The 57,671-nt window shown below is 34.2% G+C and carries 46 protein-coding genes, 1 tRNA gene and 2 pseudogenes (1 of these 49 running past the window's edge); 14 read left to right on the top strand and 35 right to left on the bottom strand.

What is annotated here, in order from left to right:
- Positions 1 to 163 precede the first annotated feature (163 nt).
- The gene (locus C6H25_RS08970) at positions 164 to 286 is read left to right on the top strand and encodes a hypothetical protein (RefSeq protein WP_267891810.1); all 123 of its coding nucleotides are present in this window, start codon (positions 164 to 166) and stop codon (positions 284 to 286) included.
- Positions 287 to 732: 446 nt separating this feature from the next.
- Here the strand turns inward: C6H25_RS08970 and C6H25_RS03505 are convergent, their stop codons facing one another.
- The 6 genes from C6H25_RS03505 to C6H25_RS03530 all read right to left on the bottom strand — a co-directional run bounded on the left by C6H25_RS03505 (position 733) and on the right by C6H25_RS03530 (position 4,835).
- The gene (locus C6H25_RS03505) at positions 733 to 1,128 is read right to left on the bottom strand and encodes a type I restriction endonuclease (RefSeq protein WP_158653864.1); all 396 of its coding nucleotides are present in this window, start codon (positions 1,126 to 1,128) and stop codon (positions 733 to 735) included.
- Positions 1,091 to 1,357: a hypothetical protein gene (locus C6H25_RS03510; RefSeq protein ID WP_104748088.1), complete on the bottom strand. Its 267-nt coding sequence runs from the start codon at positions 1,355 to 1,357 to the stop codon at positions 1,091 to 1,093. The genes C6H25_RS03505 and C6H25_RS03510 overlap by 38 nt, the downstream gene beginning before the upstream one ends.
- On the bottom strand, positions 1,347 to 2,057 hold the full coding sequence (gene deoD / locus C6H25_RS03515; RefSeq protein WP_104748089.1) for a purine-nucleoside phosphorylase: 711 nt from the start codon (positions 2,055 to 2,057) through the stop codon (positions 1,347 to 1,349). The genes C6H25_RS03510 and deoD overlap by 11 nt, the downstream gene beginning before the upstream one ends.
- A 10-nt stretch (positions 2,058 to 2,067) precedes the next feature.
- A complete protein-coding gene (locus tag C6H25_RS03520) occupies positions 2,068 to 3,297 on the bottom strand; it encodes a phosphopentomutase (protein WP_104748090.1) in 1,230 nt (409 codons plus the stop codon).
- A 33-nt stretch (positions 3,298 to 3,330) separates the two neighbouring features.
- Complete coding sequence (locus C6H25_RS03525; protein WP_104748091.1) at positions 3,331 to 4,587, bottom strand: NupC/NupG family nucleoside CNT transporter; 1,257 nt, start codon at positions 4,585 to 4,587, stop codon at positions 3,331 to 3,333.
- 170 nt (positions 4,588 to 4,757) lie between these two features.
- Positions 4,758 to 4,835: transfer RNA gene (locus C6H25_RS03530), tRNA-Met, on the bottom strand.
- Positions 4,836 to 4,953: 118 nt separating this feature from the next.
- On the opposite strand from C6H25_RS03530, the gene C6H25_RS03535 reads away from it, so the two are divergent.
- Positions 4,954 to 6,282, top strand: a complete 1,329-nt coding sequence (locus C6H25_RS03535) for an MFS transporter (protein ID WP_104748092.1) — start codon at positions 4,954 to 4,956, stop codon at positions 6,280 to 6,282.
- Between the two features lie 15 nt (positions 6,283 to 6,297).
- Positions 6,298 to 7,059 carry a tRNA 2-thiocytidine biosynthesis TtcA family protein gene (locus C6H25_RS03540; protein ID WP_104748093.1) on the top strand — a complete coding sequence of 254 codons (762 nt, stop codon included), beginning with the start codon at positions 6,298 to 6,300 and terminating at the stop codon, positions 7,057 to 7,059.
- A 242-nt stretch (positions 7,060 to 7,301) separates the two neighbouring features.
- Here the strand turns inward: C6H25_RS03540 and C6H25_RS03545 are convergent, their stop codons facing one another.
- Both C6H25_RS03545 and C6H25_RS03550 read right to left on the bottom strand, forming a co-directional pair.
- A complete protein-coding gene (locus C6H25_RS03545) occupies positions 7,302 to 8,072 on the bottom strand; it encodes an HNH endonuclease (RefSeq protein WP_104748094.1) in 771 nt (256 codons plus the stop codon).
- A gap of 159 nt (positions 8,073 to 8,231) precedes the next feature.
- Positions 8,232 to 10,604, bottom strand: coding sequence for a TonB-dependent receptor family protein (locus C6H25_RS03550; RefSeq protein WP_104748095.1), 2,373 nt, complete (start codon positions 10,602 to 10,604; stop codon positions 8,232 to 8,234).
- A gap of 204 nt (positions 10,605 to 10,808) precedes the next feature.
- On the opposite strand from C6H25_RS03550, the gene C6H25_RS03555 reads away from it, so the two are divergent.
- Positions 10,809 to 12,185 (top strand): outer membrane beta-barrel protein, encoded by a 1,377-nt coding sequence (locus tag C6H25_RS03555; protein ID WP_104748096.1) that lies wholly within the window; start codon positions 10,809 to 10,811, stop codon positions 12,183 to 12,185.
- On the opposite strand, the gene acpS is transcribed toward C6H25_RS03555, so the two are convergent.
- The 4 genes from acpS to C6H25_RS03575 are packed head-to-tail and all read right to left on the bottom strand — an operon-like array spanning position 12,182 to position 14,023.
- Entirely contained in the window at positions 12,182 to 12,529 is a 348-nt protein-coding gene (acpS, locus tag C6H25_RS03560; protein ID WP_104748097.1) for a holo-ACP synthase, read from the bottom strand. The two genes, C6H25_RS03555 and acpS, sit on opposite strands and share 4 nt — an antisense overlap.
- A gap of 13 nt (positions 12,530 to 12,542) precedes the next feature.
- Positions 12,543 to 13,103 carry a flagellar basal body-associated protein FliL gene (gene fliL / locus C6H25_RS03565; protein ID WP_104748098.1) on the bottom strand — a complete coding sequence of 187 codons (561 nt, stop codon included), beginning with the start codon at positions 13,101 to 13,103 and terminating at the stop codon, positions 12,543 to 12,545.
- A 9-nt stretch (positions 13,104 to 13,112) separates the two neighbouring features.
- The gene (rsmD, locus tag C6H25_RS03570) at positions 13,113 to 13,721 is read right to left on the bottom strand and encodes a 16S rRNA (guanine(966)-N(2))-methyltransferase RsmD (RefSeq protein WP_104748099.1); all 609 of its coding nucleotides are present in this window, start codon (positions 13,719 to 13,721) and stop codon (positions 13,113 to 13,115) included.
- The gene (locus C6H25_RS03575; protein ID WP_104748100.1) at positions 13,694 to 14,023 is read right to left on the bottom strand and encodes a dihydroneopterin aldolase; all 330 of its coding nucleotides are present in this window, start codon (positions 14,021 to 14,023) and stop codon (positions 13,694 to 13,696) included. The genes rsmD and C6H25_RS03575 overlap by 28 nt, the downstream gene beginning before the upstream one ends.
- Before the next feature lie 591 nt (positions 14,024 to 14,614).
- Between C6H25_RS03575 and C6H25_RS03580 the strand changes: the two genes are divergently transcribed.
- Complete coding sequence (locus C6H25_RS03580; RefSeq protein ID WP_104748101.1) at positions 14,615 to 15,355, top strand: outer membrane protein; 741 nt, start codon at positions 14,615 to 14,617, stop codon at positions 15,353 to 15,355.
- 3 nt (positions 15,356 to 15,358) lie between these two features.
- Here C6H25_RS03580 and C6H25_RS03585 read toward each other — a convergent pair whose 3' ends face one another.
- The 3 genes from C6H25_RS03585 to C6H25_RS03595 all read right to left on the bottom strand — a co-directional run bounded on the left by C6H25_RS03585 (position 15,359) and on the right by C6H25_RS03595 (position 17,855).
- Positions 15,359 to 16,495, bottom strand: coding sequence for a potassium channel family protein (locus C6H25_RS03585; RefSeq protein ID WP_104748146.1), 1,137 nt, complete (start codon positions 16,493 to 16,495; stop codon positions 15,359 to 15,361).
- 194 nt (positions 16,496 to 16,689) lie between these two features.
- The gene (rpmB, locus tag C6H25_RS03590) at positions 16,690 to 16,878 is read right to left on the bottom strand and encodes a 50S ribosomal protein L28 (protein WP_104748102.1); all 189 of its coding nucleotides are present in this window, start codon (positions 16,876 to 16,878) and stop codon (positions 16,690 to 16,692) included.
- A gap of 113 nt (positions 16,879 to 16,991) precedes the next feature.
- Positions 16,992 to 17,855 (bottom strand): HpaA family protein, encoded by an 864-nt coding sequence (locus C6H25_RS03595; protein WP_104748147.1) that lies wholly within the window; start codon positions 17,853 to 17,855, stop codon positions 16,992 to 16,994.
- A gap of 162 nt (positions 17,856 to 18,017) precedes the next feature.
- Here C6H25_RS03595 and mraY point away from each other — a divergent pair, with 162 nt between their 5' ends.
- Complete coding sequence (gene mraY, locus C6H25_RS03600) at positions 18,018 to 19,076, top strand: phospho-N-acetylmuramoyl-pentapeptide-transferase (protein WP_104748103.1); 1,059 nt, start codon at positions 18,018 to 18,020, stop codon at positions 19,074 to 19,076.
- Between the two features lie 2 nt (positions 19,077 to 19,078).
- Positions 19,079 to 20,347 (top strand): UDP-N-acetylmuramoyl-L-alanine--D-glutamate ligase, encoded by a 1,269-nt coding sequence (gene murD, locus C6H25_RS03605; protein WP_104748104.1) that lies wholly within the window; start codon positions 19,079 to 19,081, stop codon positions 20,345 to 20,347.
- Here murD and C6H25_RS03610 read toward each other — a convergent pair.
- Both C6H25_RS03610 and C6H25_RS03615 read right to left on the bottom strand, forming a co-directional pair.
- Positions 20,344 to 20,613 (bottom strand): DUF493 domain-containing protein, encoded by a 270-nt coding sequence (locus C6H25_RS03610; RefSeq protein ID WP_104748105.1) that lies wholly within the window; start codon positions 20,611 to 20,613, stop codon positions 20,344 to 20,346. The two genes, murD and C6H25_RS03610, sit on opposite strands and share 4 nt — an antisense overlap.
- The gene (locus C6H25_RS03615) at positions 20,600 to 21,004 is read right to left on the bottom strand and encodes a YbgC/FadM family acyl-CoA thioesterase (protein WP_104748106.1); all 405 of its coding nucleotides are present in this window, start codon (positions 21,002 to 21,004) and stop codon (positions 20,600 to 20,602) included. The genes C6H25_RS03610 and C6H25_RS03615 overlap by 14 nt, the downstream gene beginning before the upstream one ends.
- Before the next feature lie 223 nt (positions 21,005 to 21,227).
- Between C6H25_RS03615 and C6H25_RS03620 the strand changes: the two genes are divergently transcribed.
- The 4 genes from C6H25_RS03620 to C6H25_RS03635 all read left to right on the top strand — a co-directional run bounded on the left by C6H25_RS03620 (position 21,228) and on the right by C6H25_RS03635 (position 25,915).
- Positions 21,228 to 22,556 carry a sodium-dependent transporter gene (locus C6H25_RS03620; protein ID WP_104748107.1) on the top strand — a complete coding sequence of 443 codons (1,329 nt, stop codon included), beginning with the start codon at positions 21,228 to 21,230 and terminating at the stop codon, positions 22,554 to 22,556.
- A gap of 12 nt (positions 22,557 to 22,568) precedes the next feature.
- Complete coding sequence (locus C6H25_RS03625) at positions 22,569 to 23,897, top strand: sodium-dependent transporter (RefSeq protein WP_104748108.1); 1,329 nt, start codon at positions 22,569 to 22,571, stop codon at positions 23,895 to 23,897.
- A gap of 12 nt (positions 23,898 to 23,909) precedes the next feature.
- A complete protein-coding gene (locus C6H25_RS03630) occupies positions 23,910 to 24,962 on the top strand; it encodes a phospholipase A (protein WP_104748109.1) in 1,053 nt (350 codons plus the stop codon).
- An 86-nt stretch (positions 24,963 to 25,048) separates the two neighbouring features.
- The gene (locus C6H25_RS03635; protein ID WP_104748110.1) at positions 25,049 to 25,915 is read left to right on the top strand and encodes a tetratricopeptide repeat protein; all 867 of its coding nucleotides are present in this window, start codon (positions 25,049 to 25,051) and stop codon (positions 25,913 to 25,915) included.
- 250 nt (positions 25,916 to 26,165) lie between these two features.
- On the opposite strand, the pseudogene C6H25_RS03645 reads toward C6H25_RS03635, so the two are convergent.
- From C6H25_RS03645 to dnaN, 5 genes and pseudogenes are all read right to left on the bottom strand, one after another.
- A pseudogene (locus C6H25_RS03645) lies at positions 26,166 to 26,925 on the bottom strand (R.Pab1 family restriction endonuclease).
- Entirely contained in the window at positions 26,912 to 27,904 is a 993-nt protein-coding gene (locus C6H25_RS03650) for an adenine methyltransferase (RefSeq protein ID WP_104748112.1), read from the bottom strand. The pseudogene C6H25_RS03645 and the gene C6H25_RS03650 overlap by 14 nt, the downstream one beginning before the upstream one ends.
- A gap of 69 nt (positions 27,905 to 27,973) precedes the next feature.
- Positions 27,974 to 28,099, bottom strand: a complete 126-nt coding sequence (locus tag C6H25_RS08975) for a hypothetical protein (RefSeq protein ID WP_267891811.1) — start codon at positions 28,097 to 28,099, stop codon at positions 27,974 to 27,976.
- 34 nt (positions 28,100 to 28,133) lie between these two features.
- Positions 28,134 to 30,455, bottom strand: a complete 2,322-nt coding sequence (gene gyrB / locus C6H25_RS03655) for a DNA topoisomerase (ATP-hydrolyzing) subunit B (protein WP_104748113.1) — start codon at positions 30,453 to 30,455, stop codon at positions 28,134 to 28,136.
- A 9-nt stretch (positions 30,456 to 30,464) separates the two neighbouring features.
- Positions 30,465 to 31,589, bottom strand: coding sequence for a DNA polymerase III subunit beta (gene dnaN, locus C6H25_RS03660; RefSeq protein ID WP_104748114.1), 1,125 nt, complete (start codon positions 31,587 to 31,589; stop codon positions 30,465 to 30,467).
- Between the two features lie 835 nt (positions 31,590 to 32,424).
- On the opposite strand from dnaN, the gene C6H25_RS08580 reads away from it, so the two are divergent.
- Positions 32,425 to 32,577, top strand: a complete 153-nt coding sequence (locus C6H25_RS08580) for a hypothetical protein (protein WP_158653865.1) — start codon at positions 32,425 to 32,427, stop codon at positions 32,575 to 32,577.
- Between the two features lie 209 nt (positions 32,578 to 32,786).
- On the opposite strand, the gene C6H25_RS03670 is transcribed toward C6H25_RS08580, so the two are convergent.
- From C6H25_RS03670 to htpG, 3 genes are all read right to left on the bottom strand, one after another.
- Positions 32,787 to 34,982 (bottom strand): TonB-dependent receptor family protein, encoded by a 2,196-nt coding sequence (locus tag C6H25_RS03670; protein WP_104748116.1) that lies wholly within the window; start codon positions 34,980 to 34,982, stop codon positions 32,787 to 32,789.
- A gap of 131 nt (positions 34,983 to 35,113) precedes the next feature.
- Positions 35,114 to 36,220 (bottom strand): Mrp/NBP35 family ATP-binding protein, encoded by a 1,107-nt coding sequence (locus C6H25_RS03675; protein WP_104748117.1) that lies wholly within the window; start codon positions 36,218 to 36,220, stop codon positions 35,114 to 35,116.
- Between the two features lie 364 nt (positions 36,221 to 36,584).
- On the bottom strand, positions 36,585 to 38,450 hold the full coding sequence (gene htpG / locus C6H25_RS03680; RefSeq protein WP_104748148.1) for a molecular chaperone HtpG: 1,866 nt from the start codon (positions 38,448 to 38,450) through the stop codon (positions 36,585 to 36,587).
- A gap of 183 nt (positions 38,451 to 38,633) precedes the next feature.
- On the opposite strand from htpG, the gene C6H25_RS09020 reads away from it, so the two are divergent.
- Positions 38,634 to 39,968, top strand: a complete 1,335-nt coding sequence (locus C6H25_RS09020) for a methyl-accepting chemotaxis protein (RefSeq protein WP_158653866.1) — start codon at positions 38,634 to 38,636, stop codon at positions 39,966 to 39,968.
- A 184-nt stretch (positions 39,969 to 40,152) separates the two neighbouring features.
- On the opposite strand, the gene C6H25_RS03690 is transcribed toward C6H25_RS09020, so the two are convergent.
- The 4 genes from C6H25_RS03690 to C6H25_RS03705 all read right to left on the bottom strand — a co-directional run bounded on the left by C6H25_RS03690 (position 40,153) and on the right by C6H25_RS03705 (position 47,602).
- On the bottom strand, positions 40,153 to 40,476 hold the full coding sequence (locus tag C6H25_RS03690) for a hypothetical protein (protein ID WP_104748119.1): 324 nt from the start codon (positions 40,474 to 40,476) through the stop codon (positions 40,153 to 40,155).
- A 95-nt stretch (positions 40,477 to 40,571) separates the two neighbouring features.
- Complete coding sequence (locus C6H25_RS03695) at positions 40,572 to 42,719, bottom strand: DUF262 domain-containing protein (protein ID WP_104748120.1); 2,148 nt, start codon at positions 42,717 to 42,719, stop codon at positions 40,572 to 40,574.
- Positions 42,720 to 43,012: 293 nt separating this feature from the next.
- Positions 43,013 to 45,916 carry an outer membrane beta-barrel protein gene (locus tag C6H25_RS09025; RefSeq protein WP_104748121.1) on the bottom strand — a complete coding sequence of 968 codons (2,904 nt, stop codon included), beginning with the start codon at positions 45,914 to 45,916 and terminating at the stop codon, positions 43,013 to 43,015.
- Positions 45,917 to 46,276: 360 nt separating this feature from the next.
- Complete coding sequence (locus tag C6H25_RS03705; RefSeq protein WP_418904545.1) at positions 46,277 to 47,602, bottom strand: outer membrane family protein; 1,326 nt, start codon at positions 47,600 to 47,602, stop codon at positions 46,277 to 46,279.
- Positions 47,603 to 47,858: 256 nt separating this feature from the next.
- On the opposite strand from C6H25_RS03705, the gene C6H25_RS03710 reads away from it, so the two are divergent.
- Complete coding sequence (locus C6H25_RS03710) at positions 47,859 to 49,958, top strand: hypothetical protein (RefSeq protein WP_104748123.1); 2,100 nt, start codon at positions 47,859 to 47,861, stop codon at positions 49,956 to 49,958.
- Between the two features lie 151 nt (positions 49,959 to 50,109).
- Here C6H25_RS03710 and C6H25_RS03715 read toward each other — a convergent pair whose 3' ends face one another.
- The 6 genes and pseudogenes from C6H25_RS03715 to C6H25_RS03740 form a co-directional block, all read right to left on the bottom strand.
- Positions 50,110 to 52,476 (bottom strand): hypothetical protein, encoded by a 2,367-nt coding sequence (locus C6H25_RS03715; RefSeq protein ID WP_104748124.1) that lies wholly within the window; start codon positions 52,474 to 52,476, stop codon positions 50,110 to 50,112.
- Positions 52,477 to 52,790: 314 nt separating this feature from the next.
- Positions 52,791 to 53,687, bottom strand: a complete 897-nt coding sequence (locus tag C6H25_RS03720; RefSeq protein ID WP_104748125.1) for an SPOR domain-containing protein — start codon at positions 53,685 to 53,687, stop codon at positions 52,791 to 52,793.
- A gap of 29 nt (positions 53,688 to 53,716) precedes the next feature.
- The gene (locus C6H25_RS03725) at positions 53,717 to 54,259 is read right to left on the bottom strand and encodes a DUF1882 domain-containing protein (protein WP_104748126.1); all 543 of its coding nucleotides are present in this window, start codon (positions 54,257 to 54,259) and stop codon (positions 53,717 to 53,719) included.
- Between the two features lie 15 nt (positions 54,260 to 54,274).
- Positions 54,275 to 55,525: a serine hydroxymethyltransferase gene (locus C6H25_RS03730; protein WP_104748127.1), complete on the bottom strand. Its 1,251-nt coding sequence runs from the start codon at positions 55,523 to 55,525 to the stop codon at positions 54,275 to 54,277.
- On the bottom strand, positions 55,525 to 57,030 hold the full coding sequence (lysS, locus tag C6H25_RS03735; protein WP_104748128.1) for a lysine--tRNA ligase: 1,506 nt from the start codon (positions 57,028 to 57,030) through the stop codon (positions 55,525 to 55,527). The genes C6H25_RS03730 and lysS overlap by 1 nt, the downstream gene beginning before the upstream one ends.
- Positions 57,031 to 57,183: 153 nt before the next feature.
- Positions 57,184 to 57,671, bottom strand: a pseudogene (locus C6H25_RS03740) (CvpA family protein) (its annotated part continues 130 nt past the right edge of the window); the annotation flags it as partial.

Here is a 57,671-nt window from a genome sequence, read left to right on the forward strand (position 1 = left end):
TTAAGAACGGGTTTGAGAGTTTCTGAAGATTATGTAAAAAGTAGGATTAAGAACGCTAACCTTATCCACTCTTTTGTTAGCCGGGATACAACGCTTGAGTAAGTCTAAGGAGTGGGGTATCAATGAAATTATACTACAAAAATTCAAAAACAAGGGAAAACAAATGAATTTAAGGGGAGTTAGCTACTTGCGACCCGCTAACAATTACAAAGGCGAGAGAGCCATTTGTCCTTTAACCCTTAAAGATAGAGCGAATTATACTACAAAAATTCAAAACGATGTTTAAAGAGAACGGGAATTATAAGAACTCAACGAGCTACAAAAATGATATTAGACAAGAAAAGCAAGGCAAATAACGCCTCCCTTTTTATAAGGGCATAGGAACTAAAGCCTACTGTTATTGTGTAGTTGCAATTCTCGCCTAATGAAAATTATACCAAAACTAAAAGAATGTAAGCATGTAAAAAATCAAAGGCATTATCAAACGCCCTGCCCTTAAAATAACATTGTAGTTCATTTGGGTTATTATTTTAATCTAAAGCTTTACATAAAAAGAGATTGATAAGAGCGTTAAAAGCTTTTTCTTTTTCATCAATATTGTATTTTCTTAAAATGCTTGCAAATTTATGGTATAGCACTTGGATTTCTTCATTATTAATGTGGTGTAAATCAGTAATGCTAAATTTTGATTTGCCGATTTCATAAGGCTTATTATTTTCAAAAAGCCCTATATTAAAAACTTCTTGCTTGTAAGTTTCTTTCCATACATTGTAGCGTTCTTATTATTACTCGCATAGTATAACTCTTTAATTTAGGGTTTTCTTGTAATAATTTTTCATTACCTTTAACAACAATAAGCGTGTATTTTTCTTTAACCCTATTATTGGCAAAATCGCTTGTATAAAGCACTAGATACTCTATCGTTTTATCTTGGTTTAAATACTTAAAAAGCTGGTTATCATCTCTATTTTTTAGGCTATTTAAAGCGTTATTATATTCTTGACCTTGCGTTTTACATTCAATAATAAGCAACATTTTATTGTTGTTGTCTTTGATAGAAATATCAAATCTGTGTTCACCCTTAGTATCTTTAGCTCTTTTTTCTAAAAACAATATGTTTAGCATCATAGCCTTGATTTAAGAGCCTATGCACGCATTCAAACACGACAAAGTTTTCATTCGCTCTAAAATTAGTTGTATGCCGTTCGCAAACTTTAATTTCTTTAGGATAGATTAATTCTTGTTTTTCAAAATCTACTTGCAATGTGGCGTTATTAATAGTTTTAGCAAAAATTTTGTTATTTTCTTTAAAGTCTAAGGTTTCTAAAACTTCTTTAAAATTTTCTTTAGTTATCATGGGTCATCATCTCTAAGGCTAGAGTTACCATATTATCAAAACTTTCCACTCTTTCTTTGGGGCTTAATTTTTCGTGTGTGATTAAATGATCTGAAACAGAGCATAAACATAAAGCCTTAGCGTTTAATTCCATAGCCGTAGCATATAAACCTGCGGCTTCCATTTCAATACCCAAGTGGTTATATTTGGCTAGTAAATCAAAGGCATGCGTTTCAAAAGAATAGAAAAAATCGCTCGTAAAGACATTGCCCACTTTTAGGGGGATATTCAAATTTAAGGCGGTGTTATAAGCCTTTAGACTTAGTTCAAAACTAGGTGTAGCACTCAAATCGTGGTTTAAGAAACGCACCCGATTTGTTTTAGAATCTGTTGAAGCCCCAGTTGCTAAGATAATATCCTTTAGGGCGACTTTTTGATTGATAGCCCCACAAGTGCCAATCCTTAAAAGCTCTTTAACTTGATAGGTTTGAATGAGTTCAGTGGCATAAATCGTGCATGACGCAATACCCATGCCATGCCCCATTAAAGAAATTTCCTTACCCTTATACTTCCCGCTAAATCCTAGCATGTTACGCACATTAGTTATTTCTTTAGCATCTTCTAAAAAGTTTTTTGCAATGTATTTCACTCTTAAGGGGTCGCCACATAAAATACATTTAGAATGAAAATCGCCAATTTTTGCATTGATATGGGGGGTCATTTAGTTTCCTTTAAAAATTTAATAAGTTTTTGCCATAATCTAAGGGGCTTAATCCTAAAAAGTGGGCGATACTTTGCCCAATATCTGCAAAAGTCTCACTCTTACCCAAAAAGGCTGGTTTTAAATCTTTGTGATACATTAAAATAGGAATGAACTCTCGTGTGTGGTCTGTGCCTTTGAAAGTGGGGTCGCACCCATGGTCAGCACAAAGAATCAATAAATCATCATCTCTTAGATTTTCTAAAATCTCATTTAAGCGTTTATCAAAACATTCTAGGGCGTTTGCATACCCACTAACATCACGCCTATGCCCATAATCGCTATCAAAATGCACAAAATTCGTAAAAATCAAGCTGTTATTTTGAGCGTTTTTAACCTGCTCTAAAGTTACATCAAACAATTCCATTAAACTACTAGCTTTAAATTTTTGAGTAATCCCCACATGGGCATAAATATCAGCGATTTTTCCAATGCTAATGACTACGCCATTTTTTTCTTCAATAAATTTTTCAAAAAGTAATGGTGCATGGGGCTTTATAGCGTAATCTTTACGATTAGGGGTGCGTTTGAAATTATCCTTATGATTGCCTAAAAAGGGTCGTGCAATCACTCTAGCAATTTTTAAAGGCTCTAAGATTTTAAAAACTTCTTCACAAAGGGCGTATAAATTATCAAGCCCAAATTTTTCTTCATGTGCAGCGATTTGAAACACCGAATCCGCTGAAGTATAAAAAATGGGGTATAGAGTTTCTAAATGTTTTTCGCCTAAATTCTTAATGATTTCAGTTCCTGATGCGTGGCAATTCCCTAAATAGCCTTTAATCTTAGTTTTTCGTATAATTTCATCTAATAAATCTTGTGGGAATGAGTTGGTTTGGTTTTCAAAATACCCCCATTCAAACAAAACCGGCACGCCCATCATCTCCCAATGCCCAGAAATGGTATCTTTCGCGCTAGATAATTCTTGTGCGTAAGCATAAGCCCCTCTTAAATTAGGGTTAGGATTAAAGCCTAGGGGTAATTCATTCGTGGCTTTTAAAGCGCTTAGTCCTAAACCCAAACTCTCTAAATTAGGCAATTTCAAAGTGCCGTTTCTTTCTTTTGAATTAGCCAAGTTATTAAAACAAGCCTTAGCGATATTGCCTAAAGTATTCGCTCCTAAGTCGTCAAAATTTTGAGCATCTTCGCTAGCTCCTATACCAAAAGAATCTAATAGTAGAATAATCACTCTTTTTTGCATCTTTTTCCTTGTTAACCTAATTTACCTTTTAACTTAATTCGCATTTAGCCCTATGAATAATCCAGCGATTGTTGCGCTCATAAAATTTGAAAGCGTGCCTACAAACACCGCTTTTAAAGCCAGTTTAGCTATCATTTCTTTTTTGCTAGGCACTAAATTACCAATCCCTCCAATTAGCATAGCGACTGAGCTTAGATTAGCAAATCCGCACAACGCAAAAGTAATAATCGCTTTAGTTTTTTCACTTAAGACTAAGGGGGCATTATCATTTAAATAAGGCAAAAGTTGCATATAACCCATAAATTCATTCAAAGCGATTTTAATGCCTATGATTTCTCCAGCAACCCCAGCTTCTTTCCAAGGGATACCTAAAATAAAGGCTAAGGGTTTTAAAAGCGTGCCTAAAATCAATCCTAAAGACAAATGCTCTATGCCTAAAAATCCCCCTAAAAGCCCTAAAAGCCCATTAATGAGTGCGAGCATTCCTACAAAAGCTATTAGCATAGCTCCTATATGTAGGGCTAGATTTAATCCTGTGCTTGCCCCACTAGCAACGGCTTCTATAGCATTCACGGGTTTTTCTATAGAAATATCTATATGGTTAGAAACTTTTTCATTTTGCGGATAGACTATTTTAGCAAAGAGTAGTCCGCTAGGGGCTGACATAAATGAAGCGGCTAGTAGGTAGGTTAAAGGAACGCCCATGCTTGCATATCCAGCTAACACAGGCCCAGCAATACTTGCCATGCCCACGCACATAATCGCAAAAATCTCTGAATCACTCATGCTTTTTAGATAGGGTTTAACCACCAAGGGGGCTTCAGTGTGTCCTACAAAAATATTTGCCGCCGCACTCATACTCTCTGCCTTAGAAGTGCCTAAGCATTTTTGTAATGCCCCACCGATAAGATTGATAAATAAGGGCATGATTTTTAGATAATACAATAATGAAATCAAGCTAGAAAAAAAGATAACCACTGCTAAAACATTAATGGCAAAGACAAAGCCTCCTATTCCTTGCTCACCCTTAGCATTTGGTGCTAGATTACCAAATAAAAAACGCACCCCTTCATAGCCATAAGCTATAACGCTCTCTATCGCATTAGCCAAATTCTGTAATATTTCTCGCCCTATTGGCACATATAAAATCAACGCCCCTAGAGCCACTTGAATGACAAACGCACTGATAATCGTGCGATAATTGATAGCCCTTTTATTGCTAGAAAAAACCCATGCGATACCTAAAAGCACCACCATACCCACAACACTCATTAACGCACTAATAACCATCATTAGCACTTACAAAAATGCCATAAAAAATGCATGTATTACCCTAAAATTGAAAAAAGAGATTTTTGTATTGTAACTTAAAATTAAAAAATTTAATGTTTAAAAAACACCATTCACTAACTAGTCATCTAAAAATATTAACTATTATTGTAAGTGTGTTATAAAAAGAATGGTGTCAAGAGGGGGACTTGAACCCCCGACCTCCGGCTTATGAGACCAGCGCTCTAAACCAGCTGAGCTACCTTGACAACAATAAAGAGACAGATTATACAAAAAACTTTCTTAAGATTTGATTAAAATTTTGCAATCAATCCTATTTTTTTAAATTAATGATAAAAATTTAATATTTTTTTGTAGAATACGCTAATGTTTAAGAAGATTTTTCCATTGGCATTAGTGTCATCATTGCGGTTTTTAGGGCTTTTTATTGTTCTGCCTGTGATTAGTTTGTATGCGGATAGTTTCCATGCGAGTAACCCCCTACTCATAGGCTTGGCTGTGGGTGGAGCGTATCTCACACAAATCTTGTTCCAAACCCCTATAGGCATACTCAGCGATAAAATAGGGCGTAAGGTTGTTGTTGTGGTGTGCTTATTAGTGTTTTTAGTCGGCTCATTAGTATGCTTTATGGCAAGTGATATTATTATGCTTGTTATAGGGCGTTTGATTCAAGGTATGGGGGCTTTAGGGGGTGTGGTGAGTGCTATGGTAGCTGATGAAGTGAGAGAGGAAGAGCGCACTAAAGCTATGGCATTTATGGGAGCATTCATTTTTATGAGCTTTACCATAAGCATGGCAATAGGACCGGGCGTGGTAGCATTTTTTGGGAATGCAAAATGGCTTTTTTTACTCACGGCAATTTTAGCTTTTTTAAGCTTACTCACACTTTTAAGGGTTAAAGAAAGTCCTAAAATCGCTTATAAAATTAAAACTAAAGCAACTACTCCAAATTCTAAAGCCTTGTATCTTTTACACTTAAGCTCCTTTTTTGAAAAAATGTTTATGACACTTATTTTTGTGCTTATCCCTTTAGCTTTAGTGAATGAGTTTAATAAACATGAGAGTTTTTTGATTTGGGTGTATGTTCCGGGTGCTTTGTTTGGCATTTTAAGCATGGGACCAGCAAGCATTATCGCTGAAAAATATAACAGACCTAAAGGGGTTATGCTAACTGGAGTGCTATTTTTTATCTTAAGTTATTTATGCTTGTTTTTAGCAGACTCTAGTTTTTTTGGCAGGCATTTATGGCTTTTTATTGTGGGGGTTATGCTCTTTTTTACGGGCTTTGCAACCTTAGAACCCATTATGCAATCTCTAGCATCTAAATTCGCTAGAGCGAATGAAAAAGGCAAGGTTTTAGGGCAATTTACAACTTTTGGCTATTTGGGAAGTTTTGTAGGGGGTATTACCGGAGGTTTGAGCTATCATTATTTAGGACTAGCAACTACAAGCTTGGTTATTGTAGCTTTAGGGGTTGTTTGGGGCTTATTACTCTTTTTACTCAATAATCCGGCTAAGCAAAAAAATGTTTATTTCCCTTTAGATGCTTATAATGAGGATAAGTTTGAAACAATAGAAGATAAAATCATTGAATGGTATGTGAATGTGGCTGAAGAAATCATCATTGTAAAATATAATTCTAGTCAAATTAGCGAAGAAGAAATCATTCAGCTCGCTCAAGATTTTAGAAAATGATGTTTAAGGAAAACCATGCACTATGAAATTTCTAAAAAAGTCTTGCATATTGTAGGCAAGACAAACGCCACTTACAAGCTCATAGAAGAAGGCGATAAGGTCTTATTAGGATTAAGTGGGGGCAAGGATTCTATCATGCTTGCTTGTATCTTAGCTAGAATGCAAAGACATGCCCCTTTCAAATTTGATTTTAAAGCGGTTACGATTCATTATGGTCTGGGTGAAGATTTGAAGTGGCTAAGCGACTTGTGCGAAGAACAAGGCATTAAACATGAAATCATTTACACTCAAATTGCCTCTACTATCAATGAAAAACGCCGTGAAAAAAGCTCGTTTTGCTCGTTTTGCTCTCGTTTAAGAAGGGGGGCTTTGTATTCTAAGGCTTTAGAAGAAGGCTATAATAAAGTCGCAATCGCTCATCATTTAGATGATGCTGTGGAGAGTTTTTTTATGAATTTTACCTATAATGGCACTTTAAGAAGTATGCCCCCCATTTATAGGGCTGAAAATGGTTTATTAGTGATTCGTCCTTTAATTAAGGTTAGAGAAGCAAGTAGCATTCATTTTGTTACTTCTCAAAATATTCCTGTAGCCCCTGATTGTAATTGCCCAGCTAAACAGCCCACTTCAGATAAACCCCCCATCGCACGATTAGCTACCAAAAATTTCTTAAAAGAAATGCAAAGCTTGCACCCCCATTTCTTTGACAGCCTAGAAAATGCGTTCAATAATGTTCAAGCAAGTAGTTTCAGTGATTTGAAGTATTTAGAAAGATAATTTCTAACATCTTTTTGAATAATTGGGGTTTACTTTTCTTGTTTGTCCCTACTGCTCCCTAATTCTTTTTGTTTAAAGATTTCTCTATGATATTTTAAACAAGATATTTTATCACTTAGATCCCTTAAGAATACAGCGTATTTAAATCTCATTTTTTATACAACAATCAAACTTATTAATTCAAAATAACGCACTTAAAATATAGTCTTATTGCGATTGGTTTTTATATTTTTTACTAAAAATTAGTTTTTAAAACAATAATTTAGATGATAATCTAAAAATGTCTTATTGGGTAAAAATTTTTCAGGTAAATTAATTTTTTTGTTTTCAATATCGGCAAAATAGATTTTAAAATATTCTTGTTGGCATTCGTGTTTTAATTGCGATGATAACACGATTTTGTAGCTTAAATCAATACTAAGTAATCCGCTATCATAAGCCCTATCATAAAGAGCGTTCAAGCAAATTCCATTTGCTGGATTTAGTCTATTCTTTTCATCTTTTGCCCATGGAATTATATGACTTGCAACAAGCAAATTGGGGATAGCCATGTTTGAAATAGCACACTTTCCACCATAATTAGCCAAAATAATTTTTCTAAATAAATTTTGATTGACTCGTGTTTTAATAAGACTTTCTCTCATCGTAGATGAAAAATCGTCATCTTCAGTTTCTAATTCATTATTTTTTACAAGCAAGCTTTCACCCTTAAGATTTGCCAAAATATTCTCACTCTCATACATAAGATTTTCTCTATCATTGATAAATCTTTCAAAAATGGGTTCGCATTGTTTTTTGCCACCCGCTAACCCTTTTATTCCCCTTTGTTGATGATAAGGGTCAGCAGAAGCAAAATTACATAGTCTCATAGCAACAGCGCTTGGAGTGCGATTGATAAGTTTAGCGATCTCTATTACTTGAGAATTTCTGGCATCCATTTTTCCAAAAAGTAGCTTTAAATATAGATTAAATACAACTAAAAATTCATCATATGTCCAAATTCTTCTTTGCATTTTATATCTCTTTTATCAATCTAAAATCTTATGCTTATAAAAAAATACCTATTCTAAAAAATTGCTTTATTATTACTTATTTTTGCTTAAATTCCTACTAGATAAAAGCCAACTAGAAAACTCAAGCTTTCTAGTTTAAAATCACAAAGATTGATAAATTTAAAAATTATAACTCAAATAGGCTGTGATACTCCTAGGGGGAGCTGCCTCTTTTCCATTAGGACTAGTGCCTACACCACCAAACCAATATTTCATGTTAAAAATATTATTCACTTGCAAGCTTGCTTGAATGCTTTGGCGTTTATGCTCCCATAGAGTGCTAGATATTTGTAAATTCCATACCCAATACCATGGCATCATGCCTGCAGTTCGTGTAGTGATCGCTCCATTTTTAATCGTGGGTGCGTATTCTGTAAAGCCAACGGTGTTTAACACATCTGTGTAAGCTCGGCTATAAAAGAAAGAGCTTAATCCAATAGTGGTCTTGCCATAAGTATAACTCGCATCTAGGATAAATTGGTGCGGACTTACGAAAGGGAGTTTTTTACCAAAAATATCTTTTTTAGCCCCCTTAGGATTAGCAGGATTAGTTACCATAGTATGGCTTGTGATATTAGCGTCTATAAAAGTATAAGCTGCATGGAAGTTTAGCCCTCTAATAGGATTGTAATACAATTCTAATTCTACGCCTTGACTTCTCGCATTTACAGGCTCTCTATTATCCCCAAAACGCCCTGTAAAATAATGGTTTGCAAAAATCACAAAATAATTCCCATTAAAACTCACTTTATCATTAAAATAATAGCGTCCGCCCCCTTCTATCACATTAAAGATTTGAAAATAATCGGTGCTATTACCTACAAGACCACCGATATTGCTATATTGTGGAGGGATATAGCTTTTTTGATAGTTAAAATACAATAAAAGCTCTTTAATAGGTTTATAACCAATATTTACCGCCGGATTCCATTGATTATATCTGTCTTTAATTGTCTTAGGACCTTGATTTGTTTTAAAAGGAGCGATATCTTTTTTTTCGTAATTTAAAAAAGTGTATCTTAAGCCTGGTGTAATCGTAAGCATTCCTTTATTAATATCAATGGTATCGCTAATATAGACTGAAGTATAATTATTAAAATTATTTACCGAACTCCCCTTATCATACCCTGAGCCTGGGATAGTAGCATTTTTTCTTGTAGTGGCTCGTTTGTATAAATCTTCAGTCATAAAGCGCATACCCATATTAAAAGTTTGTCTCACCTTTCCTGTATTAACCACTAGATTGAGCTTTGGCTCAAAGGCATTTACAACAAAACGACGGATATTGTCATAATATTCCCAACAAGGACTATTGGTATCACTATAAGAATACAAGCCACAATTAGGGTTATTGGTTGTATCCACTTTAGTTCCTATGCCCTTAAAGGGTAAAACTTGATTTTTACCGCTCATATACACGCTTTTATATTGGTTAGAAAAACCAAAATCCCTACTCATATCATGCGTATAATAAGTGAATTTAAAATCTCCCCCAACTCCCCTATCTGGGTCGCCAAAATAATTTTGATACACCACTCCAAAGCGCTTGGCTCGCCCCCCATCTTGATTATAAGGGCGGTTATTAGTAAAGCGGTCATACTCATAATCTTGTGCACTCAAAGTTCCGGGGTGTGAAGAATTGTATTTATAATATTGATAATAGGCTTTAAAAGTGTTGCTATGATTGATTTTATAGATAGCATCAAGCATGTAGTTTTGAACTCCTGTAGGGCTATTTTGCCTAAAACCTTGCCCATTAATCCAATTAGCTTGAGCGCTAATTCCCACATGCTTACCTAGCATGCCAGCGGTGCGTATATAGGTATTATAGAGCATTTGATTGCCTAAAGTTTGGGCTAGTGGCTTACCTTTTTCTTTAGGGTCAACAAAGTTTCCATTAGAAGAACGCCCCCAAAAAGTAATTCTCTCAGCCGCTTGATTTTCCCATTCTTTAGGAATTTCTTTAGTGATGATGTTTATTACACCTCCAAAAGTGTTTGGTCCATATTGAACGCTTGTGCCTCCCTTTATCACATCTATTCTATCTACTGATTGAAAAGTTACAGGAAAAATAGCTAATTCAATATTAGAATACGGCGCTCCATAAATGGGAATACCATTAACTAAAATCATGCCCGTATTACTATGTCCATTACCACCCCCACCAAAACCACGCACGGAGATTTTAGGCAACACGCCTGTTCCTGTAGCGTCTCTAATTTGCAGTCCCGGCACATTCTGCAACGCGCTCTCAATGTTTAGATTACCGGTTTTTTTGAGTTGCTTATTAGAAATAATCGTGCGAGAACTTGTGGAATTACGCACTTCTTCACTTTGCCAAGAGAGTGGAGCAGTATCGTTAAATTTCTGCTCAGTCGCTGTGATTTTTTGTAAAGTATGGTGCTTAACCTTTGCATCAAGAGACGGAATGACAATAGAAAACGCTCCTAAAACCAAAAAAGAATGGTATTTATTTCTCACATAATAAGACATTTTAATAACCTTTAATGAATAAATTTGATACATGTAATACTATAAAAATAATTATTATAATTAGCTTAATAAAATATGTTTTAGTTGCATAACTCAATCTAAGATGTTATAATTTATCCATTAACTAAAAAGATTAAAAAAATTGATTTTTTGAAACAATATAGATTTAGATTTTATAGAATTTTTTATTTTAGGATTAAAATAATGTTAAAAATATATAGAAATATTATTTTTTTATCATTGCCCTTGTTCTGCCATGCTATAAAGAGTGAACTTTTTATCAGTGTAGGCTATCAATTTTCTCAGTCTAATGTAGAAACAATTCATAAAATTTATAAGCCTATGTCTAATTTGGCTTTTTTAAATGCCCCTCCCTTTGACCCTAATTTACCAAACGCTCAAAAACGCCTTTTTTTACAAACCATTGGCGGATACCAAGCCCATGATATTGCCTCAATGTGTCAAAACCGCCAAGCCTTGTGTAATAGTCAAGACCAAAGCCTACTAAATTCTAGCGTGCAACCTACTTATCTTAACCCTCTTTTAAAACCAGCTTACTCTCAAATGAATAGATTGCTTTTTAATCATCATAGTAATTGCAATAGAAATAACCCTACAAACCAACAAATCTGCAACCCCCCTAATAGCTTCTTGAAAGCTTTACAAACAATAAACTACAATCTCTTTGGAGCTATCAATATTGCTAAGAAAAACAACGCTATCTTAAGCCAAAATAATGCAGATTTAAATCTTGTAAATAATAATTTTAATGCGATTAGTAATAGTTTAAATCAAATTCCTAATGCTTTATCAAAAATTATCAACAACAGCTCGTTTTTAAACTCTGATTACAGAAAGGCTGTTATCTCAACAGCTGATATTTTGAATTATGGCGTTCAAATCGCTAAAGATACAACTCAAGCTCTCTCTAAAGAAACAAAAGCCTTAAAAAATGTGCGAGATAACTTAGGTAGTCCTAAAGAAAATCCACAAGATTCTTCTCTCATTGTTATTGAAAACGAATTTAGCTTGCAACAAACCACTCAAAAATTCTCTTTATTTGGCAATGGTGCGAGCATAAAACTTGGCGTTATGCATCCTTTTTGGCTCTTTAATGTGGCTTTCAAAAACAAGCAAATTTTTTCATGGGATTATTATGCATTCTTAGATTACAACTATTCTAAACTTCCTCTAAATGAGCAACAAAACAACATGTCTTTTTTAGCTTATGGAATAGGGAGTGAGCTAGTTTTGCATGTCTTTCGCACTAAAAAGACTAAATGGGGGCTTGATGTTTATGGAGGTGGTGGAATAGCTGGAAATTCATATTTTTTAGACCAAAAGTCTTATAAGTCCCAATTTAAAATCCTTACCAAGCCAAAGCTATTCTCTGCGACTTATTTTAATGCGTTTGCCAACACGGGAATACGCTTGATGAAAAATAAAAATGCCCTTGAAATTGATGTGAAATTCCCTTTTTTAAAGCACACAGAACACCTTTATACAAGCTCTTCAGAAAACACCACTCTTAAATACCAACGCCACATCGTCCTAAGCGTGCGCTATATGCGTAAATTCTAAAGGACAACCACCACCGCTATAGCAAAGCCAGCGTCATGGCTAATGCTCGCATTCAAACTTTGGATTTTAAAATAGTCCATTTTTTCTTTAGAGAGAGTTACTAAAGGGGCGTTTTTAGGGCTTTTAGAAATGTGTATATCTAAAAAACTCAATTCCTTACCAATGCCTACTTTTAATGCTTTAGAGCAAGCCTCTTTAAGGGCAAAAAATCCGGCAATGGTGCTAGGCTTATCTTTACACAAATCAATTTCGCTTGATGAGAGAAAACGCTCTAAGAACTTCATTTTAAAGCGTTCCAAACTCCTCTCTATCCTAGAAATAGAGACAATATCCACCCCAACCATGCTAAATAAAAAGCTATTGGATTACAAAATCAGTAAAAAAGACATTCTTAATAAAACCATCAATCAAAAATGAATTTAAATGGCTTTTAATCTCATCTTTAAGCTTATTCTTGCCCTTATTAGTAACCACTTCTTCTACACTCTTAGAAGATAAAATTTCTATAATAGTATCTTTAATAGCGGTATCTTTAATCTTAATTTCATTGAGTAACTTCTCATTATTGAGTTCTAATGAAATAGAAGTTTTGAGATAGCGTCTGCCATTTTGAGAAACTAGATTCACCACAAAAGGTGCATCAATAGCATACAAAGGTCCAAGCACTAGATACTGCTGAATATTAGAACCCTCTTTAGGCTCTTGGGCTTTTTGTTTATTGGCGTCTGCACTAGCCTCTTTAGTTGCTGTGGGGGCATTATTATCCTTATCTTTTGCCTCTTCTTTATTCCCCATAAGGAGCATAACAATCACCCCTACCAATAAGAGCATGACTACCACACTTCCAATCACCACAAATAAAAGGGCTTTGCTTTTTTTGGGGGTTTGCTCCGTGTTTTCTTGAGATTCCTCTGTCATGCCTATCCTTTATTGAAAATAACTTAAAGTTGTTTTTCCAAACTTTTTTTGCTTGATTATAGCTAAAGTTACAAGATTTTTAGGTATTTTATACACGCTCTCGTGTTCAAACACAATTAAAAGATTTAATTTTTTAGAATGTTTTAGCAAATTTTCAAGCGCTTGAAAACACTTCTCATAAATACCCAAAAAACCGCTTGTTTCAAAAGGTGGGTCTAAATAGATAATATTCAAAACACTATCTTTTAGAGGTAATACAGACAAATGCTTAAAAGCATCATCGCAAAATGCGCTCGCTTGTATAGGGCATTGCAAACGCTTTTCTACTAAGGCAATATTTTCTAAAAGTGTGGCATAAGCACTCTTATTTTGCTCAAAAAATATTGCACTCTTTGCTCCCCTACTCAAAGCCTCTAGTCCCATAGACGCACTACCTGAAAACACTTCTATAAAATGCGCTCCATAAATTTCAGTTTGCAAGGTATTAAAAAAAGACTCTCTAACTATCGCTTTAGTGGGGCGTGTGCTAGAAACTTTAGGTAGATTTAAATTTAACCCCTTACACTCCCCTCCAATAATTTTAAATCTTTTTATAAGGGGTTTTTGATGATTTGGCATAGCTTTTTAGTGTACTCCTCTAATAATTCACGAATTTGACGCTCTTTTTCACTCTCTTTATGAAATAGCTGTTTGTTTTCTTGCAAAAAAAGTCTGTAAAATCTCTTAATATCTTCTTCAACACTTCTTTGACTCAAAGGCTCTCTTAAATATTTTTCTACCACACAAAGCGGTTTATTTGTATCTATAAATTTATCAGTTAAAACAAAATCGCAATCCTTTAAAGAAGATTGATAAACATTTAAGTAGCTTTCCAAAGCCTTTTGGCGCAATAATGACTGACAAGAGATAAAAATTTTCACTAAAAGCCTCTCTTAATAATAGATATTGATTTTTGCTGAAGAAATTGTAAACTTCTTAAGCTTAAATATAGCTATTCTTACAAAAAGCACTTGGTATATTCTAGCCTTATTTCTTATTCCAACCTCCCTATTTCACAATACTTGATAAAGCGTAAAATATAAAATAATACGAAATTAAACTAAAATAATATAGATTAAACAAAAAGTAACAACCTCTATGCTATAATCACAGCGAGTAAGGGCAAGAAAACAAATAATATTCCTTCCTTCTTTACTATCTTGGCATTTTAATAAAAACTTTTTCATTAAAATGTTCTCTTGCCCTTACGGCTGTTGCTATCAAAAAGTGAAGTCTCAATGTTGCATACTCTCTGTTGATACACAACATTAAGTAATTATACAAAAAAAAAAAAAACGATTTTTCAATGTAAAGTAAACTGATTTCTTAAACCCTCTAAAATTCCTGCAACTAACTGCGATAATTGTATCAAAACTACACTAAACGAGTTTTTATGTAAAGTTAACCAATTCCAAATAAATTTTTTTAGATATAATTAACACCACTAAAAATTACATATAAAGGAATATAATATGAACCAATCATTAACAAAAATTTCACTTCAATTAGCCTTTATCCTTAGTGTTGTCAATGCAGAACAGAGCGGATTTTTCTTGCAAGGCTCTTATGAAGTGGGTCAAGCCTACTACAACAATAAGCTTATTATAGATGGAAAAACCGATTTTAACCGCCATCAAAAACAAACCACTCAAGGGTTTGGTGTTGGTGTAGGGTATAACCAACTTTTTGGTCAAAAAGGTTGGGTAGGCTTACGCTATTATGGCTTTTATGATTGGGCAGAGGCAAAATTTGGCACGCAACATTTTGAAGGAGGGTTTTTAAGCAAAAATGGGCTTAATTCAAACATGAATATCAATACCTATGGTGCTGGAATAGATTTGCTCATAAATTTTGTCAATTTAGATAAGTTTAGCATGGGATTTTTTGGGGGAATGGCAGTAGGTGGGACGACTTGGAATGCTCAAGCTAAAAATAGAGATATTGTATGGAATGACACCCTAGATGAAAAGCAAGCCAAAAGCCTTTTAGCAGGAGATTATCAAAATAGTGTGGAGCTAAAAAGCACGGTGTTTCAATGGCTGTTTCACTTTGGCGTGCGTTCTGTAATCTCTCGCTATACGGGCTTAGAACTAAGTTTTAAAATCCCTATGGCTAAAACCCCTTATTTAAATATGGTTGGTGGGGATAGTAGCTATCAAGAGACTTTTAAACGCATGTATTCTTTTAATGTCTCTTATTATGTTATCTTTTAAAATCTATAGAGAGACATAATCCACTTCTTTGGGCTTTTGCCTACTAGCGATAAGTTGCTTACAAGCCTTAACCCCCTCAGAAGTGCCAATCATTAAAAGTTTTGATTCGCTTGCAATGATAGTATCACCATCTGGCATAGGAATGTATTTGCCATCTTTTTGAATAATGCCAATTACAAACGCCTTAGTAACATCTCTAAAATGCGCCTCTCTTAATTTCCTTAATACAAGCCAACTATATTTTGGCACAATGATTTCTTCTAAGTCTAAAAGCGTGTCTTTTTTATAAATGAAACGCTCCAAGATATTTTCCATATCCGGACGCACCGCCATAGCACTCACTCGTTGTGCCATAAGCTTTGTAGGCGAAACAACCATATTAGCGCCTAGTTTTTTAAGCTTTTCTAAACCCTCATCACTATGAGCGCTTGCGATAATATAATAAGGCTTACGCTTTAATTCTTGCTCAAATAAACGCACGCTCACCATTAACGCCACATTTACAGGCAGAATTTTAGAGAACGCCACCACACCTTTAGCGCTGCTCAAATGGCTTTTGAGCATGGCTAGATTGGTATGCGGATCGCCTACAATATAATAAGGGTATTTATGCTTAATAGCCTCTTCTTCAAAATTAGGGTCATTATCTACCACCACAAAAGGGATTTGAGCGGAGCGAAACTGCTTGCTTAATTCAATCGTATATTCATTGTGATAGCAAATCACATAATGGTCTTTAAGGCGTGCGATTTTATAAACCATACCTTTCTCCTTAATGAGTCTTGTAAGCGTGCCTTTATTGACCACGCTAATTAAAATAGCCACGCTAAAGGCAATAATTCCTGCCCCACAAAACATTAAAATTGAGGTTAAAAAGATGCTTATAGGCCCAAACTTATTTTCATTTAACGCCCCAAACCCTGTTGCAGTCATGGTATAAGTGGTTTGAAAGAAAGCTTGCATAAGCGTGTAATCTTCCAAAGCATAATAACCCAAAGTTCCTAGTAATACAAAAACTTGAATTAATACTAATGGGAGTCTAAAAACCTTGAATTGTTCGTAAATTTCTGAATTAAGATTGACTTCAGGCGTGTTCTTTTTGCGTTTTCTAGCCCTAAAAGACCTTATTTTTCTAAGCAAAAAACAAACTCCTAAATTCAAACAAAGCTAGGCACAAACTTAGTAAAAGAACCTACCTTGCTAAGAATTTTATTCTTATTTTTGAGTTTAATTTCCATAAACCCACCTTTAAACATATTTAAAAACTAATACGCACACCGAAATTTAAGAAAACTCTTAAAAGTCAATGCCATAATAAAATAATAAAAGAGAGCTTAAGCCCCTTTACGCATAGTCCTTAGCGTAGAGGCCGCTACTCTAATGCGTCTAGTTGTGCCATCATCTAGCTGAACTCTAATAGAACGCAAATTGGGGAGTAAACGACGCTTATTCTTATTGTTAGCGTGGCTCACATGGTTACCTACCATAGGACCTTTAGCAGTTAATGCACATTTTCTTGCCATAATCTTATCCTTATCTTTAGAAAAATGAATTTAGCATTATACTTTATTTAGCTTTAAAAATCACTAATATTCAAAAATTCACCCCCTCAAAACACCTCATTTTAAAAAACTCATTATTTTTGAGATTCACCAACCTTAGATGTGTGGAGAGATTTTTTGATTTTATCAATAGCGTCTCTGTATCTAGAGATATTTTCTTCCGTAAGCTCTGCAACCGCTCTTTTCATAACCTCAACATAGATTCTATTTAAAATCTTATGAATTGCATCTTCTTTATTCTTTTCTAAACTTGCATGTTCAACTCTATTAGTGGCTCCATAATCAGTATACGCATAAGAGAAAGTATGCGTAATCGCTCTAAAAGTTCCTACTTCCACGCCAAAATCATGGATTACCCTTCCGGTTTCTGGCTCATAAAAATTAAACCACACAGACCCCGAACTTTGGTCTACTAAAGTGTCTAAGTTAGGTTTAGTGGGGTCATTAAGATTCATTTTTAAATCTTCTAAAACCCCTACCCAACCACGCAAATCTAAAACAGAAAAAACCTCTTTCTTTTCTTCAACACTTAAAGCGTCTTTGTCTTTAAAACGCAACACCTTATACCCTCTTTTTTCAAAAATGCTCTGAATTTGATTAGCTAAAGCATCTTGAAATTTATCAATATAAGGTTTTAAGTTATCACTCACTTGAATATTTGGTGCTAAAATAGCAACAGAGCGATTCCAAGGCTGACTTTGAGCAATATGCACCGGATAATTAAAATTTAAAGGCGTAATGTGTTCAGCACTTGTTTGCATATGTTCATGGTGCTTATGGTGTGTCTCAACAACTTTTTTGGCCTCTTTTGGCTCTGAACCCTTAGTTGCATTATTCGCTTGCTCAATTCCACAACCCACCAACACACTTGAAAGACCTACAGCAACCAATGCCTTAACAACACTCTTAGCATACTTAGATGCACACAAACTTCGCATTATAAAATACTCCAAAATTAAGATATATAAATACATCTCTCATTATACACCCATTTATACAAGCCTAAGTAAATCAATTTGTGTTAAAATAAGTCCAACAATTAGAAAACAGCATTTTTTTGTTTTTTGTTATCTTGAGTAGTCGCTTTTTTAAGGAATTTTATGCTCTATTATTTATACAGCTATTTTAATATTAATCTTTTTCAATATTTAACCTTTAGGGCAGGGTTAGGATTTTTTATAGCCTTTTTTCTCACGCTTTTTTTAATGCCTAAATTTATTCTATGGGCAAAGGCTAAAAAGGCTAATCAACCGATTTCTAGCTATGTTTTAAGCCATCAAAATAAAAAAGATACGCCTACTATGGGGGGCATTATTTTTGTTTTTTCAACCATTATTGCAAGTTTGTTATGTGCATCTTTGGATAATCTTTATGTTTTATTAGGAATAGTTGTATTAGTGGGTTTTAGTTTTGTAGGGTTTAGAGATGATTACACTAAAATTAGTCAAAAAAGCAATGCCGGAATGAGTGCGAAAACGAAATTTAGTATGCTTTTTGTGATTTCGCTTGTGGTATCTATTTTGTTGAGTTTTAAGGGGCTAGACACTTTCTTGTATTTGCCTTTTTTAAAAAACCCTTTGTTTGAAATGCCTGTAATTTTAGCCATTAGTTTTTGGGTGTTAGTTTTTTTATCTACAAGTAATGCCGTGAATTTAACCGACGGATTAGATGGTCTGGCCACTGTGCCTAGCATTTTTACCCTACTCAGTCTTTCAGTCTTTGTGTATGTAGCTGGGAATGCAGAATTTTCTAAATACTTGCTTTATCCAAAAGTTATAGATGTAGGGGAATTATTTGTGGTCTCTTTAGCTTTAATAGGCTCACTCTTTGGCTTTTTGTGGTATAACTGCAACCCTGCAAGCGTGTTTATGGGCGATAGTGGGAGCTTAGCCTTAGGGGGATTTATCGCTTATAATGCTATTGTTTCACACAATGAAGTCTTGCTTGTTTTAATGGGGTCTATTTTTGTTGTAGAAACCTTGTCTGTGATTTTACAAGTAGGAAGTTATAAAACTCGTAAAAAACGCCTTTTTTTAATGGCACCTATTCATCATCATTTTGAGCAAAAAGGTTGGGCAGAAAATAAAGTGATTGTGCGTTTTTGGATAATTTCAATGTTAAGTAATTTAGTCGCCCTTTTAAGCTTGAAGGTGCGTTGAAAATGAAAATTTCACTTTTTGGGCATGCAAAAACCACTCTAGCCTTAGCAAGGTTTTTTAAAAAAAATCATAATGAAGTGCAATTTTTTGATGATAAATTCACTTCATCTTGCAAGGATAATGAAAATTTTCTTTGCTATCCTAGTAGTGAATTTAATCCTAATACTTCAGAGCTAGAGATAGTAAGCCCAGGAATTAGCTTTATGCATGCTTTAGTTAAAAAGGCTAAGCATTTAATGGGAGAATATGATTTTGTATATAGCTTGTTTAATCATCATTTTACTCCTACAACCATAAGTATCAGTGGCACGAATGGTAAGACCACAACTACTGAGATGCTCACTATGCTTTTAGAAGATTTTAAGGCTGTAAGTGGGGGGAATATCGGCACACCCTTAATGGAGCTTTTTGTAAAACAATCGCCTTTATGGGTTTTAGAAACAAGCTCTTTTTCTTTACACTATACTAACAAGGCTTACCCTTTAATTTACTTGCTTATCAATGTAGAATCAGACCATTTAACTTGGCATCAAAATTTTGAAAATTACTTGAACGCTAAGCTCAAACCCTTGATTCTTATGCCTAAAAACACCTTAGCTATACTTCCTTCAAAATTTAAAGAGCATTCGCTCGTTCAAAAATCACAAGCTCAAAAAATCTTTTTTGATAAGAGCGAAGATATTCTAGAAAATTTAGAAATTCCACTTAATGCCTTGCCTTTTAAAGGGGCATTTTTATTAGACGCTTCTTTAGCCCTTTTAGCTTATGAACAATTTTTGAAAATGAAAAACCTAAAATGGCAAGACTATAAAGACAACGCCCTTAAAAGATTGAGTGCTTTTAAAATCGGCTTACATAAAATGGAAGAATTTAGAGATAAAGAAGGGCGTTTGTGGGTAGATGACAGCAAGGCTACTAATATTGATGCAACCTTACAAGCCCTAAAAACTTTTAAAAACCAAAAAATTCATTTGATTGTAGGGGGCGATACTAAGGGTGTTGATTTAACCCCCCTTTTTAAAGAGCTTCAAAATTATAAAGTAAGCCTTTATGCTATAGGCTCAAGCACTTCCATCATTTACTCACTCGCTTTAGAATTTAATATTGTTTGTAAAACTTGTTTTGAGTTAGAAAGGGCAGTAGAAGAGATTAAAAATGTTTTAAAAATGAATGAAGTTGGCTTACTCTCGCCTAGTAGTGCGAGTTTAGACCAGTTTTCTTCTTATAAAGAAAGGGGCGAAAAATTTAAAAAGTATGTCTTAGAAGACTAAAGCACTTGAATGACATATTTTTCATTAGAAATTTTTTGAAAAATCTCGTTGCGTTCCAATTCATTTGAAACTTCAATAGATACATTAAAACTATAAAATTTCCCTGTTTTAGAAGTATTTTTTAATTCTAATTTAAAGGGGCGTTGATAGGTTTTTAAAAGCTCTTTTAATAAACTTTCATCATTAGTATTCATAATTATTCTGTAATCCCAAAGACATGGGTAATCAATCTTTGGCTTGTTTGTTTCTGTATTATCTAAGCTCATCTAAAAACTCCTTAAATATTGTAGGTATAGGCATAGGATTGTGCTTAATACGATGGATAAAACCCAATTTAATCTCTAAGGCAAAGATTTTAAAAGGTTCTAATTCTTTCAAATCATTACTACACACGCAATAAATCTCTTGAAAAAGCACCACAGAAACCTTTTTAAGCTCTTTAACTTGCGTTTTTACTTCTAAAACTTGCCCCAAACTTGCAGGAGTGAAAAAATCTGCCTTTAATGAGCGGATAACAAACACTCCCCCTTCATTCTCTGGCACTAAACCTCTTTTAAAAAACTCTTCACTCCTAGCTCTTTCACAATACTTCAAATAATTCGCATGATAGACCACGCCTTGAGCATCAGTATCTTCATAATATACCCTACAACGCAAACAATTCCCTCTAGCACCAAATCTAAATTTTTAATTAAAATAAACCGCCCAATTATACAATACGCAGTTAAATGTAGTATAATTAGTTCATTTTTGTTAGATTTAGCCCTTTAATTTTAGTAGATTTTTTTCACCTACCATTTGACTTAGGATTTTTAAAAACTAACAATAAAACCAAAAACATATTCTTGCTATTAAGAATTAGGGAGTTAGTAAGCAGAAAATGGGCAATCATTTTTCCAAATTAGGATTTGTTTTAGCAGCTCTAGGAAGTGCGATAGGCTTAGGACACATTTGGCGCTTTCCTTACATGGCAGGCGTGAGTGGTGGGGGTGCTTTTGTTTTGTTATTTTTGTTCTTATCTCTAAGTATTGGTGCGGTGATGTTTATTGCTGAAATGTTGCTTGGGCAAAGCACGCAAAAAAACACCATAGAGGCTTTTAAAGAATTAGACCCAAACCCTAAAAAATATTGGAAATATGCAGGATTATTGCTTGTTTCTGGACCTTTAGTATTGACTTTTTATGGGACTATTCTAGGTTGGGTTTTTTACTACTTAGTAGATGTTAGTTTCAACTTACCTACCAATATTCAAGAATCTGAACAAATCTTTAACCACACCTTGCAATCTTTAGGCTTACAAATTATAGGGCTTTTTGGGGTAATGCTACTAACAGGATTGATTGTCGCTAGAGGGGTTAAAGATGGCATTGAAAAACTCAATCTAATTTTAATGCCCCTACTCTTTGCCACTTTTTTTGGCTTGCTTTTTTATGCAATGAGTTTAGATTCTTTTTCTAAAGCTTTTCATTTTATGTTTGATTTTAAAACAAAGGATTTAACCCCCCAAGTTTTTACTTCTTCTTTGGGACAAGTTTTCTTTTCTCTAAGTATAGGATTAGGCATCAATATCACTTATGCAGCCTCAACTGATAAAACCCAAGATTTGCTTAAAAGCACGCTTTGGGTGGTTTTGTCTGGGATTGTCATCTCTTTGGTAGCTGGCTTAATGATTTTTACCTTTGTGTTTGAGCATGGGGCTAATATTTCTCAAGGCACAGGTTTAATATTCACTTCTTTGCCCGTTGTTTTTGGCAAAATGGGAGCTATAGGCACTCTTGTTTCAGTGCTGTTTTTACTCGCTCTAGCTTTTGCTGGAATAACTTCAACAGTAGCTTTATTAGAACCAAGTGTAATGTATATTGTAGATAGATACCAATGCAAGCGCTCTGTAGCTACTTGGGGGATTATTTCATTAATTCTTGTAGTTGGCGTGTTATTGATTTTCTCACTCCATAACGATTATAAAGACGCTCTAAGTTTTTTAGGAAAAAATCTCTTTGATTGGCTAGACTTTATCTCAAGCACGATTATTATGCCTTTAGGTGGGATTGCCTCATTTATTTTTATGGGTTGGATTTTAGAAAAAGAAAAAGTGCGCCTCTTTAGCTCACATTTTTTAAGTCCTAAATTGTTTGAAGTATGGTATTTTCTGCTCAAATACATCACCCCTTTAATCGTATTATCTATTTGGGTAAGTAAATTTTCTTAAAAATTAAAAAATATGGGAAAATTTTCTAAATTAGGTTTTATTCTAGCTACTTTGGGTAGCTCCATAGGTTTAGGGCATATTTGGCGCTTTCCTTACATGGTAGGTAATAATGGGGGGAGTGCGTTCGTGCTTTTATATTTAGTGCTAACCTTAACTCTAGGTATTGCCATGCTTTTAGTGGATATGATTATTGGGAGTTTGGGTAAAAAAGATGTGGTATCCAACTATCAAATTTTAGATGCCAAACGAAAAAAATATTACTCTTTCACTTCTATTTTTCTCTTAGGTGGCCCCTTAATCCTTTCTTTTTACACGGTGGTTTTAGGCTGGGTTTTTTACTATCTCTTTGTGGTAACTTTTGATTTACCTAAGGACTTAGAACAAGCCAAAGCACAATTTGAACTCTTGCAAAACGATAGCCTAATTTGGCAAATCATAGGTTTTAGTGCTTGTTTATTACCTACCATATGGTTTGTTTCTAAGGGTATTAAAGAGGGCATTGAAAAATTAAGCATGGTGCTTATGCCCCTACTCTTTATTATTTTTATAGGGCTTTTAATCTATGCAATGACTTTAGAAAGCTTGCCTAAAGCCCTACACTATCTATTCAGTTTTGAGGCTCAAAAGATTGATTTTAAAGTTTTTATGGATGCTTTAGGACAGATGTTTTTTTCTTTAAGCTTAGGGGTAGGCACCATTATCACTTACTCCGCTTTCACACCTGAAAAAGAAAATCTGCTTAAAAGCTCTCTATATATTGTCTTACCCGGTATTTTAATTTCACTCATTGCTGGAGTAATGATTTTTACCTTTGTTTTTGAACACCATGTAGATGTAGCTCAAGGACCTGGATTAGTTTTTGTATCTTTACCTTTGATTTTTGCTCAAATGGGCTTAAGCGGACAGATTATCTCACTCTTTTTCTTTCTAGCCCTTGTTTTTGCTGGGATTACTTCCACGGTTTCATTATTAGAGCCTTTAGTTCTATATCTCATCAATCGCTTTAACTTTTCACGCAATCAAGCATCGTTGTTGCTAGGGCTAGTTGTGTATATCTTAGGGGCTTTAGTCATTTTCTCTATGAATAAGCATTATACCAATGCTTTAAGCTTTGCTAATAGAAATGTATTTGCATGGCTAGACTTCATCACTTCTTCATTTTTAATGCCCTTGGGAGGCTTATTTTCGGTTTTATTTGTAGGCTGGCTCTTGTGTAAGGAACGCTCTTTTTTAGCCACCAAACACTTTTTTAATCAAACCTTGTTTGAAATATGGCACTTCAGCGTGCGTTTCATTGCACCCATTGTGATACTAGCTATCTTTATTTTGCAATTTAAATAAGGACTTTTTGATATGCGTATAAGATTTTTATGTTTCTTTCTTATCACTTGTCAACTAGAAAGTAAAAAATCCAATTTAGATTACGATTATTACCTACGCAAACAAGATTTACATCTTATTAGAACTAAAAATAATTTAGACAACGCATGGTATATACCCCCAAAGAACGCCCCCAAAGAAAAATCTTGGGCAAGATTTGCCAAGAGATACCTAGAATTAATTGACTATCAAGGCACTTACTTCTTACCCTTTTATCATAGTTTCACACCCATTTATGAATGGTATCATCCTAACATTAATCAATACCAACGCAACGATTTTAAATTCCAAATTAGTTTTAAAATGCCTGTTTTCAAACATATTCTTTGGACTAAAGGCACGCTTTATTTAGCCTACACCCAAACAGATTGGTTTCAAATTTATAACGACCCTCAATCTGCTCCTATGCGTATGGTTAATTATATGCCTGAACTCATCTATGTTTATCCTCTAAATTTTGAGCCTTTTGGGGGTAAAATAGGGAATTTTGCTGAAATTTGGGTGGGTTGGCAACATATTTCTAATGGTGTGGGCGGTGCTGCTTGTTATCAGCCTTTTAACAAACAAGGTAAACCAGAAAATGAATTTCCAGGACAACCTGTAGTAGTAAAAGATTATAACGGACAAAAAGATGTGCGTTGGGGTGGGTGTCGCTCTGTGAGTGCAGGACAACGCCCTGTGTTTCGTTTAGTTTGGAAAAAAGGGGGTCTAAAGGTTATGGTTGCCTATTGGCCTTACATTCCTTATAACCAATCTAACCCTGATTTAATTGATTATATGGGTTATGGTAACGCTAAAATAGATTATAGAAGAGGACGCCATCATTTTGAGTTACAACTTTATGATATTTTCACACAATATTGGCGCTATAAACGCTGGCATGGAGCAATCCGCTTAGGCTATACCTATCGCATTAACCCTTTTGTAGGCATCTATGCTCAGTGGTTTAATGGCTATGGTGATGGTTTGTATGAATACAATGTTTTTTCTAATCGTATAGGAGTAGGCATTCGCTTAACCCCATAAAAAAGTCCTTTTATGCTACAATAGGGGGTTTCAAAGTTGAAATTATGATAGATTTTAATTGAACATTCATATTGGAGGATTGAGCAATGGGCATTCTAACAAATAAGCTGGGTTTAACATTGTTGCTAATAGCAGGTAATATTAGCACCTTGGGAGCAATAACAGCTAAAGATTACTTAAAAAGAGGGGATGACGATTTTAGGAAAGGGCACTACAAGCAAGCAATGTTATCCTACAAAAATGGCTGTGATCTTGGCTCTAGTTTTAGTTGCACAAGCTTAGCCTCCATGTATGAAGATGGCAACGATAGTATAAAGCAAGATTTCTTAAAGGCTGTTCTTTATTATAAGAAAGGTTGTGACCTCAAAGACCAGATTAGCCGTGCAAGCTTAGCCTCCATGTATGAAGATGGTGAGGGCATAGGAAGGAACTATCATGAAGCGATATTTTATTATAAGAAGGGTTGCGAGCTGAAAGGTGGAGTGAGTTGTGGTAGTTTGGGTTTTGCATATTTTAATGGTGTAGGTGTTGAACAAAATTATATTAAGGCCTTTTCTTTCGCCAAACAAGCATGTGGATTGAATTATGGTCTGAGTTGCCACCTTGTTGGATACATGTATAGAGATGGCAAGGGAATAAAAAAAGATTTGAAGAAGGCACTATCTTACTTTAGAATGGGATGTCATCTGGAGAATGGAGCAAGCTGTGTTAGTTTGGGGTTTATGTATGAAAATGGTATGGGTGCTACCAAGAGCAATCAACAAGCTATGGCACTATATAAAAAAGGCTGTTTCCTGAAAGATGGTAATGGTTGCCACAATTTCGCAGGAATGTACTATAATGGCAATGGCGTGCAAAAAGATGTGGCTAAGGCTACTTCTTTTTATAAAGAGGGGTGTGAATTAGGCTTTAGCAGTAGCTGTAAAGCTTTAAAAGAAATTGGTCAACAATAATTTCTTTTGAAAATAAGGGGAGGGGATTCTATCTGCTTTTGGCTTTTAATTGAAAAATTTTCTTATTGATTAAGAAACTTTTACTTTGGTAAGCATGAGAGTTTTTAATAAAATTTCAATTTATTTAATGACTTTATTTAATTTTTTGTAAAAGCCTTACATTTTAGTAATTTAGCTCAACAATAGCTATCTTTCAATGCCCTTATTTTGATATAGCAATACGCATTATTAAAGTGGGGCTAAAATCCAATCAATGATTTTTGGCAATAATCTCTAAAATATTTAACATATCTTTGTGATGAGCTTGGCTTAAAAGACCAAAAATTTTAAGCATTTCTAAGAATACAAAAGCATTAGTTTGATTGATAGTTAAAATAGCATGTTCTTTGAGTGTAGCCGTTCTATCTAGTAGTTGTGTGGAAGTTTTAGTTCTAAAATAGAAAAGCAATAATAGAGCAAAGCTTTAAGTTTTAGAGCCATATTGTTGTTCTCTTATAACAATTTCACTTAATTGATTATTGCTAAAAGAGCGAATAAGCAAAGGATAAGAAATATGTGAGAGTTCAAAATCTAAACCATTAAATTTATGGGGTCTGAACCTTTCTCTTGTGATAATAAAGCAATCTTCTATAAATTGTTCTTGTTTTTCTAAATATGTTAAAGCATTTTCTAAACTTTCTAGGCTGATTAAACCCATTTGCTTGGCATAATAGATAATTTCACTCAATTCATAAAGCGTTTTATTTTACCATTAGCTCCTAAAAAATGAAATTTTTCATCTTTTAAAGTGGTGAGTTCAAATTTTTCTTTATCCTTAATAGGAACATCATAGCCGATTTACGCCATTCTATATAATGCTTTAAGCTAAAAGGAATTTTTCTAGTCGCTGTAGAAATACCATAATCACTAAAAGCATGCCTAATTTTAACACGCACTTTTCCTGAAATGGAAGTTAAAGGAATAGAAACTTCAATCACTTTTTTAGTAGTATCAATTTTAATTAAACTCACAAGTATGTCCTTTAAATAATGTTTTAAAATATTCTAAACGCACTCTTTTTTCTTTCAAAAAAGTGTCTTTAATTTTTAAAAAAGCGAAATTATCAATCACAATATCTAAATTGCCAAAATAATAAGGGATTTTAGGGGTGATTTCTTTAAAATGATGGATATACTGATAATAAATCAATTTATCTTGACTGATACACACCGCATTACTACTTGGTGCATTTAAAAAAGTTTTGTTGCGTTTAAGTGCATTAATATCTCGCATAGGAAAAAAATAGCCTACACATTCACTAACTTTTTTAGCGTTAGGGTATTTATCCACATAATTTTCTATATAATCAAAATCGTTTAAACATAGCGTGGTATTATGGTCGGTTTTAAACATAAAGCGCCTAATATCTACATAATCCATTTGCCCTTGCTGATACAAGGCTATCACAATAGGAAACTCGTTGCTTTTAGTGAAGTGCTTAGAAGAAATAACGAAAGCATCTAAAAGCGTGTAATTATCCTTAAATTGCTTTAATGCCTTAAAGTTAGTTTCTTTAATGAGATAGGATAAAGGGTGTAGCACACAAATAAAAGCCGGCTTTAAAACCACAAAAGACTTTAAAAAACTTACCCCTAAATCCCGAGCTTTTAAATCGTTGTCTATTTCAAAATTAAAATTCTTGCTTTTAATGTCTTGTTTGATGAAAGAAGTTTTATCATTATAGGGGGGATTACCCACAATAATTAAAGGTTCGTTTTCACTAATACCATATTTTTCTCTCTTAGGATTAGCTAGGGCATTGAGTTTTAAAGCATTGCAATTAGGGTCAATATCCGCCCCTATTTTTTTAGAATGATTAAGATTTAAAAACTCCATACCGCCACAAGCGGTATCTAAAAGAGTGTAATTTTTAATATTTACATGCTTTTTTAAAAGCTTATAAGCACAATCTACTAGATAATGGGGCGTATAGTAAGCTCCAAAATTCACACTCTCTTGTTTGGTTAAGTGTCTAGGGGTCGTAATACAAAACTCCTTAGTAATAAAAAACAGCTCACTTTAGGGCTTAACACCCTCCATTATATGTTGCAATTCTTTAATCTCTTTTTTTAAATTAGTGCAACAATTTTGTAATAATCTATCATTGATAGCTCTAGTCTCCAAAACAAGAATATAGATAGCCATAAATACACCTAAAATTGCCGATATAGAACATTATTCACACATCTAATTGTTTCACATCTTTAGCATGAGCTTGGATAAAGGCTCTTCTAGGCTCTACTTCATCGCCCATGCATAGTGAGAACATCGCATCAGTTTTTTCTAAATCTTGTATTTTTAGTTTTACCAAACTACGATTTTCTTTATGCATAGTTGTTTCCCATAAATCATTAGGATTCATCTCGCCTAGTCCCTTGTAGCGTTGGATACTTGCTCCCTTTTTAGCGTGGTTTTCCACTTCCTCTAAGAATACCAAAATATCCTTATCTTTTAAGAAATCTAAATTATATGCCATAAGTTTTTGATAAGTATAACTTGCCTCTTCAAATAACACTTCTTTAAAGAGATTGTCATCCATATTAAATTCCACTAAGCCCTTAGGGGTTTGCACATGCAAATGCAAACTTTCTTCTGTAGCAAAAGAGCGTAAAACTTGGTAGTTCAAACTCTCTAATTTTTCTAAAATGCTTTTTTCTAAAACCTTAGTATCAAGAGCTAGAGCGTCCTTAGTTTCAATCAAAAAGCGTAAAACTTCTAGTAAGTTGTAGCGTTTTTCTAACTCCAAAAGCACATAGCGATAATGACGCACGACTTTTAATAGACCCATCAAATCATTCTTGCCAATTCCTTCAACATTCACAGAATTGATACCATGCTCAATTAAAAAATAATCTAAAGCTACGCTATCTTTAAGATAAATCTCTGTCTTGCCTTTCTTGTATTTATAAAGGGGAGCTTGAGCGATATAAACATGCCCATTTTCAATCAGTGGGCGTAAATAACGATAGAAAAAGGTCATCAGCAAAGTTTGGATATGGCTTCCATCTACATCAGCATCAGTCATAATAATAATTTTATGATAACGCAATTTTTCTAAATCAAAACTCTCTTGAATGCCACACCCAAAAGCCGTAATCATGTTTTTGATTTCTTCGGATTTTAGGATTTTTGATAAGTGGCTTTTTTCTACATTTAAAATCTTACCTTTTAGGGGTAAAATCGCTTGAAAAACCCTATCTCGCCCTTGTTTTGCACTTCCGCCCGCACTATCGCCCTCTACCAAAAAGATTTCACTCTCCATGGGGTCTTTGCTTTGGCAATCGGCTAATTTTCCGGGCAATGTGCCGACACTTAGATTATCTTTTTTCCTTGTAAGCTCTCTTGCTTTCTTGCTCGCTTCTCTAGCTTTAGCGGCTAACAAGGCTTTATTAGCGATGATTTTAGCCTCGTTAGGATTTTCCTCTAAAAACTGATGGATTTTATCATAGACTAGCTTTGAAACTAGCGGACGCACATACGAACTACCGAGTTTTGACTTAGTCTGTCCCTCAAATAAAGGCTCACTCATTTTCAAGCTTACAATAGCCACTAAGCCTTCTTTAATATCTTCAGAAACAGGGCGAGATTCCTTAGTTTTAATGTTATTGTCAATATATTGCAAAATCGCCTTAGACAAGCCCATTTTAAAGCCCGCCTCATGCGTACCACCCTCAGAAGTTTTAATGTTATTTACAAAGCTCAAGGTATTTTCATTGTAATCATCAGTATACGCTAGAGCGACTTCTATGGAAGTGTGTGTTTCTTCGTCCATGCTTTTAAACGAAATAATAGGGGTAAGCAACTCTTTTTTAGCGCTATCTTTGACAAATTGTTTCAAGCCATCTTCATAGAAATAAGTCTCTTCTAGTTGCGTTTTTTCTTCTTTAAAAGAAATTTTTAAGCCATCATTAAGATACGCCATTTCTTTAAAGCGTTTTTGTAAAATGCTTGCTTGAAATTCAACCACTTCCATAACACTTTCATCGGGGAAGAACTCAATGGTAGTGCCACTTTCTTTAGCACTTCTAGTCTTGCCGATAATTTCAAGCTCACTAATAGGGATTCCCTTTTCAAACTCTTGGCGATAGATTTGACCCTCTTTTTTAATGGTCATTACTAAGCGTTTGCTTAGAGCATTTACGACAGAAACGCCCACGCCATGCAAACCACCTGAAACCTTATAAGTATCATTATCAAATTTACCCCCAGCATGCAAAACCGTTAAAACCACGGTGCAAGCGGGGATTTTTTCAGTAGGATGGATATCTACAGGGATTCCTCGCCCATTATCTTCTACAATGCATGAACCTTCATCAGTCAAAGTAATATTGATGGTATCACAAAAACCTGCCATGCTTTCATCTACGGCGTTATCCACAACTTCATACACCATGTGGTGTAATCCGCCGACATTAGTATCGCCGATATACATTCCGGGGCGTTTTCTAACCCCCTCTAAACCTTTTAAAACCTTAATACTATGGCTTTGGTAATCTTGCATTAAAAACCTTTATAGGGTGATTGGCATCATTAAAGTAGAAATTTTAGCGTTCAAATGACTTTGTTTTTCATCAAGGGGTTCTTGGAGCAAAAAGGGTGCGGAAGATTCATTGCACTGTAAAATAAATTGTGTTGCTCCTAAAGCATTGAGTGCCTCAAGAAAAAACTTCGCATTTACACCCAAACTAAAAGAGTCTTGTAGGTCTAAACCCTTCTCAAGCTCAATAGAAGTTTTAGCTGTTTCACTATGCTCAGAATCTAAAGACTCAAATAAAACATTATTTTTTTCCAAAGTGAGCTTAATATTGGTGCTTAAAGAACTAGATAACTTAATGCTCTCTTTAAATTCTTCTTTATCCAAGGTAAAACAAGATGCATATTCTTTAGGAAGGATTTTTTGATAATCGGGGTAATTCCCATCAATAAGTTTCGTAAAAAAAGTGTGTGTTTCATTTTCAATGATAGCTAGTATGCCATCGCTTTTGAAAGTGAAATTTTCATAAAAAAGCTTAAGGCTTTCTAATAAAGCACGCTTAGGTAAAATGCAAGAAATAGTTTCTTCTGTTGAGTTGATAGAAATATTTTCTAATTGCGTATAAGATAGGCGTCTTGTATCTGTTCCAACCAAAGCAAGGGTTTGATGAGTTTTATTAAGTTGCATTAAAATTCCGGTCAGCTCTCTTTTATGGCTATTTTGTTCAATAACAGGAGCAATTTTTTTAAACGCATCCATTAAAAAAGGGGTATTGATTTCTAAGCTAACTTTTGGCTCTATAGTAGGGAACTCAGGAAACTCGCTCGCATCAAACATGGGGAGTTTAAAAGAGCTTTTATTTTGCTTGATAACCAAACTATCCTCTTTAGTCTCTAAAACAAGACTAGCGTCCTTTAGGCGTGAGATAATATCTAAAAACTTCTTTCCATTAATTGTCCCTACGCCCTCTTCTTCTGTAGATTGCGTGAGAATATGGCTTTTTAACCCAATATCTGAATCACTCGCTTTTAAGAAAAGTTTATCTTCTATAGCCTCTAGATAAATATGTGAAGTAATAGAAGAGGCATCTTTTTTATCACAAAAAGCTTGCAAGTAACGCAAAGCGTTTTCTAAATCATTTTTATTGGCACTAATTTTCATAATAAGCAGTTCCCTTGAGTTTTTACCTTGAATTATATCATAATTGATTGTAATGATAATGTTATTTGGATATAATCCTACCATAATAGAATATTTATTACGATTAAAGTTTACGAATAAATGCTCCTATAAAACTATCCCTATTTTCGTTATGTTTGATAATAACTATCGAGCACCAGCTAGTGTAAGTTTATACTCCATGTTAAGTTGTGCAAACCAAACAAGAAATGGGGTACCACTATTTTATAAGTTCCGTGCTTTGTCGGATTGCATAAGCCTTGAAAATGAAAGAAAACTCCGGAAGAGTCTTGATATATTCAATAATTTTTCAAGTATAGAATTTTTAAATATAGCAGCTGATAATGCCCCTCACTCCCCCAGCAAACCTGTCGATGAGCTTTTATTTAAATTTAAGTTCATTTGCTTTAAAAACGATTCTCAAAAATTAATTCTTGCTCGTTTTATTACTAACCACTTTTTTTTCCAAATTACGAAAAAATTCTTATGTTTAATATAGATACATTTTTTTAGGCAACATTAGTGAAGCATTTTTATCCCAATTGAAAATTATTATTATGGTATAACTCTATAGAGTTAAGTGCTAAAGATTTAAAACCGCTGAATACTTTTATCAGTTTAGGAAAGAAAATGGTGTTTCGGTAGAAATCGATACTATCGATAAAACCTTTATCTCATTTGAAGAAATCAAAATTCTCTGTCGCTATTATTTTAACTGCGGTTTTATGATTGCTAATTTAAATTTATGGCATAAAGATAGCCTAGAAACACGCTTTTAGAGGCAAATCACTTAATTATCCTGAACAAGATATTTTTCATGCTCTTAGGTGATTCTAAAACCATAGTATTACCCTATAAATACAATGCACTTCCCTATCTAAACCATAAAGATATCTCAGAAACTTGTATGCTCCATTCCTATGACAACAAACCTTGGGACTTTTTAGATATGCCTTATGAAAAAGAATAACATGAAATTCTTTGCAAAACAACTTTTGGAAAAGATTTTTTGATAGATTTTACAAAGAAGTTCAAGAAACTACCAAACTGCTATCATTCAAAGATAAGCAATGCTCTTTTAAATTCCTTAATTCCATATTACCTAAAAAACGATTAGTCCCATACCTCCTTTTTAAAATTAGCACAATGTTTGAGCGTTTAAGTACCAAGTAAACACTCTTAAAAATTATAGCTCACTAATGCGGTTACACTTCTTCCGGGGGCTGGCTCTCTACCCCCCCAAGAAGTGCCAATACCCCTAAAATAATATTTCATGTTAAAGAGATTATTCACTTGCAAACTTGCTGTGATTTGCTGTCTGCCACTCTCCCATAAAATCTGAGAAATTTGAATATTCCATACCCAATACCATGGCAAAATCCCATAAGTTTGGTTCTCAAAAAGTCCGGCATACTCGCCCTTTTTATGCTCGTGCAAAATAATTGTTTTTTCTTGCACATGGTTTAAAATATCGCTATAACTACGAGAATAAAAATAACTGCTTAAGCCAAAAGTCGTGCCTTTATAAGTATAGCTTGCATCTAATACGAATTGATTAGGGCTGGTAAAAGGAAGTCTTTTATTCTTAATATCTTGCCCATCATGGTAGCGATTATTCGTAATTCTAGCGTCTATATAAGTATAAGATGCATGGATATTAAGCCCTCTAATAGGCTTGAGATATAATTCTAATTCTACACCTTGAGAAAGAGCATTTACAGGTCTGCTTGCATAACGCCCTGTATAGTAGTTATTAGCATAAATAGCAAAATAATTAGCATTAAAACTTAATAGGTCATTTAAAGCGTATCTTGCTCCAGCCTCAAATTCATCAAAGATTTGAAAATAATGCGTGTTCCAGCCATTCAAGTTATATTGTGGGGGAATGTAAGAACGCATATAATTGGCATAAATATTTAGCCCCTTAATCGGTCTGTAAGCGATATTGACAGCCGGATTGATTTGATTAAAATGCGTTTTCTTACTCCCCTTACTTTCTACAAAATGATAGTTTAAAAAGGTGTAGCGAAATCCGGGGGCAATCACTAATTTTTCATCAAAAAACTTCATCTCATCAGAGAGATAGAATGCGGTGTAATTATTCAATAATTTTGTAGGCGAGCCCATTTCTTTAGTCATGCCCTTAAAGGTTTTAAAACCATGTGTATCATAAGTGTCTTCTGTCATAAACCTTAAGCCCATGACTAAATCTTGCTTGATATAGCGTGTGTTATTGATAGAGAGCTTGAGCTTAGGCTCAAAGGCATTCACTACATAACGGCGTGCGTTATTAAGTATCGTGTTGGTATCTTTAGAATAAATGGGGGCAATATTTGGGTTTAGATTCACGCTCATAAAACTACTTTCTAAAGCATAGTTTCTACTCATATCATGCGTAAAATAGCTGAAACTAAACTCCCCATAAATTTTATCGCTATCCCCAAAAGTGTTTTTATACTCTAAGCCATAGCGTTTGGAATTGCCTGATAGAGCGTTATTAGGTCGCAAATTAGCAAAACGATTTTCTTGGTAATCTTTGATAGCAAGCGAGCCGGGGTTTTTAGCGAATGAATTATAGTATTGATAATACATTTTTAAAACATTATTGCTATTGATTTGATACAAACCTTCTAGCATGTAGTTTTGCAAATTGGTTGGCGAATTATCTCTAAAGCCTTGCCCCTTAATCCAATTCGCACTCGCTTGGATACCAAAATGCTTGTTTATCATGCCCCCTGTTCTTAAAAAAGTGTTATAAAGCATGTTGTTAGACAAGGGATTTTTAGATTTAGGGTCATAAAACCCGCCATTTTTAGACTTACCCCAAAAGGTAATGCGCTCACTCGCTTGATTTTCCCATTTAGTAGGTATCGCCTTAGTGATGAAATTAAACACCCCTCCAAAAGTATTAGGCCCATATTGCACACTCGCTCCACCCTTAATCACATCAATCCTATCAATCATTTGAAAAGTAATAGGAAAAACTGAAAGCTGGATTTTAGAATACGGAGCTGGCGTGATAGGCACGCCATTCATCAAAAATAAACCTGCATTAGAATGTCCTGCACCCCCACCTCCAAACCCACGCAATGAAATACTAGGCATAACCCCAGTGCCTGTATTATTTCTAATCTGCACGCCCGGCACATTTTGCAAAGCCTCTTCAATGCTTTGATTTGCCGTTTTTTTAAGTTGCTTGTTAGAAATAATGGTGCGACTTCCTATAAAATTTTTTACTCGTTCATCTTCATAGCTACTAGGAAATGCTGTAAAACGCTTTTTAGTGGTTCGCACCTTAGAGAGCGTTTTAGTATCCATAGCATTTAAGATTAAAGGCACACAAACACAAGAAAATACAGCCAAATGCTTATACATTCAAAGCCCTAATAAGAGAGATTAAAAATTACAATACAAACAAAGACATTTTAAAATAAAAACAATTAAAAAGAGTTAAATTAATTTTTAATCCACTAGCACACCTTAGAAAGATATGCTAGTTTAAAAGATTAATGTGAACAACCTTGAGTTTGTGTAGGCTGAATATCCTTATTGTCGGCTAATTTTTCACGCTCTACTTTGTCCAAAAAGGCGTTTACATTTTGTGCCATTTTTTCAAAAGTCTTAGCACTCACGCTATTAGGATGAGAGATAACAATCGGTTCGCCCTTATCCCCACCAATACGCACTTTAGGTTCTAGTGGGAGCTTAGCTAAAATTTGTGTATCATAAGTTTCTAATAACTCATTCATAGAATTTGAGCCAAAAATCTCGCTCTCTTTGTCGCAATGTCCGCACACAAATGTTCCCATATTTTCTACAATACCAGCAATAGGAATGTGTAATTTCTTAAACATATCTAAACTTCTTTTAGCATCATCTAAACTCACCACTTGAGGTGTCGTAACGGTTATTCCTGCACTTAGTGGCACTGCTTGGGCTAGTGTGAGCTGTGCATCGCCTGTGCCTGGGGGCATATCCACTACTAGCACATCTAAATCCCCCCAAATAATATCACTTAGCATTTGCTCAATCGCTCGCATAAGCATGGGACCTCGCCAAATGAGACTCTGCCCTTCATCATATAAAAGCCCCATACTCATCACAGAAACCCCAAAAGCTTTTAAAGGAATGAGTTTTTTACCGCTTGGGTCAGTCATCACATCAGCGTTTTGTAAGCCCATCATTCTAGGAATATTAGGCCCATAAACATCAGCGTCTAATAACCCTACCTTTTTACCCAAGTTCGCTAAAGCAATGCTTAAATTCACACTCGTTGTGCTTTTACCCACACCGCCCTTACCAGAGCTTACCATAACTACATGCTTAATATTTTTAGCTAGATTTTTAGTAGTAGGCTTTGGGCTTTGAGGTTTAGGTGGGGTTTTAATATCCAAATTCACTTCCTTAACACCGATTTCTTGCATCACTTTTGAGATATGTTCTCTTAAAATCTCACTCGTTTCTTCAGCACTTGATGGGATTTCTACTAAAAGCCCTAACTTATTTTCATGTAAAGTGATGTTTTTGACAAATCCAAAGCTAACAATATCCTTTTCAAAATTAGGATAGATAATCGTTTTTAATGCGTTTAAAATGTCTTCTTGCGTAAGCATTTTACTCCTTAAAATGATAAAATAAATCTCTCTTATATCAAATTTTTCTTAAGGATTTCTTAAAACAATCTTTATTATAAAAATATCATTTAAATTTTGTGCTTTAGCTTGTGTTATGTGGCTTGTATTTTCAGCATGAGCCATTTTACTTTTAACAAACAATAACCTCATTTAATAAAAATGAAAGGTGTAAGCGTACCATAGTGGGAGCGTAAGTCAATAGTTTAAGGGATAAATTTTAAAATAAATCAAAAAATTTCTATTATCTCGTTAATTCCAAGCAACATGTATCAAACTTTATTAATTTTTTTAAATGCAAAACCACAGATAATTAAACCTATGGATATTGCTTATTCAAAACTAATCACAACGCCTTTAACAGAACGCTATTTAATCGCTCATTAAAGCTTTTAGCGTCTTTTAAAGCCCCTTTTTCTAAAAGCTTTGCCCCATCATAAAGCAACCAAATGAAAGTATTAAGTTGCTCTTTGTCTTCGCATTTTAGAAGCTTTTGTAAAATCGCATGGCTTGGGTTTAATTCTAAAGTCTTCTTACTTTCAGGCACGCTTTGACCCATTTGACGCATGAAATTTGCCATCATCGCATTTTCAGCATCCCCTATTAGAGCCACCGCTGAAGTGAGATTATTAGAAAGCTCTACGCCTTTAATCTCATCTTTAAGGTTTTCTTCAAACGCAGTCATTAAATCCTTAAATTGTGCTTTGACTTCATCATTGATTTCTTCTAAGCCAAGCTCTTTTAAACTCTCGCTATGGCTGGCGTCTTTAAAAGGAATTTTGTCATATTCATTCACACTTGGCATTACAAAGGCGTCAATCTCATCGCTCAATAGTAAAACATCATAGCCTTTTTGAGCGTATTTTTCTAGGAGTGGAGATGCTTTTAACAAATCCAAATTTTCGCCTAAGAGATAGTAAATGCTCTTTTGATTTTCTTTTAAATTCTCTTTATATTCTTTTAAAGAAATCAATTTTTCTTTATCCTTGGAGTAAAAACGCAATAGTTCTAATAGCTTGTCTTTGTTTTCAAAATCCCCATACAAGCCTTCTTTTAATACCTTTCCAAAAGGCTCATAAAATTTATGATAATTCTCATTATCCTTGCTTAATCTCTCAATCTCACTTAAAATCTTTTTAACTGAAGCAGAACGGATATTAGCTAAAATCTTGTTTTGCTGTAAAATTTCTCTGCTTACATTCAAAGGTAAATCTTCGCTATCAATCACGCCTTTAACAAATCTCAAATACGACGGCAACAATTCTTTGTCATCATCAGTGATAAACACTCTTTTAACATAGAGTTTAACCCCACTTTTATAATCCACTCTATACATATCAAAGGGTGCAACGCTAGGAATGTAAAAAAGCGTGGTGTATTCTAAAGAACCTTCCACTTTATTATGGATATAGCTCAAAGGCTCGCTGTTATCATGCGAAAAAGATTTGTAAAATTCTTTGTAATCACTATCTTTTAGTTCGCTCTTACTCATTTTCCATAAAGCACTCGCTTTATTGATTTGCTCGCACTTTTCTTCTTTTACTTCTTTTTTATTGTCCCCTTCGCCTTCAAATTTCGTATCCATATAGGTTAAAAAGATAGGAAAAGGAATGTGTTCAGAATACTTCTTAACAATGCTATCAATCTCCCACCGACTTGCAAAATTACCATCTTCATCTTTTAAAAAGAGAGTGATTTCTGTGCCTTGCTCATCTTTCACGCATTCATTGATTTCAAACTTACCCTTACCATCACTAATCCATGCATAAGCTTGCTCGCTAGTAGCTTTCTTGGTTTGAACGACAATTTTACTAGCCACCATAAACGCTGAATAAAAGCCCACGCCAAATTGTCCGATTAACGCACTATCTTTTTTCTTATCCCCACTCAAAGCGTTTAAGAAACTCTTAGTGCCTGATTTTGCAATCGTGCCTAAATGCTCTATTAAATCGTTTTTATCCATGCCTATGCCATTATCTCTAATAGTCAAGGTCTTTTTCTCGCTATCAAAACTTAAATGAATGCTAGGAACTACGCTCAAACCTTTTAATTTCTCATCAGTTAGCATTAAATAATTGAGCTTATCCAAAGCATCGCTTGCATTAGAAATAAGCTCTCTTAAAAAAATCTCTTTATTAGAATATAAAGAATGAATCATCAATTCCAAAAGCTGGTTGATTTCAGTTTGAAAGGTGTATTCTGTATTAGCCATAAGCCTAAAATCCTTATTGAAAAAAATTTTGTCAAAATTATACACAAAAATACATGTCTTTATAAATAAACGCTCTTTTAAGGCGGTATTTCTTACCAATATTTTCTAAAAATTTGCTAAAATTCTCCTAAGTTGTATCTATTGTTTAAAATTTATTTACTTTATATGATAAAGGTTTGTAAAATGAGCTTTTTTAATAAAACCCCCAGAAATTTAGACGCCTTAAATTCCTTTTTAGATAAGCCTATTGATTTTCTTAACGAGCAAAATTTAAAAGACCTCATCAATGAGCTTTCTTCTTTAGAAACTAATGACACTCAAAACATCATCAAATGCCTAACAGAAAGCCTAAAAACCAATCTTAACGCCCTACAAAAACCCCATAAAGAAGAGATAAATTCAAAAAACGATAATATCGCCCAATTAGAGCAACAGCTCTTGGTGGAGCAAACCATGGTTTCAGCAAGTAGAAGTGGGCTATGGTATATGATAATGCCAAAAGAGGGTTTTAGTGAAAATGTGCCGTTTGTATGGAGCGCGAAATTTAGGGAATTACTAGGCTTTTCTAACGAGCAAGATTTCCCTAATGTTTTAAACTCTTTAACAAGTCGTATCCACCCTAGCGAAAAAGACCAAGTTTTAAATAGCTTTGGAGCGTTTTTAAGCTCTAACCAATCTTCTATAGATATTTTTTATCGTATCCAATGCAAAAATGGCGATTACAAGCACTTCCATGCAGTGTGCGTAGCTAAACGAGACGCTCAAAATAATCCTATCATTGTTTCTGGCTCATTTGATGATATTGATGAGCAAGTCAAGCAAGAAAAAGATTTAAGCAATATTATGGAGCGTTTTAGCCTAGCGTTTAATCTCATCACAGACATGATTTTTGATATTAATCTTATCAATGATGATTTGTTGCATCAAGATAATAGCGTGTTTTTTAGCCAACGCATGATGATAGAAATCCTTAAAGAGAGCGATAAACATTTAAATAGCCTTACTAATGCAATGTCAATTCCTATGCAAAATGCGTTTTTAAAAACTCTCAAAGAAATCCAAAATGAAATCAACAATCTTCAAAGTAATACACCAAGCGAGCCAAGAGCCATTGAGCTTAAAATTAAGCCAAAGGGCGAAAATGAAGAGATAATCTATAAATTCCAAGCTCAAGGCATTAAAAGTGAAAAAAATGGCTCAACCAATAAGCGTATTGTAGGGGTATTCACTAATATTGATGCTCAAAACAAGCTCCATGTCCTTTTTGAAGAAAAAGAAAAAGAATACCAACAAAAGCTAGAGAAAAATCTCTCTGGTATCCAAGAAATCATTAATAAAATCAATGATATTTCTAAACAAACTAATTTACTTGCCTTAAATGCCGCTATTGAGGCTGCACGAGCGGGCGAACATGGCAGAGGCTTTGCGGTAGTGGCTGATGAAGTGCGTAATCTTGCCAGCAAAACCAATGAGGCCACAAATGAAATTGTAACCTTATTGAAATCGGGGGCTGAATAAATGTTATCAAAGTCTCAGCTTATTTAAAAATAGCGATAGGTTTCTTAAGCTAATAGCGTGCTTGATACGCTTTCAAAATCTAAAATATTTTTAAAAATCTCCAATGGATTAAACAACGCACTCATAATTTATAGCACCAAAAAATTAATGCCATTTAGCACAATATAAGGGGGTTTATAACCCCCTATTTTAACTTGATTTTAAAGTTTTCTTTTTCTATATCAAATTTTTCTAATAACTCACTAATAAATCTAAGATTATCCTTATGATTTCTGTAATCTTTATAATAAATGCGCTTATTATCTAAAAACAAGCTTGGTATTTCTTGCTTTTCTTTTAATTTAATATTATCTTTAATAAGCGATAAGTGAATAACTCTTCCTATCATAAAGTTATCTCTAGCAAACTCGTATAACCTTTCTTTATAATCCACACTATGACAAGCTAGGATTTTTAAGGTTTCTCTAAGCATTTCATACCACCAAGTAACTTCTCTGTATTGATTCAAAAAACTAAAACCCTCAGGCTTTTGATAAGTAAAATCAATTTGAGAGTCTAAACTTACCCAACCCTCTTGTTGGCTAACAAAACTAAGAGGGTTACTCAGCTCTTTTTTTTTAATGCGATTTTAAAATCTTGTGGGTTAATATCAAATTCACCTAAAAGTTTTTTGATAAAATCTCTAATATTATTTGCATTAAGATTAGTCTCATAAAAAATACCGGTATCTTTTAATTCTCTAGGTTCTGTATTGATAACATCTTTCTTCAAAGAAAGATACACCCTCTCTCTAGTATAAGTGTAATCAATACTCGCTAAATAATGCAATTTTTCCTTATCTAAGCTATATAAAATCCCTAAAGTTTTAGCCAACAAGTCTTTGAAACTATCTACATATTCTTGTTGTTCCAAGAAAATAATATACTCAAATTTTTGCCCCGTCCAATCAAAGTTGTCTTCCAAGGTTAGCCAATCTTTTGCATTAGTTTCTAAAACTTTTTGCAAAACATAAGACTTTTTAACTTGCTTGTAAGCGAATGTGTCTAAGATTTTTGCCCCCAAGTCTTCTGCACGCTCTAAAATAGCCTCTTTATTCCAAATCTCAATCTTTTGAAAATAAGCGTTCAAACCTATGCGTGATTTTTGCTCGTTCAATAAAGTCTCTTTTTTCTTACCAAAACTTTTATCACTCATTTCAGAGTTAGCACTTTTATGGATTATGGTTAAATTCCCTAGAGTATGCAAGTAGTTTTCATAACAATCCTTATATTCCTCTACGCCCAAATCATTTTTCCATGCTAAATTATCCTTGCGTTGGGGTAAAATATGTTCTATGCTGTATTTTGCATCATCGCTAAAATCTATCCAATCGTTTTTATTGTGATTTTCTAGCTTAGTAAAAAGATATTTTGTCAAGTCTTTTTGCGAATTATACATGTCAAAATTATTTAAAGCCTTTAAAAAGTCTTCTTTGCTAGGCATTCTATCTTTTTTATTTGCTTCATATTGGAGATAATTCACAAGGTAGGTATAATAATGCTCGCTTTGATTAGAACACTCTTTTTGCCTCTCTTCAAGTCTCTTTTGCAAGGCAACAAACAATTTTTGCAAAGTGTTGCTCTTAAAATTACAAATAATTCTCATTAATAAATACAATCTTAAAAATTTTAGGATATTAATTATATCGCTTTCTTCTAGCTCACCCTTATCAAGACATTCAAAGAGATATAAAAAATAAGCATAAGGCGTGGTTTGATTAGCGATAACAAAAAATCTTAAAAGTTCTGTGATTTCTGCATTATAATCATTCCTAACCCCTAAAAATGACCCATAGTATTCAGAATTCCTACGCACTTCTTCTAAAAGTTGCTCTTTACTTTGCAATCTTTCTTTAGAATACCCCTTAAATTCTCTATAAATATTTCTTTTTGCTACCTTAGGGTTATGCTTAGACACCAAGAAAAGTCTAAAAAATTCCTCGCATTTTAACTCTTCTTTACCTTCGCTATCTTTGGTTGTGGTGTTTTTTTCTAAAGGTATCCAATATTTTTCATATAAATATTCTTGATTGTTATCTTCAGTAAATAAGAAATTTCTAATCAAATCTGCTTTGCTTAAGGGTTGACCCTTAGAATTAAGCGATTCAAAAATGAGCTGTGGGTCATCATCTTGTTCTAAAACAATTTCTGCCACCCTTAGCTTATCTAACCCCTCTAAAATATCTAGCAATGACCCTTCATAAGCGTTGCATTGTTGCTTTAAAAATCCGTAATTTTTAACGATTTTAGCATTTTTGTCTAATTTGCTAAACTCATCATTAAGCAAATACTCTAGCTGTGTGTTATCCTTATCTATGGGCTTTAATTTGATTTTAAATTCTTTATCACAATTTGTATTATACAAATAAGCCCTAATATCATTCAACGCCCTATTTTCATCATCGCTTTTCTTGGACTTTTTTTCATTCAATAGATCATACAATGCCTTTAAAAAGATATAAATCGTTGTTAAGCGTTGCTGACCATCTATAATAACCGCTTCTTCTAACCTAGAACTACTCTCTATAGGTTTATATACAATCGTGCTTAAAAAATGCTCTTTATTCTTGTCAAAAGCACTCATCACATCATCAAAAAGTTCTTCAGCATTCTTTTTTTCCCAAACATAGTCTCGCTGAAACACTGGAATTTTAAAAATCCGCTTGTTTTTTTCCATCAAATCACGGATAACCTTAACTTTTAGAACTTTCATCTCTCACCCCCATATCCTTTCTAAAATCCCTACAACACCATAAAAAACGCCTTTTACTCTCTCTCTCTCTCTCGTTAGCACAATTTCATTCCTTTATTAATTTTGCTTGATTATATTGAAAATTTAAAAATTTAAAAATAATGAAGAAGTTAAAAAGATTAAAGTTAAAAGATTAAAAAAGATGGGGAGCTTACTTAAGCTAATTGATTTAACCCCCCCTACTCTCATATTTTATTAAATCTCTTTTTGCTCTCCACCCTATAATAATAAAAGAATAAAAAACATCGCTATTATTAAAACCCATAAGTATAGTTTAAAAACACGCTATAAAGTCGGCGTAATGAAACGCTTGTGCTATCCTTAGAGTAATAATTAGTGTTAATCGTAGGGATTTTAACCCCTAATTCAACGCCATGGCTTTGAGATTTTGCCACCTCTACATTCAAGCGAAGACCAAGATTAAATAAAAATTGGAAATTAGAATTTTTAAAATTAGATTTACCCATTAAAGAATCTAAAGAATTATTGATATTAGAAAGCCAAGTTGTGCCAGCTAGTTGGATACCGCTAAAAGTTCCTACATTCCATTTCGCACACACCTTAGAATTTTTACACCCTAAGCCCCAGCTTTTTGAATTGATAAAATTCCACAAAAAATCGCTCCCCACCCCATAAGTCCACACATCAGAAGCGCTTGATAATAACAACCCTTTGATATAAGTATGGTTATAATCCACAAATCCATAATAACGCATACCGATATTACGCTTTTTAGTAAAGAATTGCTTATATCCAATGTTAAAGCCCACGCCATTCATCGCCCCATTAGCAATCCTTGAATTAGATGAAGCCGCTTTTTGTAAAACACTTAAATATTGTCTGTCTTTAGCTGTAGATTGATAGATTTGTTTTTCTTGATTCACTAAAGCGTTTTTAGTGCTTTGAAGTTCGTTTTGAGCTTTGACTATCAGCGCCTTATCTGCTTTCACGCTATCTTGCTCTGCTTGCGCTTTATCTTGCAGTTTATCTTGGCTGGCTACTTGCTGGTTAAGATTCTCAAGAAGTTTTCTAGCTTGTTCTTCGCTAGTTCCTAAAGTGGCTGTTTTTTGGGTTAATTCTTGGTTACTTTGGTTTAATTTTTCATTTTGTTGGGTTAAATTCTCATTGCTTTGGGTTAACTCTTGGTTTTGTGTGTTGAGTCTGTCAATACTATTGTTTAATTCTTGAGTTTGATTGGCAAGCGTTTCTTGTTGGGTTTGTTGAGCGCTTAATTGGCCGTCTAATTCATTTTTGGATTGGACTAATTTATTTTGCGTATCTTGTTGGGTGCTTTTTTCTGTGTTGAGTTGCTCTTGTTTAGAACTAATTTCTGTAACCTTTCCTTTCAAATCGTTGAGAGTTGATTGCGTTTGATTGGTAGCCTCCACAAATTTTTGATACTCATCGCCGGTTAGTTTATCAGTGTAGCTACTCACTGATTTAAAACTTCTATCGCTACCAAATTGATTGAGATTAAAGGGATTGCCATTCCCCTTACCCCTTGTATCTAAATTAACAATTCCATTCAAATCATTCGCAATTTGGCTGTTATTTTCATTGATTTTAGTTTGTGTATTAACCATTGCCTCTGCTAATTTTAATAAAGGATTATCATTATCCAAAGGGCTTTGAGCTAATTTAGCTAACCCTTGTTTAATGTATGGCTCAAGCTGTTGTTGGATTTGACTGCCATTAGTGGTTTTAGAATCATTAAAAAGAATTTGTTGGGCTTGCTCATCAGTCATGTCACCCTCTTTGGCAACCTTTATCATAAACCCTAGCATTTCAACCCCACCCTTAACAGAATTTAAAGCGATTTGAGCATCATAACCCACTTTATTGATAATGTCTGGCAACTTATTTTTAAACTCAGCTTCTGTCATTGAATTAGCTAACTGAGCGTTTTGCATGCTAAAACCATTGGGGCTATCTAATTCTTGTTGTGTAACATAATCATGTGAAACTAATTGACCATTAACATTTTTCTTTGAGCCATAAGTGGGCGCATAAGCAGCTTGATATTGCAAGGCTGATACCACCACATCTAATACGGTGCTATCTTCATTTAATTGTTTAGAGGTTGCATTGGTTTTATCCATTGGACAATCCCCAGCTGTATTACAAATGTTAAACAATGGCATAGCAATAGAGCGATTTCCTATGGTCAAAATATTTTCATTATCTTTATTAGTGATAGCATACCCTGCAAAAGGTCCTCCTTTTCTTGTAGACCCAGGAATAACAACCTCAGATTTTCTCAAAATATCAATCCCTTTAGTCGTTGAAATAGATGAACCTACTTGACCCATACCAGACCAACCTGTTAAATTACCATTACTCCCTAAAAAACCAATGAGATTTTGTGCCATAGTTAAGGTCGCTGAGGCAGCGTTTTGAATGGAGTTCTGCCCTTGACCAAAAAATTGTGGTGCCACATTGCTAAAAATACCCTCAGTGGCCGTAACTAAATTCCCCTTTGTCTCTTGGGCTTGTTGGTTTAGCGTAGTAATTTGAGCGTTCAAATTATCAATAGTGTTTTGACTTTGAGCGATATTTTGTTCTTTTTCCGTGATTTGATTTTGTAGTTTTTCAATCTCAGCGTTAAGTTGGTTTAGTGCGGTTTGTTGCTGTTCTTTTGTGGCTGTTTGAGTTTGAATTAATTTTTCTTGCTCTGCAATTTGTGTTTTTTGGCTTTGGATTTGATTTTCTTGAGCGCTTATGGTTGCCTTTTGGTCTTCTATTTGAGCGTTAATGCCAGTGATTTGATTTTTTATTGACTCAATTTCTGCTTGCTTATTAGCAATCTCTTTGTTTTGAGAATCAATAGCCGTTTGATACTGATTGATTTGATTTTGCAAATCGCTGATATTCTTGTTTTTAGTGTCAATTTCACCTTGTTTAGAACTGATTTGTTGGTCTAAGGCTTGGATTGAATTTTGAATATCTCCCAAGGGTGTTTCTTGGGCTTTAATCCTATTTTCTAATTCTTTGATTTTAGGTTCAGCAAAGCTTTTTAATCCTTTTATTTGTTGCTGACTCTCGCCGATTTGATACCCTACACTTGCATACCAACCATCTTCTTCAGCATAAAGGTTGTATGCTACTAAAATACTCACTACTCCTATAAATGACTTTAGCTTAAAATTATTGTTTTTCACTTGTTTATCCTTTGTTTATCATAAAGACAATTATTATACAAGTCATTTTTGTGTTATGAAATCGTTTTTTTTTTTTTTGTTTATGAACTTTGATGATTTTATGGTTTTATTGTTACTTAAATATACATTTAATGGGAATTTTTAGACAATAATAAGTAATATATAAGTTACTTAAATACTCAATTTATATTTATTTAAAATCCATAAAAATAAAAAAGAGATAAAAAAAGATAAGCTAATGAAATGGATACCATAAGTCAATAGAATACAAAGCCATTAGAATGCACTATTGACTCTTATTGTATTCTTTGAATGGTATTTTAGTTTTTATTTTATTAATATAAAATATTTAAAGTTTTGTTAAAAACTATAGCTCATAGAACTCATAAAATAACTTCTATTTTGAATAGTTTGAGCAAAATTAGGATTATAGAGCGTATCAAGTGCACCGACCTTGTAGCCTTTATGCATGGTAATTTGATAGCCATTGAGTTTTAACATTAAATGCACATATTTTTTAATGCTGTATTTGAGTGTAACGCCTAAGCTTTGTGAATCAGCTCGTGGAGAATAAGTCAATTTACCGGATAATTCTACAAATAGCTTTTTATAATTTGTCCCCGCAAAAGCGTTAATCGTTACAGAATTGGCATTATAAAAATTCGTATAAGCATCTTCATAAGGAGTATCATCTTTGGTGTCATAAAAGGGGTCGACAGGTAAACCATTCCAACCTAAATTTGCACTCGCATTCCCAAAGTTTTTATACACACTCCACCCAAAATTATATTGGCGAAAATGGATTTTTTGAAACACAAACAAACTCGCTGTATTTTTCCCTACTAAAGAACCCCTATAAACGCTCTTAGCCATATAGTTACTATAGATAGGAAACCACGCATAAAAGGTCGTTTGAATGCGCCAATCTGATTTCCAATAAGATTTGGTATCATTGGTAATTTCAAAACCGGGAGCATTGAAATTCTTAGGATAAAACCATAAAAATGGCATAACTCTAATGTATTTATTTTCATAAGTGAGGTTAATGTTGTGCATACCATAATTAATTTTTCGTTTATAGTTTACTGGTGCATAAAAATCTCTAATATATTGCTCATTAGCTAGTCCCCTCCCCCATGTGCTAAACCAATCTATTTTAAAATTTTTCCACTTAAAAAACACTTCAAAACCTTGATTAAAACCGCTTAAAAACATGGCTTTTGAAGGGTATCGTCCCATCTTAATACCGAAAATATCCTTATACTGATAATCTAAATACAAATTGTATAGAATATATTTTCTTGAATTTTGCTCCATTTGTTCGCGGTGCCACTTTCCCATATGTTGCATATAATATCCTGCCCAACGCCCCATATAATACCAGTTTGCTGGCTGAAATCCTTTATTGGGTTGAGCCTCATCTATTAAGGTTTTCGTAGAATCATACGCCATGCCCCCAAGCTCCCCTCCAATACCAAAGCTTAGTTTATGACTCTCTATGTTTTTAGGCAATAAATTCGCATCAATTTGCAATGACCCTACCACATTCACATAACTTCCGGTAGGGTAAATGCCTTTTTTAGAATTGATTACAGATTGATTTAAGGCTATCCTAGAAAAAGACCCTGCTTTCCCACTAATTTTATAACTATACGCATCTAAAACACCCAAGCTTGCAAAAGGCATTAAAACTAAAAATTTACTTGAATGCCAAAAAACTTTTTTATGTGATTGCATACTAATCCCTCTAAAAATATCATTATTATAGAATATTGCAAATTATGCCAAAACTAAATGACAATGGAGTAATCATTTTAATTTTATTTACAACTTCAATCTTTTATATTTTATGTAAAATATTTTAAAATTATTAAAAAATAGCTGAAAAATAGATAATATATCGGTTAGTATTTTATTTTGTAATGAAAGGTTTAGATTACTCATGCTGAAAAAATTGTTGCTTACTATTGGCACTCTCTTAGGCGTTATTGTCTTAGGAGCATATTTTGTGCTTTTTACAGAGAGTGGGAATAAAATTATTGCCTTATTTTTAGAAAAGAAGGTCAATAAAGCTGAACCAACTCTTAAATTAGACATAGAAAAATTAAGACTGAAGTTTAGCTCTTTAGATTTTGAGGCTCAAGTTAATGATGGCTCTAAAATCAAGCTTAAAGGCGATTTTTCACTCTTTAAAAGAAATTTAGATTTCAAATACGATGTAGATATTAAAAACTTGCACCTTTTAAAAGCTTTTGTAAGCTACCCTTTAAATGGAGCGATAGCCACTCAAGGCACTATCAAAGGGGATAAAAAAGCGCTTGTTGTTAAAGGCACTACAAATATAGCACAATCTAACACAAGCTATGAGGCGCTTTTAAATGATTTTAAATTGGCTACTATCGCTTTGAATTTACAAAATGCTAGATTAGAAGACTTGCTTTATTTAGTCAATCAGCCTATTTATGCCAAAGGGCTTTTAGAAATTAATACGAATTTAGATGCCCGTAATTTGAGCGACTTAAAAGGGCAAAATGTCCTAGCCATTGAAAAAGGTTCTCTTAATGTGGAGCTTATCAATAAAATATATCATCAAAATATCAAAATACCCATTGATTTTTCACTAGAAAGCTTGGCAAGATTAGAGGGCGAACATGCTTTCATTAACACAAATTTTAAAAGCAATGTTGTTGATATTGATGCTCAAAGGACTGCTTTTAATCTCAAAAACCAAGAATTAACAAGCAACTACAAACTTTCAGTAACTAAACTTGAAGTGCTTAAAAATATTATAGGAACTAATTTAAAGGGGTCTTTAGAAATTAAAGGACAAGTTAAGGGTAATTTTAAAGAAACTAACAAGCCTATTCAAACTGATGGCATTATCAATCTTGCCAATAACTTGCTAGATTATGAGGTGCTTTTAGACAACAATCAAATTAAAAAAATTGGCATTATCTCTAAAAACATGACTTTAGCTAAATTACTCGCTGTAGCTAACCAACCCAAATACGCTGATGCCAACATGTCTTTAGAGGCCAATATCAATCATCTTGCCCCCTTACAAGGAGACTTGCAATTAATTATGGATAAAGGGCAAGTGAATAACACTCTAGTGAATAAGGACTTCAAACTTAACCTTAAAGATAAAATTACTTTTAATTTCACCAATAGCACTGATTTTAAAGATAATAAAGCTTTAAGCGACACTAAATTAATGAGTTCTTTAGCTAATTTAGAAGCGTTAAAAAGCGTGTATGATATTTCTAAATTACAATTAAATACACCCTATTCTTTAGAAGTGCCAAATTTAGCTAAACTTCAAGGCATTATCAATCAAAAGCTTAAGGGTTCTTTGAGCTTAAATGGTGATGTGGAGCAAAATTCTAAGCTTTTAAAAGTTACCGGCAAATCTTCTTTGCTCGATGGCAAACTTGATTTTGTGTTTTTAAACAATGATTTAAAAGCTAATCTTTCTCATATTTCTTTATTAAAAGCCTTAGAAATGCTTGCTTATCCGGGCTTTTTCAATTCTAGTGCTAATGCGAGCCTAAGCTATAATCTTAGCACCCAACAAGGCACTCTAAACGCTAATTTGATTAATGGGCAGTTTGTAAAAAGCCAATTTAGCGATTTAATCAATACATTCGCTCAATTTGACATTACCAAAGAGATTTATGAAGATGTAAAAATCTCTAGTCAAATCAATCAAAAACGCCTTGTTTCTAATATGGATATGAAGAGTCGTTTGACTAATTTAAGCATTAATAAGGGGCTAATAGATTTGAATAAAAATCAAATTAACATGCTAGTGAACGCTGAAATTTTAAAACTAGCGTTTGGCATTTTTCTTAAAGGTGATTTAAACCACCCCAAAATTGCTCTCAATCTCAATGAAATGGCGCGACAAAAAGCCAAGCAAGCCATTCAAAAGGGCTTAAAAGACATTATGAAAGATGATAAGGTTAAAAAAGGTTTGGATAATCTCATCAAAGATGACAAGCTTAAAGACAAACTCCAACAAGGGCTTAAAGGGCTTTTTTAAGGCTCTTTAAGAGTAGGCATAAATTGCTAAAGGCATTTTAAACATGCTTTTTAAAAAGCAATAAAAACTCCCAAAAACACAAATTTAAGAACCAAAACAAGTTTTTAAAACATCAAAGAATGCAAAAAATTAAAAACGATAAAAAAGGTTTTTAAAACACCCACCCATAGTTAAAGAACACATTAAAATGGCTCACCCCCTCTTTTAATACAAGCACACCTTGCATGTTATCCTTATCAAAAAGCACTTTCATATCATGCTGGATTAGGGGCAAAGCCACACCAATAGAATATTTAGAATGCTTAAAGCGATAATTTATTCCTGTAGTGAAATCTAAATTCCCTGTATTTTTAAAAAGATTGAACACACCATAGCCGTTATAAAGCCCTCTAAAGCCTATGAAACCCCCTAAAGAACTTAAAAAATTATCATTATAATGACTTGCTTTATAAGAATTAAAAAAATCCACCAACAAATCTACCCCCACACCCAAACCAATTTGAGAAACGCTTGAGAGATTAAGGTTAGAATGATTGTATTTAATCAAACCATAATAAGCTAATCCTAAAAAATCGTTAAAATAGCGTTGATAACCCATCTTAAAATCAAAGCCTACCATAGCAGAATGGGTGTAAGAATGATTGATTTGTCTAGAAATTACCTTAAGCGTGTGAGAGAGATTAAAAGGGTTATTTTTTTCATCGTTATGATGACTTTCTTTATGAAAAGGGTTAGAGGGTGTTGAATGGATTTTAATGGGGGTTTGGCGGTTGTTCTTTGACTCAGTCTTTGAGTGTTCATGGGGTTCATGTTTTTCATGGGGTTTATGCGTATCAGTCTTTGAGTGTTCATGGGGTTCATGTTTCTCATGGGTTTCATGCTGTGGCTTTGGCTCGGTTTTGTGGTTTTCATGGGGTTCATGTTTTTCATGGGGTTTATGCTGTGGCTTTGGCTCATTCTTAGGGGGTTCATTAATAGCTATAGGACCAGAAGGGCTAAACATAACAGGTAATTTATCCTCTTTAGCTAAAGTAGTCCAAGCTTGAGCGCTCACGCCTACATATCCGGGTAATACCCCCTTACCATTTATGCAATAATCCCCTTGTGGACACTCTTTAGTAGGGTGTGGATTTTTAGGCACATTAGGATAGGTCATATTCCCGGTGCCAAAATCGCTATTCCAACCCCTAGTGTGCGAATACTCATGCAAAAAGATTTCTAAAAAATCCACCCCACTCCTTGCCCCTTTGCCATTAATCAAATTAGGGTCGCTTAAAATCTTGTTGTATTCAGGATTTAGAATTTCAGATTTTACGCCCATACTCCATGTCGTAGAAAGCCCTAAAAAATCCCATGCTTTAGAGCTAAGAATATTAAGATATAAAATCCCATTTAAGGGAGAACCCCTAAAGCTATTAATGAGTTTATGTTTTGAAATAATGCTCCCTTTAATGCCTTTAGCTTTAGCCTCTTTCCAATTTACTTTTCCATTCAAGCCTATAGGCAAAGAGTTAGAAAAAACAAAGGGAGCGTTTAAAATATCTTCTGCCCAAGTCTTAGAGCTAAACACATACGCTAAATCTATAAGCATAGAAATATACATTTTAGCGTCTTGTAAAGTTATTTTTCCCCACACACTTTTTGGCTTGCCCTTATAACCCTTTCTTTCTGGGATTTTATCTGTTGTGAAATGCGCATCGCTAAATTCTGCATCAATGCCCACCGTGATTTGATTGAGTGCGTTCATCACTCGCTTAGTGTTATAATCGGAGATAGAAGAAGGCACTAATTCTAAACGATACTCATTATTAAATTTACCAACACTACTATCGCAATCATTCTTGGCGGTATCATTATCCATATTAGCACAGCTACTACTAAGCTGTTTATTAATAAAATTTAATTGTTTGGTATTAAACTTCTTATCTAAAGTAACTGAAGAAAACCCTCCTACACTCCCTAAAGTCGTTATAATAATGGGCTTACCCCCTTTTTTGGGGATAGCGATTAATTCTAAACCATTAAGGCTATAAGGCATGTAATTGTTAATAATAAGTCCCCTAATAAGTTCGCCTAAGTTGTTGTATTCATCAAGTGAGACTTCTACCATGTGTTTGGTATCAAAACCATTACAACCATAATCACAATATTCTGGAGCAAACGAGCCAAACACCGAATTAACCTTAATCCCTTGGGTAGAAATATAAGGGGTTTTAAGCTTACTAATCTCTTCTTTAGTCAAATCAAAAGACGCATTTTGTGCTAGTGCTTGAGAAGAAAAAGGCAAGGCATTAAAAGTATTGTAAATTTCTTTATAACTTTCTTTATAGCTTACTTCTTGTTCGCTAGTTTGCAACATGCCGGTTTCAAAGCCCCCCTCCACAAAAAAGCCATCTTTTTGATGCGCCTTCATAGAGCCTAGCAAAGCCCCCACTAAGAAAAAACATGTTTTTTGGGTTTTAAGGTATCGCTTAAAAATTCTAACGCTCAAAAAAGCTAAAGGGAGTAATTTTTTCAAAGATTCGCCCCTTTACTCTCTCTCTCTCTCTCTCTCTCTCGTTAGCCATTTTGTTATCCTTTTACTTACTTTAAGCCCTTATATTTGCAAGAATTATACTCTAAAGATTTTGCAAGGTCTTAAAAATTTGTAAAAAAAATTAAAAGATAAAATTAAAAATTCTGTTTAAATATAGGTAGAATGAAGTATGAAATCATAAAAACATTTTAAAACTAAGGCTTTTTGTAAAACAAGCCCCTTTGAAAAAACAAATCAAAAGATTTTAAAATTTAAAAACCAAACTTAAGAGATAATGCCCTTAAGCTTGATTATTTTTAGCGCACTTCCACTACTACAGGTTTAGTCAATTTCTCTGTTACTTCATTGACATGCTCTAAAGCCTCCTCACGAGACTTATAAGGCCCTATGAGATAGCGCTTGTTTGTGCCTAATTTTTCAATGGCATGGGGAAGTTTCTCAAACTCTTGCAAAAAGATTTTATTAGGCATATTGGCAAAAACCCCTACTTGCAAGTAATGCCCCTTAGCAATGCTTGTGGCTTTAGGGGCTGTTTGTTTAGGTTCTTTTTTCACTTCCTTTTTAGGCTCTTTCTTATTCTCTTTTTTGGCTGTCTTTTCTTGCTTAACATGCTTAGAATGAGCCTCTTTTTTCACTTCTTTTTTAGCGTTCTCTTTAGCATGAGATTTTTGGGCTTGCTTTTTTTCTTTATTTTCATGTTTATTCTCATGTTTTTTAGCCTCTTTATTTGTTTTAGGCTTAGAGTGTACATGCTCTTTAAAATCCAAACTGCCATTATTTGCTGTCTCTTTGCTAGATTTCTCTAATTTCTTATCCATAGCTTTAGCTTTTGGTGGCTCTATCTTAGAGGGTGCTACCTCTGTAGGAAAAACATTAGGAGATTGACTCTCTTGCTTTTTAATATTATCTGCAACTTTATCTAGCTTGTCCTCTTGCTGTTCGTTAGCGAAATCCAAATTCAAGTTTTCAAACTCATTATCCTTTTTTTCCCCATGGGTGTTGCCTATCTTTTGCATGCTACTATCTGCTTGCAAAAAGTTCTCCTTAGGAGCCTCTCTAGTGCTTTTCCAAAACACCATTAAAAGCACTGCCAAAACAATAATAGCAATCGCTACAATCAAAAGCGCTTTTTTAACACCAGAGCCACTGACCTCTTCTTCTAATATATCATCTAGCTTTTCTTTTTCTGCCATGATTAAACTCCTATAACTTGATTATTTTACTATAAATGCTTTGCCCAAGAACTGCCTCGCTCTTTGGCAAAAACTTCATAAGGTAAAGCTAAAATATTAAATTCCTTAGGCACATCATTATTAGGAAAAATTTTCCATTCATTAGGCAAACCTTGCGCTAATTTCATAGACAAAGTCTTAATCAATCTCTCACCTTCGCCTAATTCTGTATGCCCTTTATGCACATACAAGTGCAAATGCCCGGGAGTTTTAGTATTATAAGCGGTAAAATTCATAAAACCTTCTTCACGCAACAATAATTGTGCCTTATGATAAAAACGCTCCGGATTTCTCCCATTATAATCAAATACAATGTTTTCTACTTTATTATTCTTTAAAATCAAATTGTGAGCGATAGTAACTTCTTTTCTAAAATGTTTTTGAATTAAAGAACTTGTAAGCATAGAATTGACTCTTTGAAACTTGTTGTAAAAAGAACGCCCCGCATGCGTCATTTTCTCGCCCAAACCCGGTTTTTTTTCAAAATAGTGGCTCGTATCTATTTTGATAAGCTTTAATTCCATTTCTGTCATGCTATTTTAAACCCTTTAAAAAATTGATTGCTTATACACAAGAAATTGACTGGCCATAGCCTTTAATTCCTCTTTTGTTTGTAATTGCAAACTAACATTATCAATATCATTCAAAATATCTGATATTTTATGCCCTATGATTTCAAATTCCTTAGCTCCCATGCCCCTTGCGCTTAGTGCGGCTGAGCCGATTCTTATGCCACTGGTTACAAAAGGACTACGAGTTTCACCGGGAATAGTATTTTTATTCACGCAAATTCCAGCATTCCCTAAAGCAATATCCGCATCTTTTCCACTATAGGGCTTGTCCAAGAAATCCATTAAAAGCAAATGATTAGAAGTGCCATTACTCACTAGCTTATGATTTTTTTCTTTTAAAACTTGAGCTAAAACTTGCATGTTAGATTTTACTAACTTAGCGTAAGTTTTAAACTCTGGTTTTAAATTCTCTTTAAACCCCACCGCTTTTGCAGCAATGACATGCATTAAAGGTCCGCCCTGAGTCCCCGGAAAAATCGCTCTATCAATCTTGGTAGCTATCTCTTCGTCATTACTTAAAATAAGCCCCCCTCTAGGCCCTCTTAAGGTCTTATGCGTGGTGCTTGAAACCACATGGCAATGCGGGAAAGGGTGGCCATGCTCATTAGCTACTACAAGCCCTGCCACATGAGCTATATCGCCTAGTAATAACGCTCCCACTTCATCAGCAATTTCTCTGAATTTTTTAAAATCAATCTCTCTTGGATAGGCCGAAAACCCACACACAATGATTTGGGGCTTAACGCTTTTAGCAATTTTAAGCACTTCTTCATAATCAATATAACCATCTAAGCCTACCCCATAAGAAAAGCTTTGATAATGCTTACCGGTTAAACTCACTTTAGAGCCATGCGTTAAATGCCCCCCACAGCTTAAATCCATGCCTAAAATCTTGTCATAAGGCTTTAAAAGGGCGTGATAGACAGCGTTATTAGCTTGTGAGCCTGAATGAGGTTGCACATTAGCAAACTGACAATTAAAAAGCTTTTTAGCCCTTTCTATGGCTAAGCTTTCTATTTTATCCACCACTTCACAGCCCCCATAGTAGCGTTTATGTGGGTAGCCTTCAGCGTATTTGTTCGTCAAGACACTTCCCATAGCTTCCATAACACTAAAAAAGGTGTAATTTTCGCTCGCTATCATTTCTAAATGTTCGTTTTGTCGCTTACACTCTTCATTGATTAGTTCAAAAATTTCACTATCGCTTTGTTCTAAAAAATATGCCATTATTCTTCACTCTCAACATTAAAATCATTTTTAACAGGACGCATAGCTGGAAATAAAATCACATCTTTAATGCTTTTAGCTCCGGTTAATAACATCACTAATCTATCAATGCCTATGCCTTGTCCTGCAGTTGGGGGCATTCCATAACCTAACGCCCACACATAATCTTCGTCCATATATTGGGCTTCTTCATCGCCCTTTTCTTTTTCTTTCACTTGAGCCTTGAAACGCTCTAGTTGGTCTAAGGGGTCATTAAGCTCACTAAAACCATTAGCAATTTCTCGCCCAGCGATAAATAATTCAAACCTATCAGCGATATTAGGATTATTATCATTGCGTCTAGCTAGTGGGCTAATCTCAATAGGATACTCCGTCACAAAAGTGGGGTTAATGAGTTTATGCTCTACAAAATTATCAAACGCTTCAGCGAGTAATTTGCCATAAGTAAGGTTATTCTCTACTTTGATACCTTTTTCTAATAAATAAGCTAAAAGCTTGTCTTCTTTTTCTAAAATATCCCTACTAATCCCCCCTATTTTTTCTAAAGCGTCTAGATAGGAAATCACGCAAGTTTGATTAAAATCCACTTCCATGTCGTTGTAGATAATTTTTGAAGTTAAATTCAAGGTCTTTAGCAAGTAGTCAAACAATCTCTTGCTTAATTCAATCAAATCTTCATAAGTGTGATACGCCCAATAAAATTCAATCATAGTAAATTCAGGGTTGTGGCTATGGTCCATGCCTTCGTTTCTAAAGTTACGATTGATTTCAAACACTGCTTCAAAACCCCCTACAATAAGGCGTTTGAGATACAATTCTGGAGCAATTCTTAAATACCTTTCAATTTCTAAGGCGTTGTGATAGGTTACAAAAGGTCTTGCGTTCGCTCCACCAGGAATGGGGTGCATCATAGGGGTTTCTACTTCTAAAAAGCCTTCTGTTTCAAAAAATTTACGCACACTTGAGACAATCAAGCTACGCTTTTTAAACACATCTTTAACTTCAGGATTAACGATTAAATCTAGGTAGCGTTGGCGGTAACGCAACTCTATATCACTAAGTCCATGAAACTTTTCAGGTAATGGCACAATGGCTTTACTTAAAATATGAAATTCTAGGGCATGAATGCTTAATTCACCGGTTTTTGTAGCAAAAGGAAAACCCTTTACAAACACAATATCGCCCACTTCTAAATGCTTTTTCAAGCTTTTAAACTCATCGTTTAATTCATTTTGTGAAACATAAGCCTGTAAAGTCGTGCTTTCATCTTCAATCTTAATAAAACATGCCTTACCCATTAAACGCAAGAGTTTAACTCTACCTACAATACTCTCGCATTTTTCTTTGTCTTTAGGCTCTTCTAAATCTTTAACATAAGCGTATTTCTCTAAAAAAGCGTCGTTTTTAAGACTTCGTTTCAAGCCGTTTTTATAAGGGTTTTTCCCTTCTTCTCTTAAGCTATTGGCTTTATTTATGCGTTGTTGAACATATTGATTAGAAAACATCATTTACCTTTAGGGATTAACTTGAGTTTGACTAGGCGTGCTAGGAGCGTTATTGCTCGCATCATTAGGGTCTATCGCCTTATCTTTAGAAAGGGGTGCGTCTGCAATTTTATCTAAAGTTTCTTGCGAAGGTTCTAGGCTTTGCAAGCTTTGCTTAGGTAATTCTTTAGCTTTTTGCTTAAGGATTTCAACCCCCTTGTCTAAAGCTTTATCTAAAGTTTCTTTACCTTTAGTTTGAATATCATCACTCATTTCTTCAAGGTTTTCTTTAAGATTTTGTTCCACATGTCTAACACCATCAAGACGCATGACTTTGCTTGCAATATTTTTCATGGTAGGAAAAATCTCGCTATGCTCTTGCAAATAGGCATCAGCATTTTTCATTAAATCCATTTTAGAGAGTGCATAGAGAATAAAAGACAGCACTAAAAAAGTCTTTAAGCATGAAAAAATAAAGCCTAACGCTCTATCTATAATGCCTAACCCACTAAAGATGAGTATCTTACCTAGCACCACACCAACAGCCAAAAAGAGTATCCACACTAATGCTAATACGAGCAAAAATCCAATGAGATTGGTCATGGTTTCATTGCGTAGGTTATACAAATGCTCTGAAAATAACTGCCCAATATCAACAGAAT

The sequence above is a fragment of the Helicobacter cetorum genome (genome assembly GCF_900198405.1).
GTDB classification, from domain to species: domain Bacteria; phylum Campylobacterota; class Campylobacteria; order Campylobacterales; family Helicobacteraceae; genus Helicobacter; species Helicobacter cetorum_C.

Coding starts and splice junctions, on each gene's coding strand:
- C6H25_RS08970 (WP_267891810.1), top strand. CDS start 164: ATGAATTTAAGGGGAGTTAGCTACTTGCGACCCGCTAACAATTACAAA.
- C6H25_RS03505 (WP_158653864.1), bottom strand. CDS start 1,128: ATGATGCTAAACATATTGTTTTTAGAAAAAAGAGCTAAAGATACTAAG.
- C6H25_RS03510 (WP_104748088.1), bottom strand. CDS start 1,357: ATGATAACTAAAGAAAATTTTAAAGAAGTTTTAGAAACCTTAGACTTT.
- deoD (WP_104748089.1), bottom strand. CDS start 2,057: ATGACCCCCCATATCAATGCAAAAATTGGCGATTTTCATTCTAAATGT.
- C6H25_RS03520 (WP_104748090.1), bottom strand. CDS start 3,297: ATGCAAAAAAGAGTGATTATTCTACTATTAGATTCTTTTGGTATAGGA.
- C6H25_RS03525 (WP_104748091.1), bottom strand. CDS start 4,587: ATGGTTATTAGTGCGTTAATGAGTGTTGTGGGTATGGTGGTGCTTTTA.
- C6H25_RS03535 (WP_104748092.1), top strand. CDS start 4,954: ATGTTTAAGAAGATTTTTCCATTGGCATTAGTGTCATCATTGCGGTTT.
- C6H25_RS03540 (WP_104748093.1), top strand. CDS start 6,298: ATGCACTATGAAATTTCTAAAAAAGTCTTGCATATTGTAGGCAAGACA.
- C6H25_RS03545 (WP_104748094.1), bottom strand. CDS start 8,072: ATGCAAAGAAGAATTTGGACATATGATGAATTTTTAGTTGTATTTAAT.
- C6H25_RS03550 (WP_104748095.1), bottom strand. CDS start 10,604: ATGTCTTATTATGTGAGAAATAAATACCATTCTTTTTTGGTTTTAGGA.
- C6H25_RS03555 (WP_104748096.1), top strand. CDS start 10,809: ATGTTAAAAATATATAGAAATATTATTTTTTTATCATTGCCCTTGTTC.
- acpS (WP_104748097.1), bottom strand. CDS start 12,529: ATGGTTGGGGTGGATATTGTCTCTATTTCTAGGATAGAGAGGAGTTTG.
- fliL (WP_104748098.1), bottom strand. CDS start 13,103: ATGACAGAGGAATCTCAAGAAAACACGGAGCAAACCCCCAAAAAAAGC.
- rsmD (WP_104748099.1), bottom strand. CDS start 13,721: ATGCCAAATCATCAAAAACCCCTTATAAAAAGATTTAAAATTATTGGA.
- C6H25_RS03580 (WP_104748101.1), top strand. CDS start 14,615: ATGAACCAATCATTAACAAAAATTTCACTTCAATTAGCCTTTATCCTT.
- rpmB (WP_104748102.1), bottom strand. CDS start 16,878: ATGGCAAGAAAATGTGCATTAACTGCTAAAGGTCCTATGGTAGGTAAC.
- C6H25_RS03595 (WP_104748147.1), bottom strand. CDS start 17,855: ATGCGAAGTTTGTGTGCATCTAAGTATGCTAAGAGTGTTGTTAAGGCA.
- mraY (WP_104748103.1), top strand. CDS start 18,018: ATGCTCTATTATTTATACAGCTATTTTAATATTAATCTTTTTCAATAT.
- murD (WP_104748104.1), top strand. CDS start 19,079: ATGAAAATTTCACTTTTTGGGCATGCAAAAACCACTCTAGCCTTAGCA.
- C6H25_RS03610 (WP_104748105.1), bottom strand. CDS start 20,613: ATGAGCTTAGATAATACAGAAACAAACAAGCCAAAGATTGATTACCCA.
- C6H25_RS03620 (WP_104748107.1), top strand. CDS start 21,228: ATGGGCAATCATTTTTCCAAATTAGGATTTGTTTTAGCAGCTCTAGGA.
- C6H25_RS03625 (WP_104748108.1), top strand. CDS start 22,569: ATGGGAAAATTTTCTAAATTAGGTTTTATTCTAGCTACTTTGGGTAGC.
- C6H25_RS03630 (WP_104748109.1), top strand. CDS start 23,910: ATGCGTATAAGATTTTTATGTTTCTTTCTTATCACTTGTCAACTAGAA.
- C6H25_RS03635 (WP_104748110.1), top strand. CDS start 25,049: ATGGGCATTCTAACAAATAAGCTGGGTTTAACATTGTTGCTAATAGCA.
- C6H25_RS08975 (WP_267891811.1), bottom strand. CDS start 28,099: ATGGCTATCTATATTCTTGTTTTGGAGACTAGAGCTATCAATGATAGA.
- gyrB (WP_104748113.1), bottom strand. CDS start 30,455: ATGCAAGATTACCAAAGCCATAGTATTAAGGTTTTAAAAGGTTTAGAG.
- dnaN (WP_104748114.1), bottom strand. CDS start 31,589: ATGAAAATTAGTGCCAATAAAAATGATTTAGAAAACGCTTTGCGTTAC.
- C6H25_RS08580 (WP_158653865.1), top strand. CDS start 32,425: ATGCTCTTAGGTGATTCTAAAACCATAGTATTACCCTATAAATACAAT.
- C6H25_RS03670 (WP_104748116.1), bottom strand. CDS start 34,982: ATGTATAAGCATTTGGCTGTATTTTCTTGTGTTTGTGTGCCTTTAATC.
- C6H25_RS03675 (WP_104748117.1), bottom strand. CDS start 36,220: ATGCTTACGCAAGAAGACATTTTAAACGCATTAAAAACGATTATCTAT.
- htpG (WP_104748148.1), bottom strand. CDS start 38,450: ATGGCTAATACAGAATACACCTTTCAAACTGAAATCAACCAGCTTTTG.
- C6H25_RS09020 (WP_158653866.1), top strand. CDS start 38,634: ATGAGCTTTTTTAATAAAACCCCCAGAAATTTAGACGCCTTAAATTCC.
- C6H25_RS03695 (WP_104748120.1), bottom strand. CDS start 42,719: ATGAAAGTTCTAAAAGTTAAGGTTATCCGTGATTTGATGGAAAAAAAC.
- C6H25_RS03705 (WP_418904545.1), bottom strand. CDS start 47,602: ATGCCTTTTGCAAGCTTGGGTGTTTTAGATGCGTATAGTTATAAAATT.
- C6H25_RS03710 (WP_104748123.1), top strand. CDS start 47,859: ATGCTGAAAAAATTGTTGCTTACTATTGGCACTCTCTTAGGCGTTATT.
- C6H25_RS03720 (WP_104748125.1), bottom strand. CDS start 53,687: ATGGCAGAAAAAGAAAAGCTAGATGATATATTAGAAGAAGAGGTCAGT.
- C6H25_RS03725 (WP_104748126.1), bottom strand. CDS start 54,259: ATGACAGAAATGGAATTAAAGCTTATCAAAATAGATACGAGCCACTAT.
- C6H25_RS03730 (WP_104748127.1), bottom strand. CDS start 55,525: ATGGCATATTTTTTAGAACAAAGCGATAGTGAAATTTTTGAACTAATC.
- lysS (WP_104748128.1), bottom strand. CDS start 57,030: ATGTTTTCTAATCAATATGTTCAACAACGCATAAATAAAGCCAATAGC.